Here is a 56254-nt window from a genome sequence, read left to right as displayed (position 1 = left end):
GTTCCGGACTGATTAAACCGGCACGACAGAGGCAGAGATCATCGTAGTAAGAGGTAATTCCTTCAAATATCCAGAGATCCCGGGAAAGTTCAGCACGCTCCAGGGAGCTGGCGCTGAATACCGCCGGTTTGATGGCTTGTACCAGCCAGCTATGAAAATATTCATGGCTGACCAGGCCCAGAAAGCGCCGATAGTTTTTGGGGTCGCGGCCGGTCAGGTCATCCCGGGCGCAAACCAGAGCGCTGGAGGCCCGATGCTCCAGACCACCATAGTCGTTGCTGCGCGCCTTGCACAGAAAATGATATTCCCGAAAAGGCGAATCCCCCCAGAACTTCTGCTGCCAGTCACAAATGCGGGCCATGTCTCGTCCCAGCGCCTGCAGATCGGCCTGATGTTCTCCCTGAATCAGCAAGTGGTGAGGCAACCCACCCGCCTCAAAATTCAGCAGGGTCAGTGTACCCATCAACAGCGGATGATCAATAAATGCCCGATAATTTTCTGCCTGAAACTGACCCCAGCCCCAAGTTTCACCCGCCACGCGGGGCATGGAAGTCCCCAACTGCCAATGATCCGGGCCGGTAATGCGCAAGGCATGCATTTGTTGCTCCTGACCGACTACCCGTAAAAACAGGGCGGGGCCATTAAAAAACCCGCCCAGTTGATCCAGAAAAGCCGTACGCACCGATTGATCCAGCGCATAAACACTATAAGAGATCTGGAGAGGCCCTTTTACAGCGGCACAAACCCAGCGATCAGTGGCCATTTTGTGCAGTTGGACTGCTGCGCCCCGGCATTCTGCGGATATTTGGGTAATGTGGCGGGCCAGATCGCGGATGGTGTAACTGCCCGCAACCCAGGCCGGCAAAGCCAGCACCTGTCCATCAGGATCGGGCTCGGGGATTTCCAGGGTGACCCGGAACAAATGCGCCTCGGGTTCCAGATGGATGCTGTAAGAGAGAGCAGGGGATTGCATGGGAAATTACTCCGTTTCAGCGCCAGGCCGGGGCGAGACTCCGAAATTGGGGATGGGCCGCATCGCCGAGCCATTCATAAAATACCGACTCTGCCACCGCGACGGTGATACCCGCCTGACGCAGACGTAACAGAGCCGATTGGGCATTTGCGTCGTCGCGGCTGGCGCAGGCATCGGCGACGACAACAGGCTGCCAACCAGCGCTATGCAGATCCAGGGCGGTTTGCAGAACACAAATATGGGTTTCGACGCCGGTCAGGATAATCTGACGACGACTCTGCTCAGTTTCCAGTAAGTTTCGGAGCGGAGCATGCCGCCAGCAGGAAAACACCGTTTTGTCCAATGGGGGGGCACAGAATGACTGCAGGTCGGCACGAATCGGTCCCAATCCTTTGGCATATTGGACAGTAGCCAGACGCGGGATTTCCAGAGCCGCCGCAGCGGCCAGCAAACGCGTAACGTTTTGAATGGCTTGGTTGCGTTCTGTCTCTGGGATGGCACCCAGGAGACGATCCTGCATATCAATGGTCAGGATCAGGCTCTGCTGGGCTTCAATACGCATGGCCGCTCAAAAAACAAAACGACCGGGCAGTGGGGCATGCCGCAGGGGAGTGACTTCGGTTTCAAAAAGTACGGTTGTTTCATAAACGTCCTGCTGAGTGCGCGTGATGCGCTGGGCGCGCATGGCAGGACCCTTACCGATAATGACTACCAGACGCCCACCCACCGCCAGTTGTTCCTTGAATGCCTCGGGCAATACGGGCAAGGAGCCGGTCACACATATGGCATCATAAGGTGCATGCTCAGCCCAGCCGCATGAGCCATCGCCGACATGCAGCTGCACATTGTGAATACCTTGTACCCGCAGATGGCCTTCCGCCAATTGCGATAAATCCGCACGATCCTCGACGCTATGCACCATGCCACTCAGTCTGGCCATAAGTGCGGCCATGTGGCCGGTTCCTGTGCCAATTTCCAGCACCCGGTGATGTTCGTGCAAATCCAGCTCCTGAAGGACACGAGCCTCCATTTTAGGCGTCCACATATGTTCGCCGTGGGCAATGGGCATGGCGTAATCGGCAAACGCCAGATGACGATAGGCGGTCGGCACAAATAACTCCCGCTTGACCTCGGTGACGATGGCCAGCACGCGCGGATCAAGCACATCCCAGGTGCGAATCTGGGTATCAATCATGGTACGGCGCAATATGTCAAAGTCCATAGCTTCAAGGGCTCCAGAGATTTTGGCTCATTTAGTCATGGGTTTCCGGGCAAGTCAATGACTTCCATTGGGCCAGCAGGCAAGAGGTCTTGCCATTGAGCAGATCATTCAGAAAGATTGGCTTGCAACGGTTCCTGTGCTCCAATAGGGAAATATCTCATTCAGGAGCTACCTTCTTGGAAAGCCGTGCGCACGCGCTGGTCGCGGTAGTTTTTTTGCTGGTACTTGGCGTCGCGGTCGCGATTGTCGGATTGTGGATGCATCACGGCGAAAAACCCGGGGTCAACTTTGATGTGATTTCGCCCTACAGTGTTACTGGCCTTAGCATTCAGGCGCCCGTGCGATTCAAAGGGGTGAGGGTGGGTGAGGTGACAGCCATCGGTCTGGACCCGACCAATCCGCGCATGATTCGGGTGAAAATCAAAGTCGATAAATCGACACCCATCACCCGGGCGACTTTCGCAGAACTGGCTCCTCAAGGGGTCACCGGTCTCAGCTACTTATCCTTAACCGACAAGGGAACCGATTTTGCCCCCATTACGCACAATCCGGGTCAGGTTGCTGAAATTCCCATGCATCCCAGCTTTTTTGAGGTGCTGTCCCGCAATGGCGAGTCTCTGGTAAACCGCAGCAATGAGTTGGCGGATCGTCTGAATGACCTGCTCAATGACCAGAACCGTGCCCGTTTCGGGCAAACCCTGACGCATCTCGATCAGGCTACTCAGGACCTGGTGCAAATGGAAGATGCCATGATGCCGGCGCTCAAGGCGCTTCCCGCCATGGTGGCTGCCACCCAATCCACCATGGTCGCCAGTCATCAACTCATCCAGCATTTAGATACCCTGGCAGTACAGGCGCAAGCCCCCCTGGCGAGTGCTACCCAGGCGGCCAAGTCCCTACAAAAATTGGGTACTGCCAGTGAGCAGGCAATGAATACGTTAAATTACCAGACACTTCCCCAGGTCCGGCAATTGACCAGCAGTCTGCTGCATAGCAGTGAAGCGCTGTCCAGCCTCAGCCAGTCCCTCAAACAATCCCCTCAATCCCTGCTTTACGGAACTCAGGGGCCACCCCCAGGCCCGGGTGAGTCGGGTTTTTCTGCAGGAGGTCACTAAGCTCATGAGAGTTGTTCGCATGCCACGTTTATGGGGCGCAGCCCGTCTGGGATTTTTGGGGACCGCTTTTTTGCTTGGGGGTTGTGCCACGGCGACGCCCTGGCAGACGCCCTACAATATCACTGCGCTGCACTCGTCGGTGCCTGTTGAAGCCAAAAATGCACCGCACACTGCTCAAGTCGTTTTGCAACTGGCCTCGGTCAGCGCCCCCTCCTGGCTGGATACCAATGCCTACCAATACCACCTGCTTTATCAGAATCCCCAAATGCTCCTGTCTTATCGGGATGCGCGTTGGGTAGGGACCCCGGCGGAAATGCTGGATATGCGTCTGCTGCAGCATCTGCAGCAAAGCCAGCACTGGAAAGCCGTACTTTCCGGGCAGTCCAGTGGTGCGGCACAATATGTGCTCCGCCTGCACCTGAGTAATTTCGTGGTAAATTTCACTGCACCCCGGGCTGGTCAGGCGCTAATAGCAGGTACAGCCACTTTATTGAATGACCGCAATTATCAGGTCATCGCCCAGCATGCATTCCAGGAAAGAGTGCCACTGAAAACCGCTTCGGCGGCGGGTGGAGCGGCCGCCATGACCCGGGCCGGCAGTGATTTGGTGGGGGCGATCAGTGCCTGGGTTAACCAGTATCAGTGAATCAGGTGTGTTTGATCACCAGCACCGGACAGTGGGCGTGGTTGAGCACGTCATTGGCTACAGAACCCAATAGTAAGCGTCCCAGACCACTATGACCATGGCTGCCGACCACCAGCAGGTCGGCCTGATGGGCCTTGCCATAAGCGGCAATGGCTCGGCCAATATTGTCCGCACTTTCCTCCAACACCATTTCTGCTTGCATCCCCTCGCTGTCCATCGCCTCGTGGAGCTTGTCCATTTCGGCGTGGGCCAGATGCAGCAGCTTTTCCCGAAGATCCAGGGTCGGGGGCAGGATTTCCTCAGGCATCTGCAAATTCAGCATTTGCGGGTTGAACACATGGATGACGGTGAGTTTGGCCTGATGCAGTCGCGCTTCCTGAGCCGCCGCCAGAGCGGTAGGCAGCGCCATTTCTGAAAAATCTACGGCCACCATTACATGCTGCACTGGAAAATTATCCATGATCCTGATCCTTATGGTTGGTGAACAGGCGAACTCGCGTTCAGGCGGTCCATCAGTTCGGCTTCATTCACCAGCGTGTTTTCGCTGGCGCGGCGCGCCCGATATTCCCAAACATTCTGCGCCAGTACCTTGTCACTGACCACCACTCGATGGGGCAAGCCGATCAAATCCATGGTCGCAAACTGCACCCCCGGTCGCTCATCCCGATCATCCAGCAGCACACTGATACCCGCCTGCTCCAGACGATCATGCAGAGCCTGAGCGGCGGCGGCAACTTCTGGGAATTTGCGGGTATTGATGGCGACGATGCCCACATCGAAGGGGGTCAGCGACGCGGGCCAGATAATGCCGCGTTCATCAAAATGCTGCTCCACCGCCGCTGCTACTACCCTGGATACCCCAATTCCGTAGCAACCCATGGTCACTGTGGCGTCGCGTCCGCTTTCGTCCAGCACAGTGATTTTCATGCGTTCACTGTAAACCTGCCCGAGCTGGAACACATGCCCTACTTCAATGCCCCGGCGGATGCCCAGCGTACCGTTACTACAGTGGGGGCAAGGGTCGCCTGCCCGGACATTGCGCAAGTCGGCGCTGTCCGGGCAGGAAAGATCCCGATCCCAGTTGAGATTCACCCAATGACTGTCTATTTCATTGGCCCCGGTGCTGAAATTGCCGACATTCAGGGCGCGATGATCGGCCAGCACCCGAATGGAAGTTTTTAAATCTTTGGGGCCGATGAAGCCCAGGGGGGCGCCAGTCGCGGCCTCGGCCTCTTCGGGCGTGGCCATTCTGACTTCGTCCACTTCCAGGGCATGGGCAGCCTTGATCAGGTTCAGTTCGTCATCGCCGCGTAACAGCAGCATGACCGGTTGCTCACCCGCCACGACCAGCACGGTTTTGACGATCTGGCTGCTGGAAATGCCCAGCATGGCAGCCTGTTCGGCTACCGTCCGGATACCCGGCGTCTGCACCCGCGCCGCCTCCAGAGGGGCTTCTACGGGCGCAGCTTTAGCGGGACTGCTGGCTTTTTCCATATTGGCCGCATAATCACAGTGGTCGCAGGACACAATGGCATCTTCCCCGGAATCGGCCAGAACATGAAATTCGTGGGAACGCTTACCGCCAATCGCCCCGTTGTCTGCTTCCACCGCCCGAAAATCCAGACCCAGGCGGGTGAAGGTCCGTTGGTAAGCGTCATACATGGTCTGATAAGTGATTTCCAGAGAAGCATGATCCACATGAAAGGAATAGGCGTCTTTCATGATGAATTCGCGGCCACGCATCAGCCCGAAACGGGGTCGGATTTCGTCGCGGAACTTGGTCTGAATCTGATAAAAATTGACGGGAAGCTGCTTGTAGGAATGAATTTCGCGCCGCGCTAAATCGCTGATGACTTCTTCATGGGTAGGACCCAGACAAAAATCGCGCTGGTGGCGATCCTTGAGGCGCAGCAGTTCCGGCCCGTATTTTTCCCAGCGTCCTGATTCCTGCCACAGCTCGGCGGGCTGAACCACCGGCATCAGCACTTCCTGGGCGCCGCTGCGGTCCATTTCCTCGCGGACAATGCGCTCCACCTTGCGCAATACCCGTAAGCCCAGAGGCATCCAGGTATATAATCCCGAGGCAAGGCGGCGAATAAAGCCCCCGCGCAGCAGCAACTGGTGGCTGACGAGTTCCGCCTCGGCGGGAGTTTCTTTCAGGGTCGGAATGAAAATCTGACTGGCGCGCATAAAAATCTCAAATGAAAAGTTAGCGCACAGTGTAAGAAAGGCCACAGCACAAAGAAAGAGGTAAAGCTTTTTACTAACGAATCAGGATGACTTGAACTTCAGTACTTCAGAGAAGCCTATGAGTTTATGGATAAGCAAGCAACGCGGAAGCATCCAGTACTGACTTACTCATATTTTGCTGCAAGGGGTCGTTCGGCGATGATCTCTTCTGTGTGTGGTCTGCTGTGTTAGTTATTATCTGTCAATTTTTGGAACTCTAGTTTAGACATTCAGCCCGGCTCCGCCGGGTTTTTATTTTCTATTTTTGCTACGAAAGTGCTTGACACCGTGATAGTGCCGTGCGGCCGACCCTTTGGAAAAAAGGGTCGGCCAATGAGAAGCGTTTTAGGCTTCTCGGAATCACTGCCATGTCCTTTCAGCGTCTCGTTACCCTCCGCCTTTCAGAATGGATTTCCTACTTTCTCGCGGCCGTGCCGCCCCGCTCGCGGCGCAGCTTCCTCGAACTGCTTTGCGGGTGCCTGATCTCCCCTGATGGCTGGGTCACCCGTGCCCTCAGCCATATTTCGCTGCGCTGCCATTGGACCACTTATTACAAACTCCTGGAGCGTGAATCCTTGCGGACCCAGGTTCTGGCCATTGCCCAAGTCCGATGGCTCCTGTCCGTTTTGCCGCCACTACCGATCGTCGAGTTGATCATCGACGATACGCTGGTCCTGCGACACTCTACCAAGGCCCCAGGCGCGACCATCCACTTCGATCACAGCCATAAGCACAACCGCCCCCGTTATGTCCTCGCCCAGAACTGGGTAGGGCTGGCGTTGACCCTGCGGAGCCGCTCCGGCAAAGCCCTTTCCTTTCCCATTCGCTTGCGCCTCGTGCCCCGCACCGGTAATACCCACAAGCTGAAAATCGCCGGGGCATTACTGCGGGCCTTTATACCCCACATCCCCGTACCCGTCCGTTTGCTCACCGATGCCTGGTTCATGCGCCGCCGCCTGCTTTTGCCCCTGCTGCGTCAGCGCGGCCAGTTCATCGGCCAGGTGCGCCAGGATACCGCACTGTATCGGCAGCCCCCGCCCAAACCCGCCAAAGCGCAACGGGGTCGGCCCCGGAAATATGGGGACAAACTGACCCCGGAAGCCCTGACCTCACTCCCCACGGAGATCCTCACCCTGTTTGTCTATGGGAAATGGCAGAAAGTCCGTCTTCAATCCATCGTCGCCCAGGCACGCTTCCTCAACGGCCATCCCGTCCGGGCAGTCTGGAGCGCTATCTACGATACAAAACACCATCGATGGTCGCCCACACGCCTTTATCTCGCTTCCGAAACCGATCTGACCGCCCCTGAAATCGTCACCCTCTATGGCAATCGTTGGCAGATCGAACCCCTCTTCCATAATCTGAAACGCTGGTGGGGCATCAATAACCTCTGGCAGCAAAGGCGCGCGGTTCTCGAACGCTGGATGCAAATTCGTTGCATTGCCTGGTCCATGGTGCAGCTCCTCGCGGAAACGGTCACCGAGGACTTTCCCATGACCGCCATAGCGCCTTGGCGTATCGCTACGCCCGTCACTGCAGGACTCATGGCCCAATGGCTCCATCTGCATTTTCTGCGAGTTCCCTTCTGGACGGGCTATGATCCAAAGTCCGGGAAATTCCAGTGCCCAAATCCTGACTTTTGGGCCGATACTGATGACCCACCCCGCAAAAAGGCTGCTTGACGCACTTCTACCCCAAATTTACTGCATCATATCGCCACTCACTGAGACAGGCGAGGAAGCGGAATGTCTAAACTTCAGTTTTGGAATAAACCACGGCTTCCTCGTACTGCTTCTTCCGGGTGAAACCGGTGCTGATTATCGGGTTGCTCGCGGCTTTCCATAAAGTCGGCACTGACCCCTTCACCATTAAACCAGCTTTTCCAGGATTCCCCTGCAGGTACCAGGATGCGCACACGACCCAAGGCGACGACATCCACGCGCTTCACATCATTGGGGAAAGCGATGGATTTGGGCAGTCGTACGGCCTGACTACGATTAATTCGAAAGATGGTCGCTTGTTCCATGATGATAATCTCGGCGGTTTCAAGTTTGAAGTGCAACACCGCTGTTTAACTGTCTGATTTGCTGTGCCATCACTTCGGCTGGAGTTCGGAATCCCAAGGATTTCCTGGGCCGATTATTGAGTTCCTCCGCTACCTGAGTCAAACGCCGTTGTGAATATTCGGATAAGTCCGTGCCCTTGGGGAAATACTGACGCAGTAGGCCATTCGTATTTTCATTGGTCGGACGCTGCCAGGGGCTATGTGGGTCAGCGAAATAAACACGTATGCCCGTATTTCGCTCTAGTTCCTGATGCCGAGCCATTTCGCGACCCTGATCATAGGTGAGTGTTTGCCGGAAGCTCTTGGGCAGCGTACGCAAACGCCGCGTAAAGCTTTCCAGGATCGCCTCTGCCGTAGCATCCTCCACTCGCGCGAGGATGACGAAGCGACTGCTACGATCCACTAACGTGCCAATAGCACTGGCATTGAATGCCCCCTTGATCAGGTCGCCTTCCCAGTGACCGGGTACTTCGCGGGCTTGTGCTTCCTCCGGGCGCTCACGGATCGAGCGCATGTTCGTGATCCCGCCACGACGGTCTTTACCTCGTGTGCGGGGCTTGCGTTTGCTGTGCCCTCTGCGCAGTCCTGCAATCAATGCCTTGCGCAGTTCACCCGCCGGGTGGGCATAGATAAACTGGTAAATAGTCTCATGAGAGACGTGCCACTGTTTGTCTTCGGGATAGTCCATCCGCAACCTCCCCGCTATCTGCTCCGGTGACCACTTCCTTTGCAGAATAGCGTGTGTCACCGCGAGGGTTAAAGGCGAACCTTCAGTCAACTTCCTGACTCCCTTGCGTCGGCGCCTCTGCGCTTCTTCCCGACCGCATACGGCGTCATAGGTCTCTTCCACACGACCTCGCTGAATCTCCCGACTGATCGTGCTAGGGCTTCGGCCCAACAGCCTGGCAATGCCACGAATACTCAGCCCCTGATTCAATCCACGCTGTATCTGGTTTCGCTGATCGGGCATCAATTGTCTGTACTTTCTGGCCATCTCTCACCTCCGTCTGCCTTCGACCAGAGGTGTTGCACTTCATTTTAGAGCGCGCCCTCTATTGTATATGGCGCTTGGGATAACCTATCAGCCACGGAGCCTGGGGGCAATTATCAGAGACCCCATAGTCTGCGACGCATTTTCTGGCAGAGCTGACCGTACGGTGGCATAATCCCCCGCCAGCAGAAGCACCCGGCAGCACACTCCTATTTGGTGGATACCTATAAATTTGACCAGTCCCAGTCTTAGCGCGCAAAACGCCCACATTATTCTCATCAATTGGAATAGTCTTGCCGATACGAGGCGTTGTCTGCGGGCGCTGAGGGAACTCAGGGATACCCCGGGGCATGTCTGGATTGTAGATAATGGCTCGACGGATGGCAGTGCCGATGCCATAGCAGCCTGGTTAGCTTCTTCCACCTTACCGACTACGCTGATTCGAACCGGAGAAAATTTGGGTTTTGGCGGTGGGTGTAATGTCGGCATCCGCCACGCGCTGGATGCCGGTGCTAGCGCCCTTTGGATTCTCAATAATGATGCCATTGTCCACAAGGACGCCCTCAATGCGCTGCTGGCAGAGTTGCAAAGCAATGCGCAGGTGGGTGCGGTCGGCTCGGTTATTTACGATCTGGAACACCCGCAAAAGGTGCTGGTCTGGGGTGGGGGGCATGTCCTCTCGTGGTTGGGCCTCGCGCATCATGCCAAACGCGCGCTTCCCGCCGCACGGCTGGATTATCTGACAGGAGCCAGCATACTTTTGCGCCGCGAGGCGCTGGAGCAAATAGGCCTCTTCGATGATGATCATTTTTTCATGTACTGGGAAGACACCGACTTGTGCTACCGCCTACGGGCACAGGGCTGGCAACTGGCGGTGGCCGCCGATTCCCATATCTGGCATCAGCACTCGTCCAGTCTGGGGCACGATCATCCCCTGAAGGATTATTATGTGACGAACTCGGCGGGGCACTTTTTGTCCCGCTATGCGCGCTTTCCACGACTGAGCTGGACGTTGGGTTCTCTGGTGCGCATCAGCAAGCGTTTACGTGCCGGCCAAAGGAACAATATTCGTGCCATTTGGGAAGCGCGCAAGGGCTTGGCCTACAGCGAACAGGTGCCCACGCCGGTACCCTTGCCGCAAACCGAAAGGCGCCGCACCGTGCGCGTCGCCATAGAGGCCACCACCATGCAAGGACGTCCAGCGGGTATTGGTCATTTTTCCGAAGAACTGATTAATGTCCTGATCCAGACCCCGGCCGTAAAGCTGACCTATTTCACGACCACCGGCTACTCCGACCAACCCCCGCATCCTGCCGGATTGCACATTCCGCAACGGGGTGCGTGGAAAAAGAAAATTCCACTGGGCCGTGAAGTGCAATTTTATCTGCAGGGATGGCAACTGGAGCGCCTCAAAAAGCGCTGGCGACCGGAAATTATTCTCGGCATGAACTACGTGCTGCCCAAGGGCCGTTCCCCACAGGTGCTGGTGGTGCATGACCTTTCACATATGGACATGCCGGAGGCGCATCCGCCGGGTCGGGTACTGTTTTTAAACCGTCACCTGCGTCCGGCCCTGGAAAGAGCCAATGCCGTAGTAACCATCTCGCATTTTACCAAGGGTGAACTCCTGAAGCACTTTCCGGAGTTGGCAGGACGCATTCATGTTCTGTATCCGGGCATTTCCGAGCGATTTTCCGCGCCTGTCAGCGAGCAAGCCCGGCGGGCATTACGCGTCGCCCTGGATGGAGATCCGCGCCCTTATTTTCTGTTTTTATCGACGCTGGAACCCCGCAAAAACATGGAGCGACTGCTCCTTGCCTATGAGGGGTTGGCAGACCGCATCAAACGCCAGTATCCCCTGGTGCTGGTGGGTCAGATGGGCTGGCAGGAAAGTCGTTTTGCCCCCATCCTCGAACGCATGCAGGCTCGGGGTGAAATTGTCCTGCTGGGCTACCTGCGCGATGAACTCTTACCCGCCTTATTGGAGCGGGCGGTGGCACTGATTTATCCCTCCCTCTATGAAGGTTTTGGTTTGCCGCCCGTAGAAGCCATGGCGAGTGGTTGCCCGGTATTAGCCGGCAATAGTACGGCTATTCCTGAGGTTTGTGGCGACGCCGTCCTTTACTGTGATCCGCTCAGTATAGAATCCATCCGCGACGGCATGATACGTCTGGCAGAAGAGCAAGCATTGCGGCAACAACTGATTGAAAAAGGCAAAGCACAGGCGGCGCAATATCACTGGCAGCGGGCAGGGGAGCAGATGCTGGAGATTTTGCGGGAAGTGGCGGGGCGGGGGTAGGATTACGAACTTTCATGCGGACCATGGCTCCCACAGTTGAAATGGCTAAGAACCAAGTCTACAATCCTGGATCTAGCCACTTGGAATAGAAGATAAGTCTTGTTGCTTACAATCTGCATCCCCACTCTGAACCGTTCCAAGCGAGCATACAGTCTTGCAAAGTATCTTGGTCATCATGTGAGTAGTCGATGGCCTGGAAAGGTAAGTATTGTTGTCTCTGACAACTATTCAAAGGATGATACATTTGAGCTGTTTAGCACAACGGAGATAGCAGGTGTGCTATTTATTCGAAGAGAGAGCTTCATTGACAGTGCTGAAGAACACATCATTAAGCTCATCGAAGAGAGTAACTCTGAGTTTATATGGTTACTTGGCGATGACGATATTCCAAATCTAGAAACCTTTGATCTGCTGGTTACTTTTCTTGAGCAGGACGCAGCAGATATATTTGTATTTAACCACAGCGAGATATTAATGGATGGAGATCTTCTTACCAATCAGATGCTCAATATGAACACTCAATATATCGATATATCTGGTCGGAAATTGCCTCAGGTTGTAGGTTTTATATCGACGCTGTCTATGTTTTCAAATGTTGTTTTCAAACGAGCCTGTCTTTCCACTATGAAAGGAAAAGAATTAATCGGTCTCAGTCCAATTTATTCACATGTGGCATGGTATATCATAAGCTTCAACGACAAGCGTGCTCGGGTTGTAAACTACCAGCTTGTCAATCATCGCGCTGACTTTAAAAGTATCAACACCTATTTCGCAGCCAGAGACAAGACTAAGAAGCAAAGTCGTTACTATTCTTGGACAACAGGTCTGCTGATCCTTATAAGCTACCTTGTTGAAAACAACTATTTGACTCCCCAAGAAGTAGCAATGATTTACGAGCATGATTTCAATGGTGTTCGATTCCGACTGGTTGACAGAGTAATGCATTTTATATTCCTTCGTTTACAGGCTGCTGCCGCAGATAAGAAAAAAAAGCAGTCCGAAGCTTACAACCAGATTACCGAAACAGAGTTCACTCTTTTTTTCAACACACTTCTGATATCAGATGCCCGGATGCAAGACCAGTTGTTCGTGCTGCAAAAAATCAATGATCAGCTTAACAAGCCAAATACTTCATGGCTTGCCTATAATTTGCTGATGAAAAAATTTAAAAAACTTCATGGATCGCAGACGCCTTGGCTGATGTATGCATCAGTTTATCTGGTAAAAATCCACGGGTATTCAATTTACAAGACAGTTACAGGTTATGTCGCCATCACAAATAGGGAGAATTACCACAACCATAATCGGGAGGAAATCTTGAACCAGGTTGATCCTGAAGAACGAATGGGGAAAGTTCTTTTTTCCAAAGAATTGGAAGCCTTGGACGCCAAAATCAGCGAATGTAGAGACTTTGACGACTCATATTACTCCCAAACAAGTTTGTATTCGGCCCAAGACTCGATCCTGTCAGAAGCTAGGCTCACAGGCTACTTCGCTTTGACGCCATTGAGGTGGTTTGGAAAATCATTGATATTAATACGTCTTTTGGTTGTGCGCACGGTAGCAAAAATATCTCGGTTCCTATTGCGAAAAATTTATGCATAGTCTGACCTCGGGTACTGAATTAGGGTTGTCACCCAAATGGAGTGACTTCTCTAACAATTGGTTTGGCAGTATTTTTACTGAGAACAATTCGTCCAATCCTTATTATGTTGTTACTCCAGCCTATACTAGGAAATCTGCAGGGATCCGGGTGCTGCATCTTCTCTGTAACTCGCTAAATAAACTTGGCTACAGAGCGCACCTGATCATTCAGCCCCAATTCAACTTCGCATCGCCGGTATCGCCATTTCTGAATACACCTGTTTTGACCAGGGCACAACTGATCAATGACTATCAGAGGGGGTTGACTCCCATAGTAATTTATCCTGAAACGATTGGCTCTAACCTGTTCAATGCCCCAGTGGCGTTTGAGTACCTATTGAATTTCGGGGGATTGCTTAGTGGGGCTGCTAATGAACATGTAATGCCGCAAATAGCATATTCTGAGCAAATTCGGAAAAAAAGTCCTGGTTGTATCCATACATTGTTCATTCCGACCTCGGATCCTCGGGTTTTTTATCCGCTCAAAGAAGATGTGGTCCGACAGGGAATCTATTTTTACGCAGCAAAATTTCAGAGTTTATACGGAAAAATTTTAAACCATCCAGAGCCTGGGATGATTGAAATATTCCGCAAAGGTATCTCGGCACAGAGCACTAAAGATCTGATTAGGATCTATCACACTGCAAAACGAATCTATCTATATGAAAATTCTGCGGTTGCAACCGAAGCGGCAATGTGTGGCTGTCCGGTAGTGTTCATGCCAAGCGATTTTCTTGATGCGAACATAACGGAATTTGAACTAGGATCAGATGGGATGGCTTGGGGAAACTCTAAAGAGGAGATAGTCAGGGCAGAAACCACAGTAGAAAAATTTTACAATCATTACATTGAAGCGTATAATATTTCTAGGTCTCAGCTTGAAGACTTCGTGGAGTATTCTCAGGAATTGGCTTCTCAAACTGATTATAAAGAAAAAATTAAGGTCTTTCATACTGAGTTTTTCGGTCAGCTTCTACGTTTGTTGAGTAACACTTATGGTCTGGCGCATAAGGTAATTTATAAAATCTCAAGGGGGTAAAATTGATAAATTTATCTTCAGTTCGTAAAGTATCACAATACAAGGCGGTGTGCTGTATTGATGATCAACAGTTTGCTTTTCAGATTCATTTTCTTCTTCAGCATCCTTTATAATAAACCATTATGAGAATCATTTTATGAAGGTAGTCATTCTTGCAGGTGGTTTGGGTACTCGAATTGCCGAAGAGACGTCACTGAGGCCAAAACCAATGATTGAAGTCGGTGGCAAACCTATCCTATGGCATATCATGAAAATCTATTCTGCGCATGGGATTGATGAATTCATTATCTGTCTCGGTTACAAGGGCTATATCATTAAAGAATATTTCGCAAATTATTATCTACATACTTCCGATGTAACATTCGACATGCAGAATAATTCCATGGAAATACTCCAGAACAATAGCGAGCCTTGGAAAGTTACGCTTGTCGATACAGGTGCTAACACGATGACTGGTGGTCGCCTCAAACGTGTTCGCAAATTTGTTGGAGATGGTACGTTCTGCTTAACTTATGGCGACGGAGTCAGTAATGTAGATATTACTTCCCTAATTGCTTTCCATAATGAGCAGGGCCGTCTCGCTACCCTGACAGCTGTTCAGCTGCCAGGGCGTTTTGGTGCTCTCGATATGGAACACCACAAGGTTTGTGGATTTCAGGAAAAACCGCAAGGGGGCGGTGGTTGGATCAATGGTGGTTTTTTTGTACTGTCCCCAAAAGTTATTGACTTCATTAGGGACGACGATACTGTCTGGGAACGTAGCCCTATGGAGAAGCTGGCACAGTTAGGCGAAATGTCGGCCTACATGCATCATGATTTCTGGCAACCAATGGATACTTTACGCGACAAAAACTATCTTGAAGATCTTTGGCAGTCTGGCCAGGCGCCTTGGAAGGTTTGGATTTGAATAATCCATTCTGGAATAGAAAAAAAGTGTTTGTCACTGGGCATACTGGGTTCAAGGGCAGCTGGCTCTGTCTATGGCTACAGGAATTGGGTGCCGAAGTCACAGGTTTTTCCTTGCCGCCTCCAACTAACCCGAGCCTTTTCGAGGTTGCCCGCATTTCTGAAGGTATGCATTCGATTGCTGGAGACATTCGTGAGTTAGAAATTCTTACTGCGGCTATGCATGCAGCTTCCCCTGATATTGTTATCCATATGGCTGCGCAACCTTTAGTCCGTTATTCTTACGCGGCGCCAGTTGAAACTTATGCGACCAACGTTATGGGTACGGTCCATGTACTTGAAGCTGTTCGTACAACTCCTTCTGTACGGGCTGTCGTTAATGTAACTAGCGATAAATGTTATGAAAACAGGGAATGGGTATGGGGATACCGAGAAAATGAGGCCATGGGTGGTTATGACCCGTATAGCAGCAGCAAAGGTTGCTCAGAATTGGTGACTTCCGCCTATCGCAACTCATATTTCAACTCTGAACATTTTAGCCAGCACCGAGTAGCCCTAGCTTCGGTTCGTGCTGGTAACGTCATTGGTGGAGGTGATTGGGCAGTCGACAGATTGATACCGGACATTCTGCGCTCAATCAGCTCAGGACAATCTGTAACCATTCGCAATCCTCATGCAATTCGGCCTTGGCAACACGTATTAGAGCCTCTGAGTGGATATCTACTATTGGCGCAACGGTTGTTCGAACGTGGTCCTGAATTTTCGGAAGCCTGGAATTTTGGTCCAAATGAAAAAGATGCACAGCCAGTTCAATGGATTGTCAAACATATCTCTGAGCTATGGGGGGATGGTACAAGTTGGCAAGTTGAGCAAACCAGCCAACTTCACGAAGCGCACTACTTGAAACTCGACTGTTCAAAAGTCAGATTTAGGTTGCAATGGCAGCCACGATGGAATCTTAGCCAAGCTCTACAGCAAATTGTTGCGTGGCAGCGCGCTTATCTAGCTAATGAAGATATGAGGCGATACACTCTAAATCAAATTCATCAATTCTCATTTCAGGATAATCAATGAGCACGTCAGTAAAGGACCAAATTCGCGATCAAATTCGCACACTAGTGAAACAATATGCTGAACTGGTTTATGAGCCAGCCAGCTTTGAAGCTGGTCAAACTGTTGTTCCGCCATCCGGTAAGGTCATTGGCGAAACAGAATTACAGAATATGGTTGATGCCTCTCTGGACGGTTGGTTGACTACGGGTCGCTTCAATGACGCTTTCGAAAAAAGGCTAGCGAAATTCCTAGGCGTGAAGCATGTTCTGACTACGAATTCTGGTTCTTCTGCCAACCTGCTTGCCTTTTCTGCCCTAACATCACCCGAGCTAGGTGATCGGGCCATACGCCCCGGGGATGAAGTCATTTCGGTTGCTGCAGGTTTTCCGACTACAGTCAACCCAATTCTGCAATCTGGTGCCATCCCGATATTTATTGATGTCCAACTGCCTACCTATAATATTGATCCGACAAAGATTGAAGCCGCTATCGGCCCGAAAACAAAAGCAATTATGCTGGCTCATACATTAGGTAATCCTTACGATCTTAATCAGGTCGTGACCCTTGCAAAAAAGCATGGCCTTTGGTTGATTGAAGATTGTTGTGATGCACTTGGATCGAGATATGATAACCGACTCGTCGGGACATTTGGTGATATTGCGACCCTAAGCTTTTATCCGGCGCATCATATAACGATGGGAGAAGGTGGTGCAGTGTTCACTAATAACGACCACCTCAAAAAGGTTATCGAGTCATTCCGTGATTGGGGTCGTGCTTGCTATTGTCCCCCTGGAAAGGACAATACGTGTGGTAAGCGTTTCGGATGGAAGTTGGGTGAACTACCCCAAGGATATGATCATAAATACACTTACTCTCACCTTGGCTATAATCTCAAGATCAGCGATATGCAAGCAGCATGTGCTCTGGCACAGATGGATAGGCTTGAAGAATTCATTGTCCGCAGAAAAGAAAATTTCAATCATCTGAAAATTGGATTAAAAACCTGCGAAGAGTTCATTATTCTTCCAGAAGCAACCAACAACAGTGATCCGTCTTGGTTTGGGTTTCCTATAACAATTCGACCCGAGACTAACATTAACCGCGTCGATTTGCTCAAATTCCTTGATCAGTACAAAATTGGTACTAGGTTGCTCTTTGCTGGAAACTTGACTCGGCAACCCTATATGCAAGGACGTCATTATCGTGTTGTTGGTGAACTGATCAATACAGATACCGTGATGAACGATACATTCTGGCTTGGTGTTTACCCTGGCCTATCAAATGAAATGCTCGATTTTGTCATCAACAGGCTTGAAACTTTCTTTGCAGTGAATTTCTGATGAACACAACTCAAGACCTAGCAAGGAACATCCGGATAAATGCGCTGAAAATGGTTCATAAAGCGAAAGCTTCACATATCGCTAGCGCGCTTTCAATTGCCGATATTCTGGCCGTCCTGTATGGTCAGATAATGACCTTCGACAGTTCAAATCCGAAATCAGTTTTGCGGGATCGTTTCATTCTCAGTAAGGGGCATTCCTGTGTGGCAGTATATTCTGCCCTTGCTGAAATCGGGTTTATCCAGAGGAAACAGCTAGAGACTTACGGTGAAGACCATTCTTGGCTGATGAACCACATCAGTCATAAGGTACCAGGCGTTGAGTTTTCCACAGGTTCATTAGGCCACGGACTTCCATTTGGCACAGGTAAAGCATTGGCTGCAAAGATTCTCGGACAACACTTTCGCACGTTTGTATTGCTAAGCGATGGGGAAATGGATGAAGGCTCAAATTGGGAAGCTTTGATGTTTGCAGCCCATCACCAACTATCTAGTTTAGTTGCAATTATAGACTATAACAAGCTCCAGAGCTTGGGAACGGTTTCGAGTACCATAGAACTTGAGCCTCTGAATGACAAACTGACTTCTTTTGGTTGGAATGTAAGAGAAATTGATGGCCATGACCATGGCGAGATCGTAACCGCTTTATCTCCTGCTGAAAGTGAAAAACCGGTCATAGTTATTGCACACACCACAAAAGGTAAAGGTGTAAGTTTCATGGAAAATCGGGTTGAATGGCATTACAAGAATCCAAATGATGAGCAGTTGACGCAAGCCCTGAAAGAACTTGAAGGGGAAAGACATGCGTAGCGCTTTCATTGACGAGCTAGTCAGGGCTGCCGCAATTCACGATAATATTGTCTTAATTATTGGTGACCTGGGTTTTGGTGTTGTAGAACCGTTTGCAACATGTTTCCCAAATCGGTTTTTTAATGCCGGAGTCGCTGAACAAAACATGATGGGAATGGCGGCAGGTTTAGCATCAGAAGGTTTCCATGTGTTTATCTATTCAATTGCTAATTTCCCCACCTTGCGGTGTGCAGAACAAATACGAAATGATGTTGATTACCATGATCTCCCTGTTACGATTGTCGCTGTGGGTGGTGGTGTCGCATATGGTAATCTGGGTTACTCGCACCACGCTGTGCAGGACTACGCACTTTTACGCACAATGCCCAACATGCTTATTGCCGCACCGGGCGATCCAATGGAGGTCCGTGCATGCATGCGATATCTTATTAATAATCCACAACCCAGCTATCTTCGTCTAGGCAAAGCGGGTGAACCCTGCATTCACAGTGATGTTCCATTGGTGCATCCGGGACAGTGGCTAAAGATTGGCAATTCGCTTGAAACATCAAAGACCTATCTAACTACTGGGGCTACGCTTGATCTGATATACGGCATTCTTACCAGCAAACGAGAAATGCACGATTGGGCTCTTCACTCAATGCCTTTGTGGGGTATGAAATCCAAGGCATTGCAAACAGAACAGCTTCTAAAGTTTACCCAAGTCATTACTGTTGAAGACCATCTCATGGATGCTGGATTTGGTAGCTGGTTAATGGAAGCTGTTTCCAGTGAACCACAATTACTTTCCCGAGTCGAAATCAAGGCGCTTGATGCCAGCGTTTGTGGTATGGTTGGAAAACAATCTACATTGAATGCAGCGTGTGGTTTGCACGAGAACAAGCTATGAAAATAGCTATTTTTGGTGCCACGAGTCAGATTGCCAAAGATGTTGTTCTGGGTTTCTCTAAAGAAGCCAAGCATGCCTTACAACTCTTCGGACGCCGTCCAGATGCGATTGAACAGTGGCTGTCAAAGATTGGACTGAAAGGCTGCTATAACTCGACTGATTTCTCTCTTTTCGATGCGAACAGGCATTACGATGCGATCATCAATTTTGTTGGTTCAGGTAACCCTGCGCAAACAGCAATCATGGGAGAGAAGATATTTGATGCCACACTAAAGTTTGATGAGATAGTTCTCGGCTATTTGGCGCGACATCCTGATTGTAGATATATCTTCCTTAGTAGTGGCGCAGCCTATGGCTCAAACTTTGAAAATCCGGTTGATGGAAATTCAAAAGCGTTAGTACAGATCAACAATCTTCAACCGCAAGATTGGTATGCTGTCGCCAAACTTTATGCTGAATGCCGTCATCGTGCTTTGCCACATCTGCATATTGTTGACATCAGAGTTTTTAATTATTTCAGCCATAGTCAGGACGTTTCCGCACGTTTCTTTATTACTGATATTATCCGCGCCATAAAATCCGGGGAAACCCTGATTTCTTCAGCAGAAAATATAATACGTGACTTTATTGGCCCAGAGGATTTTTTTCAACTTATCAATAAAATTCTGACTGCCCCACCTACGAATAATGTCGTAGATTGCTATACTTCGGCTCCAGTAGATAAATTCACTTTGCTCGCATCTATGCAAGAAAGTTTTAACCTTAAATATGAGCTACAGGATATTGTGACAGGTGTCAATGCAACTGGTACAAAAATTAATTATTTTTCAATGAATAAACGTGCGGAAAATTTCGGATATTCTCCTACAATCAGCTCTCTTGACAGCGTGTTGAACCAATCTGATCTTATTCTGCACCTTTAGAAATCATTTATAACTTTGCGGTCATAAGCCTGAAGCGCACCGCGCAGCTGAGTGCAGTATCGTTTTAACTGGGGTGTGCTTCAGTTTCTATCTTACCGTGATTAACGGGAATACCATGTTCAAGTTGTATGAAGTAATCACAAAACTTCTCAACTTGTTCCTGGTTGTGTGAAACAAGAATCAAAGACATACCATTGCGACGCATTTCGGCAATTTTATCTAGACACTTATCCTGAAATGCCTGATCTCCTACAGCTAATATCTCATCTGCCAGCAGGATATCTGGTTGTAGATTAACCGCAACTGCAAAGCCCAAGCGCATCTGCATACCAGACGAGTAATTCTTCAGAGGTGTATCAATGAAATGCTCAAGTTCTGAAAATTCAATAATATCTTTGACGTGCTTACGGGTATCTTTATTCAGAAACCCATACAAACTAGCGTTCAGAAAAATATTTTCATAACCTGTTAATTCAGGATTAAAGCCTACTCCTAACTGAATCAAGGGGGCCACCCGTCCATTGGTGATGACGCGCCCTTTGCTTGGCTGCAATATTCCCGCAATAATCTGTAGCAGGGTGCTCTTTCCGGAACCATTGTGGCCTAGCAACCCCAGTGCTTTGCCTCGTTCTAACGTAAAGCTGACATCATCCAGTGCCAGAAAATGTTCGTGTCTCTCCCGCTTGCTTTTGTGAAACAGTCCGAGAAATCGGGTTTTTAAACCCATTGCCCGGTTGTGGCGTAGTATGAACTCCTTGCTGACGTGTTCGACAATAATGGCGGGCGGCATTAGAGGTCTTCCACCAGGTGCCGGGCTTTTCGGCGGAACAGCATCATCCCCAAACTCACCGTGGCGATGGTCCAAGCACAGGCGATGAGAACGTGATTTAGGGCGGGGAGGGTGCCTGAATAGAGCAGGGCGTGGAACAAATCCATGAACTGGGTGAGTGGATTTAGGGATATGAGTTCCCGTATACGTGGCTTTAATACATTTATACCATATGTTATTGGGGTTAACCAGAAACCAAACATCAAGGCTATATCAACCATATGTTTAAGATCGCGGAATTCTACTTGTAGTACTGATAAGACAAGTACTATTCCCCAAATAAACGCAACATAGAGAGCTAAAGCTAGTGGATAGAGTAGCAGTCCCCAATGATAGATTCCACCAAGGATTGGATAAAGGATCACTAGAATTAAAATGGCAACTATCCACAGCACGAAGGTGAAGAGCAAGCTAGAAGTAGGCACGAGAATCCGTGGAAAATATATTTTTTGGATCAATCCAGAACCGCCGATTAAACTGTCGCAACCCTGACCTACCGCCTGGGAAAATAAATTGTAGTGCAGAACGCCAACGACCAGATACAAAATATAATTGGGCAGATCGCTGCGAAAAACGTGGGTAAACACGAAGTCGTAAAGCAGAATAAGGGCCAGCGGGTTGCCCAAAGACCAGAAAAAACCGAGTATGGCGCCCTGGTAGCGGACTTTCAGATCCTTGATGACCAGATTGCGTACCAGATCGCGGTATTGCCAGTAGGGACGAAGGGTGGCGGTAATCGGGTTGGGCACGTTTTGCTTATCTCGGGGCTGCATTTGCTTGGAGCGAAACCTTAGCGTTTATGGTCGGGTAGGTCAATCCACCCAGTTCTCGATAACCAGTCCTGCTCCGGCATAGAGATCGAAATCAGCCGTGTTGTTGGTCACCAGCGTAACTCCCAGCGACAGAGCATGCGCGGCAATCATGCGATCAAAGCTGCTTTTTCTGACTGGAAATTGACGGGAGAGCTTTCCGAAGAGGCCCGCTGCATCCACGTCAAAATCCTTGACGATCAACCTGCTCATGAGGGTAGTCATTTCGGACTGGCTGTTATGCACGTCCAGGCCACAACACAACTCCGCCCAAGTGATCGAACTGATCCCAATTTCACCGGGCTTGCAAGCCGCAAAGCACCGGATGACTGATGCGGGCTGTTCCTTCATGAGGTAGATGCAAATGTTGGTGTCCAGCAGGTAGCGCAGTATCACCAGGATCTTTCCGTCTCGACAAACTCCGGGCGCTCGCCGGTATGCTGCGTGCGCAGCGCAGCGAGCAGCGCCGGAAGCGATTCGAGTGAATCTTCTTCAGGCTCTACGATGAGCCTGTTTCCCTCTCGAATCACAACCAATTTGGTCTGTTTCGGGAAGGCCATACTCACAGGGATACGGACGGCAGGTGAATTGCCAGCCATGAATTGGCGGGTATGAAAAACTTTGCGCATGATGACCTCCAGAGGTGATAACGTGACGTTATCACGCCCATGGAGCCGCCGCAATGGTCCAGATTTGAATCATGCTTGCAGAACTTATCAGTAACGCAGAGTATAATGTCTTTTCTGATTTGTCGTTACGAGGATCTAAAATGGTCAATCACACCATCGACACGGCTACTGTCAAGCGCCTGGTTGAAGCTCAAGCCCTCCGGGGTGCAGCCATTATCGGTCAGCCTGGTGGCTGGTCGGTATTGCTCAAGTACGGCACGGAAGAGAGACCGTTGGGCATTCAGCGCGCCGATAAGCCCCGCCTCTGGCGCAGCCTCGACACTTGTGTCGGGTATCTCCGGGATGAACTGCATATCGTCAAGGTGGACCTTTTGGACGCCACCCGACATGATGCCGATGTCGCCTTATCTGGCAAATCCCGACCGGATGCCTCCGACCGGATGCGGAACGCTTTTGCCGCCGCCGAGCATGACCGCTGGTTTCGTGAACAGGTCGAGATGGGCCTGAAAGAGGCCGACGATCCAGCCACCGAGTGGATCGCGCATGAAGTCGTCGAACGCGACCGCGCACAGTGGCGCGCTGACCTTATCAGGCAAACCGAAAACGGCGATTCATGAACGGCAGAAAATGGGCATTGCCTTTTGCGGTGAGTTGGTCCTCTACTGCATGGCAGCAGTATCAGGATGTAATGGATTTCGTGGCAGCGGATAAGCCACAGGCTGCACTAGAGCAGGACGCATCCGTTACGAGCGGCGTTGCGCGACTTGGGCTTTTTCCAAAGATGGGACGGGCTGGTCGTTTGCTTGGCACTCGTGAGTTAGTGGTGTCTGGTACACCGTTTATCGTGGTGTACCGTGTTCAAGAGGAGGTTGGCGAGGTCCAGGTGATTAGATTTTTACACGGGGCGCAACAATGGCCCAAAGTTGAATAATGAAAACGTCAAAAAAAGCTGAAAATATAAGCACCAAAAGCAGGCGCGATTCGTTTGAGTGGGTCAAGCGCTTAATCTGTTTCCGTCCATGCCTGCTCAATGGCATCAAACACCGGTTCAGGCACGGTTGCGGAAAATTGTTTTCTACGATTTTTCGAGACCGTGCCTGAATTTTGCAAACAGGAACGGATTAACAGCGATAAATCGCTGCTACGCACATCATAAACGGCGTCTACCTTGCGATAGATGGCTTCATATCGAACCAGGGTGTTGACCTCAGCTTGTAAATCTTCCCGCAGTGCTTCTTTTGTCATCTGCAGGCTAAAGCGCACCGCATCCGTGGCATCCCAATACCGATAAGGTGTCCCGCTGCCGTTCAGCTTAAAATCAAACTGCTCCTGATTGATCCAGCGGACATCCCAGAGATTCCGGGCCGGGGTCGAAAAATTCTGTAATGCGCGGAGATATTCCGATTCGTGCCGTTTCATGGCGACGGACACCGGCAGCAACATCTTTCCTGCAGTGGGGGTCTCCATCTGCCCGGATTGCGCCAGTGTCCGGTGAAACAGGAATCTGGACAGGCGACCATTGCCATCCATAAAAGGATGCGCATACACAAAGGCAAAGGATACAATGCTAGCTGCTACCAGTGGGTCCACATTCTTGTGCAGGGTATCCGCCATGTTCGCAATATGTGGCATGATATCTTCCAAAAATTCAGGGGGCGGTGGCAGATAAGCAATGCCTGATGCGCCACGCAACCCGTTGTGCAACCAGTTTTGGGTACCACGATAGCAGGCAGCACGATCTAACGGATTGGTGATGACCGCGTTTTGCAGGTGCGACAGATACGCTTCGTTGCAGACCTCCGGATCAAAACTGCTCGCCCGATATCCTCAGCGGTAATGTGTGGCATAATTCCTGACAATACCTGCAAGTTGGTCCCCTCTCGCTTGAGGGCGAACAATACATGATCCAGCGGGTTATTCGTGCTGGGGGCGACGCCAGCACGCCGATGCTTTGATTACTTTCAATATGGCGCACTTCGCGGTGGCTGCGCCACGCTTCAATCTTCCCCTATGGCTACCCAAACAACTTTTGATGGAGGTTCGCCAATGAACAAAGCCGCCTATGCCCTGAAACTGCCACAGTCCCTCAAGACCGCTGCCCAACGGCTTGCACGGGAGGATGGGGTATCACTCAACCAGTGGATCACGGTTGCTCTCGCTGAAAAGGTTGGCGCCGTAGAAACTGCTGCCGACTTCTTTAAACGGCGCGGCAGCAATGCAAGCCCTGCTGACTTTCAGGAGATTCTGGACAAGGTAAGGAGTGACCCGCCAACCAAAGACGACGAGCTGCCTGAATGGTGATGGATTCCACCCTGCTTGATGTCCTGTTACGGGATCGTCGAAATGAGGCGGGAGAAGAACCATGTCCGTCCAATCGTCCACGCGACTGAGCTCCATATCGTCGCAGGATGAACGGTAGCCGCGTTTACGGATGATGGCTTGCCAGCCAATCACGCTATTATCTTGATCTACTCCAGGAATTTATTGTTGCTATGCTGCACCCACAATTCGGAGGTAAGCGCAATAAATTTGCTAACTTGTTGTTTAATTTGGCGTCCCCAGGGGGGTTCGAACCCCCGTTACCGCCGTGAAAGGGCGGTGTCCTAGGCCGCTAGACGATGGGGACCTGGACAGCGGGAGGAATCGTACACAGAAGCGCGCTTCAGGGCAAGTGTATTTTCAGATTTCTCTGTATCGCGTTGGTTGCAGCAAACAATAAACCTGGTTTTGCGCAGGGTTAACAATGGATATACACTCCCATCATCTAAATGATACAACTGGTGATGTATGCAAATTAGGGTTGCCAAATGGGGTAATAGTCTGGCTATCAGGATCCCGGTAAAAATGACTCGTGTTATGGCCTTACGGGAAGGGGCACTGATTGAGTTGTCCGCGTCTTCAAATGGAATTATCACGTTATCACCGGTCAGCGGCGATGAGCGGAAAATGGGCGTCAAGGAGCATTTTGGGCGTGTGAATGCGCGCTTGCTCAATCAGCCGGTGTCCACACCCAGCACCGAGTTACTGCGTGAAGACGCACGTTACTGATGTCAGTTTACGTGGATACCAGTGTGTTGGTGGCGGCACACTGTTCAGAAAAATATACCGGATTGGCACAGGGATTTGCGGTTTTTGCCGTGGAGTGACCAGTCACTCCATAGCCCCGCAGGGGGGTCTTCGGTTAGACTGGGCCGAGTTTACTTTTAGCCACCTCTATGAAGAAGGATCTTATGGAAGAAGCAGAAGCAGTATTCATGATTGAACGGGTATATGTGAAGGACAGTTCTTTCGAGTCGCCCAACGCCCCTTTGAGTTTTGTCCAGACCGAGGCGCCCACCGTGGATGTGGGGCTGAATACGGCCAGCAATCAGGTAGAAGGCATGGATGGCCTGACGGAAGTGATCCTGACCGTGACGGTCAAGGCCAAGGCGGGTGAGAGCACCTACTTTGCGGTGGAAGTGCAGCAGGCGGGGCTGTTCCGGATTCAGAATATTCCGGAAGAACATCTGCCGGCGCTGATAGCGGTGCATTGTCCGACCATTCTGTTCCCTTATGCCCGTGAAGTGGTGGCGGACATGGTGGGACGCGGCGGTTTCCAACCCCTGCATCTGCATCCCGTCAATTTTGAGGCACTGTATCAGCAGGCGCAGCAAGAACAAGTGGGTCACACGACGCAATAAGCCATGCGCTGGGCCGTTCTTGGAGCCGGGCACTGGGGAACCGCGTTGGCGGTGCATTTGTGCCGCCAGGGCCATACGGCGCGGCTCTGGGGACGCCACCCGGAAACCTTACCGGGTTTTATGGATTCCACTTGTTTATCCCCGGTTTTTCCCGATATCGGCTTTCCGTCCGGTCTTGGCATAGGCTCTGATCTGGCGGCGACGCTGGATGGCGCTGAAGGCGTGCTGCTGGCGGTTCCCAGCCATGCCTTGCGGACGGTTCTGGCGACTATTCCCCAGGCTTTATTACCCCCGGATCTACTGCTGGTGCTGGCTTCCAAAGGACTGGAGTTGCCGGGCGCCTTGCGTTTGGATCAGGTGCTGGATGAAAGCTGTCCGACCTTGCCTAAAGTGGTACTTTCCGGACCGAGTTTTGCCCATGATCTGATTCTGGGTAAGCCCCTGGCCATGACCGCCGCTGCTGCGAATATGGATGATGCGCGGCGGGTTGTGGAGGTGTTTGCCAGTGACCAGATGCGCGTGTATTCCAGTGATGATGTGGCGGGCGTGTGTCTGGGAGGGGCGATCAAAAATGTGCTGGCCATTGCGGCGGGTATTTCCGATGGGCTGGGCAATGGCGATAGTGCCCGCGCTGCGCTCATTACCCGTGGCATTGCCGAATTGCACCGTTTGGGGACGGCATTGGGGGGGCGCACGGAAACCTTTATGGGATTGACCGGGGCAGGGGATCTGATTTTGACGGCCAGTAGTGATTTGTCCCGCAATCGCCGGGTGGGTATGGGCCTGGGGCGGGGTTTGTCTTTGGAGGCTGTATTGTCTGATCTGGGCCAGGAGGCGGAAGGGGTGCGCAGTGCTCAGGCTTTGTTTTTGCTGGCCCAGCGACTGGGGGTGGATATGCCCATTACCGAACAGGTCTATCGGGTGCTATACGCCGGCGCGGATCCGCGCGAGGCCAGTGAACAGCTGATGCGCCGCGCTGCACGCGCCGAGCATCCTGCTGATCTGGAGTCCATAACCGCTTCCCCGGTTAAGGGGAGTTGCTAGGTCCATGGCGATTTTGCGTTTGCCGGGTGGCGGGTCAGACAGCCGCAAGCGCATCCCTTTTGCGCCCTTCAGGACCATCGGTTTTTTGCTGGTGCAGTTTGTGGTGCTGGCTTTGCTGCTGCTCGGTGTACTGCTGGTCCACACCAACCAGGATTTGCGTACACTGGATGCTTATACCGCTTACATGGCGAGCCTGGCGCAGACTTCCCACGAAACCTTGCGTACCTGGCAAAGTCATGGGTCTGCTGCGGCGTTGCCAGTGCTTCAGGATGATCTGTCCCGGATTGCGGCGGCGCATCCGGAGCAGGTTAAAACCAATGGGCACTGGAGGCGTTTGCAGGCGTTGATGGCCAAACAGGACCCGGCCCTTTTGCCTCAGGCTTTATTGCAGCTTTCCGATGTCAGCATGGAAGAGCATCTGCGTGGTCGCCGGCTGGTATTGGCGGCGGGGCATGATGCCCGTTATACCCTGATTGGCACGGCCGTGGCACTGTTTGCGTTCATGATTTTTGTGCTGGTGACACTGGCGTTTTTCCGTCTGCGCATTCTCGGTCCATTGCGGCGCTTGCAGGGAGCCATGCGTTCCCTGGAAATCGGGGCTTTTCGGCGGGTGACGGAAGCCCATGCGGATCCTGGCATCAGTCCGTTGCTGCAGTATTACAATCACATGATTGGGCGTTTGGAAGAGTTGGAAAAAACCCGGCGCCAGTATTTGCAGGATTTGCAGCGGGAAGTGAATGAAGCAGCCCATACTCTGGTGGCGCAACAGGCGGCGGTGGCCCGCTCGGAGCGCCTGGCGGCGGTGGGAGAGGCCGCTGCGGCCTTTGCCCATGAATTGCGTAATCCGCTGGCGGGATTGCAGGTGGGTTGCGCGAATATTCGTCGGGAAATCCGTGATCCGGAGCTGGCTGAAAGGCTCGGGTTGATGGAAGAGGAGCTGCGTCGGGTCAGTCGCTTGCTGGACCAGCAATTGCGGGGCGCACGTCAGGTACATGAGAAGGGCCGCCGGGTTGCGCCCCGCGAAACGGTGGAAACCCTGCTGAATTTGTTGCGTTATCAGATGCCTGCCCAGGTGGTACTGAAACTCTTGCCGGGAGATTGCCGCGATTGTCTGCTACCTCTGGATCAGTTTCGTCAGGCCTTGCTCAATCTCATTTTGAACAGCATGCAGGCGCTGGCCGGTGAGGGGGGAACCATCAGCGTCGCCATTGCCCAGATGGACAAACAATTGCAGGTTACAGTGTCTGATAATGGTCCGGGTTTTCCAGATACCTTGTTGCGCGAGGGCATTCGTCCCTTTGCCAGCAGCAAGGAACAGGGTACAGGGCTGGGTTTATCCATGGTGCGACGTTTTGTGCGCAGTCTGGGGGGAGAGGTGCAATTGCGAAATCGGGATCCGCATGGGGCAGAAGTAAGCTTGTTGTTACCTTGTCCTGACATTGCTGGTAAGGAGTAACCCAACATGGCCGATGCTTTGCTGGTAATTGAGGACGAGATTTTTCTGGGGCGGGAAATGTGCCGCTTTTTTGAAAAGGAAGGCTGGGAAGTGCATTGGGCGGAGCGCTTTGCCGACGCCGAAGAGCTCTTGTTGAGGCAGGATCTCAGCCCCCTGGTTACTCTGGCGGACCTCAACCTTCCGGATGGTAATAGTCTGGATTTATTGGAAAAGGTGCGAGCCAAAGGCGGTGCTGGGGAGTGGATTTTCCTGACGGCCTTCGGGAGCGTGCCTGATTCGGTGCGGGCTTTGCGCCTGGGTGCCTACGATTTTCTGGAAAAGCCCTGTGAAATGGAGCGTCTGGAGATGGTGGTGCGCTCGGCTGGCCGGGGTGCCCGCGCCCAGCGTCGGGTGGCGGAAGACACCTCCAACCAGCATCGCCGCTATCGCCCTGAAACCTATCTGGGGGAAAGTCCGGCTGCTGCTGACGTGCGCAGCATGCTCGAGCGCCTCAGTCAGGTTCCTTACAGTGCCCTGGTGATTTCCGGAGAAACGGGCACGGGTAAAGGACTGGCTGCGCGTATTCTGCATTATAGTGGTGCGCAGGCGGGCGGTCCCATGGTGGAAATCAACTGTGCGGCTTTGCCCCGGGAATTGCTGGAATCCGAGTTGTTTGGATATGAGCCGGGAGCATTTACCGGGGCCGCCGTGCGCCATCGGGGGCTCGTGGAGCAGGCCAGCGGCGGCACCCTGTTTCTGGATGAAATTTCGGAAATGGAGCTTGAGCTTCAAGCCAAGTTGTTGAAAGTGATTGAAGATCACAGTGTGCGTCGGTTGGGCGGAGATCGCCCCATTGCTGTGGATGTGCGTTTTATTGCCGCCAGCAATCGGGATCTGGACACGCAGGTAGCTCAGGGCGCTTTTCGTGCCGATTTGTTCCATCGTCTGAGTGTATTTCGTCTGGCTTTGCCTTCCTTGCGCGAGCGCAAGATGGATCTCCATGAACTCGTACCGCATTTTGTGGCGGAGTTCAATGCTCAGGCCGGCAAGCGCGTGCATTATATCAGCCCGGCCGTATGGACCGCGCTGGAGTCTTACGACTGGCCTGGAAATGTGCGGGAACTGCGTAATGTGATTGAACGCGCGGTGCTGTTTTCCGAAACCGAAGAGCTGCCCCGGGAATGGCTGCAGTTGCCCGGTAATGTGAATGGTACCTGTCCGGCACCTTCCGGCTGTCCGGTGGATGGCCAGCACATCATTCTACCCATGGATGGCAGCATGGATCTGGAGGCTATGGAACGGCAGATTCTCCAGCAGGTACTGAGTCTGACCGAGGGTAATGTCACCAAGGCTGCGCGGGTGTTAGGGATCACCCGCGAGACGCTGCGCTATCGGGTCCGCAAACATGGCCTGGGAGATGACGGGGAGCCTGGATAGAAATAGTCTATACTTGCGCAATTGTTGCGGGATAGTTACATTGCCGCGATGCGACGGGTCAGCACTGGCGCCCGGACCAATAAAACAAGGAGATTGGATGTCACCAGTCAGGACCGCCGCATGACTGCGGCGCTAGATCAGGCTTTAGCCTGGCAGCAACAAAGCCTGCAACTCGTATCCCGCACTTTTGCGCTGACCATTCCGCAATTGCCTGTGGCTTTGCGTGCAGCGGTTGGAAATGGTTATTTGCTGTGCCGTATTGCCGATACCATTGAAGATGATCCGGTTATGCCCTGGGAAGAAAAAGCCCACTGGCAGCAGGTGTTTTTGCAGGTGGTCGAGGGGCAAGTGGAACCGGCGGTATTTGCCGAGGGATTTGCCGCGCAACTGTCAGCCGATATGCCCGAGGCAGAACATGATCTGGTTCGCCATACCGCCGATGTCGTGCAGATCACCCACAGTTTCAGTGCTACCCAGCAAGCGGCTCTGGCGCGTTGTGTGCGCATCATGGGGGCGGGCATGGCCGAGTTTCAGCAGCACGCATCCCTGAAAGGGCTGGTGGACATGCCCGCCATGGATCATTACTGCTATGTGGTGGCGGGCGTGGTTGGCGAAATGCTGACCAGCCTTTTTGTGGAGTACGAACCGCGTTTGCGTGCTCAGGAAACAGAAATGCAACGTCTGGCGGTGTCTTTTGGTCAGGGCCTGCAAATGACCAATATTCTCAAGGATATCTGGGATGATTGGGCACGCGGGGTCAGTTGGATGCCGTCCAGCGTGTTTGCCCGATATAGTTGTGATATTGCCGCCGTCCAGCCCGGCAGTCACGATCCGGGCTTTCAGGCAGCCCTGCAAGACCTGCTGGATATTGCCGCCGGACATCTTGAAAACGCGCTGCAATATACCCTGATGATTCCTGCGGATCAGACCGGCATGCGTGATTTTTGCCTCTGGGCCCTGGCGATGGCCGTGCTGACTTTACGGCGTATTGCCGGGAATCCGGCTTTTGCATCGGGTGCTGAGGTGAAAATCAGTCGTAATAGTGTGCAGTGGGTAGTCATGTTATCCAGGCTCATGCATCGTTCGGATGGGTTGTTGCTGGCCAGTTTCCGGGCTGGCATTAAACCCCTGCGCAAAACGGCACGGGTAGCGACCGCATGAACCGTGTCCTGCAGCCGTTACCGCTGGTGGGCGGGTATTTGCGTCGCACGCTGGAGCAGACCCTCGACCGGGCGCTGGAGCGCGCCCAGTCGGTACTCCTGGAGAAACAGGCTCCTGATGGGCACTGGTGTTTTGAATTTGAGGCGGACTGCACCATTCCGGCCGAATTTATTCTGATGCAACATTATATGGATGAGCGTGATGCGGCGCTGGAGTCCAAAATGGCGGTGTATTTGCGCAGCAAGCAGGCGGATCACGGCGGTTGGCCGCTGTATTATGGCGGTCATTTTGATTTGAGTGCTTCCGTGAAGGCCTATTACGCGCTGAAGCTGGCGGGAGATGCGCCGGATCTGCCCCACATGCGTCGCGCCCGGGAAGCCATTCTCGCTCATGGCGGCGCCGAACATGCCAATGTATTCACCCGGATCACTTTGGCCCTGTTTGCCCAGGTGCCATGGCGTGCCGTGCCTTCCATCCCGGTGGAAGTGATGCTTTTGCCGCGCTGGTTTCCTTTTCAGATTTACAAGGTGGCGTCCTGGTCACGGACCGTCATGGTGCCTCTTTTTATTTTATGCAGCCTCAAGGCCCAGGCCAAAAATCCCTTGCAGGTGCATATTCGCGAATTATTTCGTCACCCTCCGGAACAAATTCAGGACTACTTTGCGGCATCGCGACAGGGACTGGTGGCGCGCAGCTTTCTGGCTCTGGATCGGTTTTGGGGGTTCATTGAAAACTGTATTCCTGCGGCCATTCGTCGCATTGCAGTGCATCGTGCCGAACAGTGGTTTACGGCCCGGATTAATGGTGAAGATGGTCTGAATGGCATTTTTCCGGCCATGGTCAATGCCCATGAAGCCCTGGCTTTGTTGGGCTATGCGCCGGAGCATCCCTACCGTCAGGCCACGGGTGCGGCGCTGCGCAAGCTGGTGGTGGAGCGCGCTGAGGATGCCTACTGTCAGCCCTGTATGTCACCGGTCTGGGACACCTGTCTGGCACTTCATGCGTTGCTGGAAGCTGACGCTGTTGATGGATCCGGTGGATCAGACAGAATTACCGGCGAACAGGAAAAAGCCATTGCCTGGCTCAAGGAGCGGCAGATTTGCAGTGATCCTGGAGACTGGCAGGTGCAGCGCCCGCAGCTGGCAGGTGGTGGCTGGGCTTTTCAGTATGCGAATCCCTACTACCCCGATCTGGATGATACGGCGGCAGTGGCCTGGGCTCTGGCGCGTGCCGGGCGTCCTGAAGATCGGGAAAGTATCGAAAAAGCGGCAAACTGGCTGGCGGGAATGCAATCCCGTAATGGCGGGTTTGCTGCCTATGATGTGGATAATACCCACTATTATCTCAATGAAATCCCGTTTGCTGATCATAAGGCCTTGCTGGATCCGCCTACAGCGGATGTGACGGGCAGGGTGGTGGCCTTTCTTGGCTACCTGGGCAGGCCCCGTGATCGCGATGTGCTGCGCCGGGCCGTCGCTTATTTATTGCGTGAGCAGGAGTCTTCCGGGGCCTGGTTTGGACGTTGGGGGACCAACTATATTTATGGAACCTGGTCGGTACTGATGGCTTTGGGGGAATTGCAGGATCCTTCCTTGCAACCGGCCATGGACCGGGCCGCTGACTGGTTGCGGGCCATGCAGCAGGAAGATGGTGGTTGGGGGGAAAATAACGATTCCTACGCAGAGCCTGGCCTGGCGGGAGCTGGTCAGGCTTCTACGGCGGCCCAGACTGCCTGGGCCTGCCTGGGTTTGATGGCGGCGGGAGATCGCGGCTCCATCGCCCTGCGCCGGGGTATTCAATGGTTGCAGACCCATCAGGATGGCGGGGGTGGCTGGCAGGATCCTTTCTTTAATGCGCCCGGCTTCCCCAAGGTGTTTTACCTCATTTATCACGGTTACAGTTTTTATTTCCCGCTTTGGGCGCTGGCCCGTTTCCGGAACCTGGGATGCAGCCGCAGCGGATAGGTGTCGTGGTGGCGCTGGCTGCCGAAGCGCGCATCCTTTTTTCCGGGAAGCTGCGCTACCAGACAGTGATGGACATTCAGCCACAGCTTTGCATGGTGGTTTCGGGAATGGGGCCGGTACGGGCTGATCAGGCGGCGGAACAGTTGCTGCAAGCGGGAGTGGACGGGCTCTTGTCCTGGGGGACTGCCGGCGGCTTGAATCGTGCCTGTCTGACCGGAGATTTGCTGGTTCCCGAGCACATATTCTGGGCGGGCCGCCGTTGGCTTACCGACTCAGACTGGCGAAGTGCGCTGTTGCCACAACTTTCCGGCCAAGCGCTGGCGGGTGGGCTTTGCTCAGTCAGTGAGGCCTGTGCATCAGTGGCGGCCAAGGCCCAACTCCGGGCAGATTATCCGGAAGCCCAGGCGGTGGATATGGAAAGCGGGGCTGTGGCGCAACGGGCAGCGCAAGCCGGCATCCCATTTCTAGCAATTCGCAGCGTGGTGGATCCTGCCCATCAGTCTCTTCCCGCAACAGCCACTCACAGTGTCGATTGTTATGGTCGTCCCCAGGCTTTGCCCCTGTTGCGGGGATTGTTGCGCCATCCGGGCGATTTGCCGCCGCTCATGGGTTTGGGCCGGCAGATGCAGGCCGCCGTAAACACCCTGCGTCTGGTTCAGCCGCGCCTGCTTCAGTCGAATTTGCGGGAAACCAACAGCGTATGAAAGCCTTATTGACGGGTGCCTCGGGTTTTGTCGGCGGAGCGGTGCTACGCCGCCTGCTCGCTGAAGGACTGGAAGTGCGGGTGTTGCATCGCAGCGGTGCGGATTCCAGCAACTGGGAAGGTCTGGATGTGGAGCCGGTGCTGGGAGACCTGGCTGATGTTCAGGCCCTGGATAAAGTCGTAGCCGGTTGCCAGCTGGTTTTTCATGTGGCGGCGGATTATCGTCTCTGGGTGCCTGATCCACAGTCCATGTACGCGGCCAACGTCAGCGGTTCGGAGCGTTTGGCCCGGGCGGCATTGGACGCCGGGGTGGAGCGCATGGTTTATACCAGCAGTGTTGCCGTGCTGGGTCATTATACCGATGGCCGGGTGGCGGATGAGGCGGCTCCTTCCCGTCTTGCCGATATGATCGGGCATTATAAACGCTCCAAATTTATGGCTGAGGAAGTTCTGCAACAGCTTTGTCAGAATGAGTCTGCACCCATTGTGATTGTGAACCCCTCCACACCTGTCGGGCCTGCAGACCGCAAGCCGACGCCGACCGGGCGGCTGGTGCGGGATGCTGCTGCCGGGAAAATGCCCGCCTATGTGGATACCGGACTGAATGTGGTGCATGTGGATGATGTCGCCATGGGCCACTGGCAGGCCTATTTGCACGGAGAGCCGGGACAACGCTACATTCTTGGCGGTGATAATTTGTCCTTGCAGGCTATTTTGACCCGCATTGCCGGACTTACCGGAAAGCGTTCACCCCTATTCCGTATTCCTCGCAAAATGTTATTCCCCCTGGCTTGGGCCGCAGAAAATGTGGTCCGTGCGCGTGGCCGGGGCACTCCTCTGGTGACCATGGATGAGTTGCGGATGGCCGCTCACAAAATGTATTTTTCCTCACAGAAAGCTGAAGAAATGCTGCATTATGTCCATCGTCCCGCCGAAGAGGCCCTGCGCGATGCGGTAAGGTGGTTTGCGGAAAATCATTATCTTTAGGCTGATTCAATAACTCACCGTTCAGGATATGACTGCTTATGGGTTTTGAGGAAGGGCTGTTGGGCCTGGCGTTTCTGCTGGCTCTGGCGGCTTTGGGTTATCAATTGCTGGCCATGTGGGTGCTGCGTGTCTGGCAACCGGTCCTGACGAATACGGATGCCACTTTTTTACCCCATACCATTCAAGATTTGCCTGCTCTCAGTCTGCTTAAGCCCCTGCATGGAGATGATGGCAACCTCTATGCCTGCCTGCGTAGTTTTTGTCTGCAGGATTATCCCCGTTACGAAATGGTCTGCGGCGTGCAGGACGCCGCTGATCCGGCAGTTGCCGTGGTCCAGCGCTTGCAACAGGAATTTCCTGCTCTGCCCTTGCGCTGGATACTGAGCGACAAGCTATTGGGTTGTAACCCCAAAGTGAATAATCTTGCGGGTATTTTGGCGGCCTGCAATCACGATTTGCTGCTGATCAGTGATGCCGACATCGTGGTGGGACCACAGTATTTGCATCATCTGCTAACGCCGCTAGTGGATGCTCAGACCGGTGTGCTGACCTGTTTGTATCGCGGGCTTCCTGATCATCATTTCAGCTCCAGATTACTTGCCAGCCAAATCAACAGCCTTTTTCTGCCTTCTGTACGGGTCTCTGCGCACCTGGGTCCCAATATATTTTGTGGAGGGGCAACCATGGCGTTGCACCGCTCTACGCTGGAGGCGATAGGCGGGCTGGAAAGCCTGGCTGTTCAACTGGCGGACGATTACTGGCTGGGAGCCCGTGCCCGCCAGCTCGGAAAAGCCACCATACTGTCGGATTATGTGGTGGATACGCAGGTCCATGAGGCCGGTTTTCGGACATTTTACCAACATGCCCTGCGCTGGTCGCGAACCACCCGCAGTGTTCAGCCTCTGGGCCACTTTTTTTCTTTTTTCAGTTATCCACTACCGCTGGTTGCGGTTTTGACGCCCTGGATGTTTTGGGGGGCCGGTTATTGGGGGATCATACCGCTGGGTATGGTTCTCTTGTTGCGCCTCGTGTACCATAGGCAAATTATGCACAAACTCGGTGCAACAGATTCTTTGGGTACGGCCCTGCTGGCAGATTTTTTGGGGCTGTGGATTTGGTTTCATGCCCTTTTTGCACGGCGCGTTGCCTGGAGAGGGTCACAATATGCGGTCACCGCCGACGGGCGGCTGAACGGCCACGATGGAGTAACATAATGACGATGAAAACCCTTTTCCTGCAGGCTCCTTCCTTTGAAGGTTTTGACGGCGGTGCCGGTTCCCGTTACCAAGCCAAGCGGGAAATTCGTTCTTTCTGGTTTCCCACCTGGCTGGCCCAGCCCGCTGCGATGATCCCCGGCAGTCGTCTGCTGGATGCACCCCCCGCCGATGTGAGCGTGGAAGAAACCCTGGAAGTGGCTGCCGGATACGAGTTGTGCATCATCCATACCAGCACCCCTTCTTTTGCATCGGATGTGCGCATGGCAGAGTTGCTCAAGGAGCACTATCCGAAAATGATGATTGGTCTGGTCGGAGCCAAAGTGGCGGTAGAACCCGACGAGTCTTTGCGGGAGGCGGGTCTTGCCGTCGATTTTGTGGCTCGGGAAGAATTTGATTTCACCCTCAAGGAAATTGCCGAAGGTCGGCCCCTGAGTGAAGTGGATGGCATCAATTATCGTGCGGAAGATGGCCAGCTGATTCACAACCCCGACCGGGCCATGATTGAAGATATGGACTCCCTGCCTTTTGTCTCTGAGGTCTACAAGCGGGATCTGCACATTGAGGATTATTTTATCGGCTACCTCAAACATCCTTATATTTCTTTTTACACGGGACGGGGATGCCGGTCTCAGTGCACGTTCTGTCTTTGGCCGCAGACGGTTGGCGGACATCGTTATCGGACCCGCAGTGCAGCCAATGTGATTGAGGAAGTGCGTTACATCCAGAAAAATTTCCCGCAGGTCAAAGAAATTTTCTTTGATGACGATACGTTTACCGATGATCGCCCGCGTGCTGAGGAAATCGCCCGGGGTCTGGGCAAGCTGGGGGTGACCTGGTCCTGCAACGCCAAAGCCAATGTGCCTTACGAGACCCTCAAGGTCCTGCGTGAAAACGGCCTGCGTCTGTTGCTGGTGGGTTATGAGTCGGGCGATCAGCAGATTCTCAATAATATCAAGAAAGGCATCAAAGTGGAGTCGGCCCGTAAGTTTACTGCGGACTGTCATAAGCTGGGTATTGTCATTCATGGTACTTTCATTCTTGGTCTGCCTGGCGAAACCAAGGAAACCATCCAGAAAACCATTGAATTTGCCAAGGAAATCAATCCTCACACTATTCAGGTTTCACTGGCGGCACCTTATCCCGGCACCTTTTTGTACAATCAGGCCAAGGAACAGGGTTGGTTGACCGAGGAAGACGAGGCCCACATGGTCAATGATCGCGGTGTGCAGATCAGCCCCATGAGTTATCCGCACCTGAATCACACGGAAATTTTTGACTCGGTGGAAACCATGTACAAACGTTTCTATTTCCGCGCTGGGAAAATTGCTGAAATTACTGGTGAGATGCTGAAAAGCACCCAGATGATGAAGCGTCGTTTGCGGGAAGGCGTCGAGTTCGTGCGCTTCCTGCGGCAACGCCACGGCTGAAGTGGGGCAGGGGCATACCCGGCGGCTGGTCGTTAACGCCGACGATTTCGGACTGGATCTCGCGGTTAATGAGGCGGTGGAATCAGCATATCAGAAGGGTGTGCTGACCACCGCCAGTCTTATGGTGGGGGCCCCTGCGGCGGCTGATGCCATACGCCGGGCGAAAAGCTTGCCTGGACTGGGTGTCGGTTTGCACCTGACTCTGGTGGATGGAGCGCCGCTGTTGCCAGCGGCACAGGTACCGGATCTGGTGGACGTTCAGGGCCGTTTTGCAGCGGATTTATGGTTGCGCGGCGTGCGTTATTTTTTTCTGCCCAAGGTGCGCAGGCAGCTGGCGGCAGAAATTCGTGCGCAGTTTGCGGCCTTTGCAGACGCCGGTCTGGTGCTCGATCATGCCAACGCCCACAAACATCTGCATTTGCATCCTACGGTGTTAAGTCTGATGCTGGATATTGGGGAGGCATTTGGATTGCGGGCAGTACGTCTCCCCCGGGAGTCACTGGCGGTGGCGCGATGTGGTGGTGCGCGGGGCTTCGCACCTGCCTTCTGGGCTTTTTTTTTGCGCCCCTGGTTGGCAAGAATGCGCCGACAACTGGATAAGCGTGGACTGCTTTATAATGATTTGCTTTGCGGTCTGGATGCCACCGGACATATGACCGAATCACGTCTGCTGGGTCTGCTGAACTGTCTGCCAGAAAAGTCTCTGGTAGAAATTTATTTTCATCCGGCCACCACCCAGAGTCCTTTACTGCGAAAGCTCATGCCTGATTATGAGCCCCAGGCAGAATATGCCGCCCTGTTGAGTCCCAGGGTTGAGGAGTATTTGCATGATCATCAAATTGTGAGAGGTAGATTCAGTGATTTCACCAGCGGCTGAACGATTCCTGGAAAGTATCGGCAAATCCATTGCGCATTTTTTGGTGCAGGTGGTCGATTTTTCAGTGCGACGGGCTGTTTGGGTGATGGGGTTGGTGTTGATTGGTACCTTGCTGGCCCTGTTTTATGCGTTTACACATTTTGCAGTAGATACCAATACCAGCCATGCCCTATCTCGCGATCTGCCCTTTCAGAAGCGTGAGCTGGCTTATCACAAGGTTTTTTCCCAGGACCAAAACACCATTGTAGTCGTACTGCAGGGAAAAAATCCTCAGAGTAGCGACGCAGCAGTTACCCGTCTGGAGACCTGGCTGCGCGCTCGCCCGAAGATGTTTCACAGTGTGTACGTGCCGGGTGGTGGCAGTTTTTTTGAGCGGAATGGTCTGCTCTATTTGTCTCCGGAAAAAGTAAAGGATTTTGCCGATCGCATTACCAATGCCCAGCCCCTGATTGCCCGTTTGTCCGCCGATCCCAGTCTTGGTGGTTTAAGTGATTTGTTGAGTATGGCCATCAGCCAAAGACTGAGTAATGGTGTGCAGTTGCCGGGCATGACGGCCATATTCTCGGCGTTGAATGAGGCCGTGAAAGCCCGCCTGGAGGGTAAGCCGTACCAGATTTCCTGGAATGAAATGATGGGCGGAGACCTGGCCAAGCTGGGCCCTGCCCAGCGCTTCGTCATCATTCAGCCAGCCATGAATTATCATTCCTTACAGCCTGCCGAGGCTGCCATCCGGACCTTGCAGGCAGGTTTGCAGAGTTTGCAGTTAAATGCCGCCCACGGCGTCAGCGTCGGTGTGACCGGAGGGGCTGTGCTGGATGCGGAGCAACTCCAGACCGTCAGTCATGGTGCTGGTGAATCCCTGGCGCTGACTCTGGGGCTGGAAATCATTTTACTCAGCATTGCCCTACGCTCGGTGAAATTGGTGAGTGGTGTGCTGATCGGGCTGGTATCGGGCATTATTCTGACGACGGCCTGGGCCTTGTTTTTCGTCGGCCCCTTTAATCTCATCTCTGTGGCTTTTGCTATTTTGTTCATTGGTCTGGGTGTGGATTTCGGTATTCAATTCTGTCTGCGCTATCGCGAGGAATTGTTCAACGGTGCGGTGCATCGGGTAGCCATGCATCGGGTGACCCAGGGTATGGGAACAGCGCTAGGTTTGGCTGCAGTGGCGGCGGCACTGAGTTTTTACGCCTTTGTGCCTACCAGTTATGCCGGAATTGTGGATCTTGGGCTGATTTCCGGGACCAGCATGCTTATTGCGCTGCTGTTGACCCTGACTTTTTTGCCTGCTTATTTGACCTTGTGGCCCATTGCCTTAAACGGGCAACATCGGGTCATTAATTATCCGCATTTTACGATGGTGCCTACTCTGGCAAAACATCCAATCCATCGCTATGCCTACTGGGTATTGGGTTTGGTGGCCATACTCGCCGTTGCTGCCATTCCCCTGGCGATGCGGGCAACTTTTGACTTTAATCCACTCCACATGATTGATAGTCACGCCGAAGGGGTAAAAGTCTTTGAAAAGCTGTTGGCTAACCCCGATACCGCTCCCTACCGGATGGAAGTGCTCACGCCTAATATTGCCGATGCACAGACCGTGGCCCGGCGCGTCGAGCGGTTGCCGACGGTGGCACGGGCATTGACTGTGGAAAGTTATATTCCCAAGGACCAGTCCAAAAAATTGGCCATTTTGCAGAATCTGCAGATTCTGGTACCCCCTTTTTCACTGATGATGCCGACAGCCTTGACCCCACCGGCTGCAGATACGCGTAAGAAACTGGATAAACTGGTCAAGGATCTGCGTGCTCTGGCTGTCAAGGATGGTCAGACGTCTGCAGATGGTAAAATGACCGGGCAGTTGGCTGATCATCTTCAGACATTTTTACAGAAGCAGGGAAAACAGCCCGCCGCCATGAATGCTTTACAGAATAGTGTGATGGGTACTCTGCCCGGCGAGCTGAAACAGCTGGGTATGGCTCTGTCCGCCGGACCGGTCAATTTGCAAACCCTGCCGGCAGCGCTCAAGGATCGCTATGTAGGTGCGGCGGGTCAGGCGCGTGTAGAGATTTTCCCCAAGGCCAATCTGAGTAGTAACCAGGCCATGTATCAATTTGTTCAGAGCGTGCTCAAGGTCGAGCCCAGGGCGGTTGGAACCCCGGTCATGCTGGTGCAGGGTGGAGAGGCTGTTCTTGGTGCCTTTCAGGAAGCTACCTACATTGCGCTGGCCAGTATCAGTCTGTTGTTGCTTTTAGCCTTGCGCCGTTATCGGGATGTGCTGCTGATCATGATTCCGTTGCTGCTGGCGGCACTGTTTACGGTCGCGGCCATGAGTCTGCTGGGCTTGAGTTTCAATTTGGGTAATATTATTGTCCTACCCCTTTTGATTGGTCTGGGTGTGGCATTTGCCATCTATATTGTGGTGCGCTGGCGCAATGGTGTGGATGTTGCCCATTTGTTGGGAACTTCAACCCCGATGGCCGTGTTTTTCAGCGGTCTGACCACCTTGAGTGCTTTTGGCAGTATGGCCGTATCCCGTGATCCGGGCATGGCGAGTCTTGGCGAGGCGCTGAGTCTGGCATTGGCCATTGTACTTTTGTGTATATTGATTATTTTGCCGACCCTGATGCTGCTGTTTACGTCTTCTCCCCGCGAAGAGGGAATCGCACAGGATGAAGGCAGCTAAGCCTTGAAACAGAAAATGCTCATTCTGCTCGCTGGATTACTGGGTCTGGCCTTAGGTGTTTATCTGGTGCTGCATGCCGGTTTTGCCGGAATTGTGGCACTGCTCGCCGTGGCGGGCTGGGGGTTGCTCTGGTTGCTGCCGTTTCATTTGCTGCCGCTGGCTCTGGATACCTTGAGCTGGAAGTGGCTGTTACGTGGTAAGGCGCGCGCCCCCTTTGGGTTTTTGTTGTGGCTGGCCCTGATTCGCGAATCGGTGAACGGTTTATTGCCGGTGGCACGGATAGGTGGTGAACTGCTGGGAATCCGAATGCTCAGTCAATATGGTGTCTCGCCCTACGTGGCCGGTGCCAGTGTCATGGTCGAGATCACTTTGACTCTGGTGAGTCAGTTCTTGTTTGCTTTGCTGGGAGTTGTGGTGTTGCTGTTTGCGGTCAGCAATCACCTCCTGGTTTTCGAAGTTCTGGGTTTCCTTTTCCTGTCGATTCCGGTGCTGGTCATTTTTTTCTGGCTGCAAAAACATAAAGGCTTGTTTTCGCTGGTGCAGAGCATCAGTAAGCGAATGCTTGACGGTTATGATGTTTTGGGGATTATCGGCGATCCGCGTCTTCTGGATGCGGAAATCCGGAGTTTTTACGACAAGGGGCGCGCTTTGTTAGTGGCCAATTTTTGGCAATTAGCCGGGCTTTTTGCGGGCACTCTTGAGGTCGTTTTTACTTTTTGGCTGTTGCACCATCCGGTACCTTTCTGGGCGGCCTTGCTCCTCGAAAGTCTGGGGCAAGCTTTGCGTAGTGTGGCATTTGTGGTGCCAGCAGGTATTGGAATTCAGGAGGGCGGTTTTATGCTGTTCGGAACAGTTGTCGGTATCGGTCCAGATCTGGCTCTGGCTTATGCTTTGGCCCGTCGTCTGCGTGAACTGTTTCTGGGTGTCCCGGTCCTCTTGTCATGGGTTGCATCAGAAAGTCATTATATGCGTCGAAGGTGGTTACAGGTTTCAACCGGGAAAGAGGGGGTTTTATGACGGCAATGGCCATAGAGCTGGGTTCTGAGCAGCATCGGGATTTGTTTTGCCAGTTCATGCACGATACCCATGTGCATTTTGATCCTGCAAATATGCCTTGGCCGGAACTGGATGCTGCCACGGAACAACGGGTCAAATCCCTGCCTTTCTGGGGCGAGGCGGTAGCGACGGAGAGTGTCACCGCGCGGATGGTTCAGAGCATGGCGGCACGGGAAACCGATCCCGTAGTGCGTGCTGCTGTGGCCCTGGATGGTCAGGAAGAACAAAGGCATTCGGAATTACTGCAGGCTTTGATAAAACATTATCATATTCAGATACCTCCCTCTCCGCCGCCGCCGCCCTTGCGGGATCCCTACTGGGAGTTTCTATTTACGGGATATGGCGAATGTCTGGATTCCTATTTTGCTTTCGGGCTGTTTGCTGCGGCCAAAAACTCGGGATTTTTCCCGCCTGAGCTGGTCAAAATATTTGAACCGGTCATGCAGGAAGAGGCGCGACACATCATTTTTTTCATCAACTGGTTAAAATGGCACCGTCGGCGCCTGCCGTTCTGGAAAAAAATCGTCCTTGAGTTTCAACGTATCCAGGTCATCAGCATGCAGGCCTGGGCGCGGATTCAAACGGCAAGGGGCCTGAATGATCATCAGGAGGAAAATTTTACCATGACCGGCCATGAACAGGTGAGTAGCGACATTAGCCTGACACAGTTGCTCGCATTATGTCGGACGGAAAACGAGAGACGTTTTGCTGCTTATGATGCCCGCTTGCTGCGTCCGAAATTGGCACCGCGTATTGCCAATATACTGTTTTTCTTTCTGTCCCGGGGTAAAGGCGCCTGATTATTTGCTGCGCTTGTCCTGCATACGCTTTGGTATGTTATACTTGAGCGATTAAGGTTGTTATTTGTTCACAGGCTGTTTAGCCACCAGGTGGGGGTGTTGATACTATGGGTGTTCCTTTAATTCAGAGCTACAAGGTGGGTCGCTACATTGTTTCGCAAAAACTGCGGGGGCGTAAGCGTTATCCTTTGGTCCTGATGCTGGAGCCGTTGTTTCGTTGTAATCTGGCCTGCGCGGGTTGCGGGAAAATCGATTACCCCGATGATGTGCTGGATAAACGCCTGTCGGTGGAAGAGTGCATTGGCGCAGCGGAAGAATGTGGTGCGCCCATCATTTCCATTGCCGGTGGTGAGCCACTGATTCACAAGGATATGCCGGAAGTGGTGAAGGGTTTGGTGGAACGCAAGCGCTTCGTTTACCTATGCACCAATGCGCTCCTGCTGAAAAAGCGTATGGATGATTATACGCCTTCTCCTTATCTGACATTTTCTGTCCATCTGGATGGCAATGAACACCGCCATGATGATTCTGTCTGTCAACCGGGGACCTACAAGCGGGCAGCTTTGGCTATTCAGGAGGCGGTTGAAAAAGGCTTCCGGGTGACCGTGAATTGTACCCTCTTTCAGGGTGAAGGGGCGGAAGAAGTAGCCAATTTCCTGGATGACTGCAAGGCCCTGGGTGTTGAGGGTGTGACTATTTCTCCCGGCTTCAACTATGAGCGGGCCCCCCAGCAGGAAGTATTCATTCAAAGGCGCGCATCCCGACAGTTGTTCAGGGATATTTTCCGTATTGGTAAGGAACGCAAGGCGAAATGGACGTTTAATCAGTCCAGTCTGTTTCTGGACTTTCTGGCGGGTAACCAGAATTATCAATGTACGCCTTGGGGAAATCCTACCCGCAATATTTTTGGCTGGCAGAAGCCCTGCTACCTTTTAGTGAGTGAAGGCTACGCCCAGACTTACAAGGAAATGATGGAAACGACTCCTTGGGATCAGTACGGCGTCGGGGTTAACCGCAAGTGCGATCAGTGTCAGGTCCATTCCGGTTTTGAGCCGACAGCGGTCAATGACACGTTTGCGCACCCCCTGCGGGCGCTTAAAGTAGCCTTGCGTGGGCCGCGTACGGAAGGCCCTATGGCTCCGGATATGCCAACCATTCCCCCTTCACAGGGATCCGACCATCCGGTTTTTCCATTACGGGTTGAACGTTAGTAAGCGATTGGCCGTCCAAAAAGGGCTAACAGGGAGATTTTATGCTTATGAGAAATGCCATGTTGCTTGCTGTCGCAGCGGCTTTGTCCATGTCGCCAATGATTTCAGCCGGAGCAGCTGTCGCAGCTCCGGCTGCCGCGCAAGCCAAGGTCCTGACAGCAAAAGCCACTATTGACACCCTCGATGCAGCCTTATTGAAAGCCATGCAGGGTGGCAGCAAAATGGGTTATCAGGGCCGATATGCCGTGGTGTCTCCTGTAGTCCGGAAAGTCTATGATTTTGACCGGATTGCCAGTCTGACTCTGGGCAGCCACTGGTCCAAACTGACCACTGCGCAACAGAAAGAATTTGTAAGCGTGTTGGCGGACTATACTGCAGCCACATATGCGGCTCGTTTTGATAACTATAAAGGCGAACATTTTGCGGTCGTCAACAGCGAAACCATGCAGCCCGGAACTGAAGGCGTATTCAGCACCTTGACCATGCGCAATGGCAAGGTCCATCGTTTTGATTACCTGCTCCAGCAACAGGATGGACAGTGGCGTATTGTGAATGTGGTTGCCGACGGGGTCAGTGATTTATCCCTGAAACGTTCTGAATATGATGAAACCATTAAAACCAAGGGGTTCCCGGCCTTGATTGCGCATTTGAAAGCGCAAACTGCTCATTATGCGAGTGGTAAAAATTGATGCTTCGCTGGCGTTGGTTGCTTGGTGGCATTTTCGCCAGTTCCGTGCTGGCGCTATCAGGCTGCGCTACAGTGGATGGTCCCGGCTCCGGCACATCGGGATCCGGTCGACCGCCTTTGCAAACCTTCAACCATACTATGTTCCATGTGAACATGGGACTTTACGATTATGTGCTTGAGCCGGTATCTACGGGCTACAAAGCGGTGACACCGGGTTTTGTCCGCGAGGGCGTCAGTAACGTTTTTTCCAACGTGGGCATGCCTTACATTTTTATCAACGATTTTTTGCAAGGTCGGGTACAACAGGGTATGGAGGATATGAGCCGTTTTCTGGTCAACTCCCTATTCGGTGTAGGTGGTTTGATTGATGTGGCTGACAAACTGGATTTACCCATGCACGACAATAGTCTGGGGGTGACGCTTGGAGTCTGGGGCGTACCACAGGGACCCTATCTGGTATTACCCTTTTATGGACCCAGTTCGTTGCGGAGTTTGCCGGGTCTCGCCATGGTCATGTTTACCGGCCCCGCATATTATCTCACCAGTACCCCTGCCCAATATGCCTTGAGTGGCATGGGGGTGATTAATACGGGCTATGTGGATGGTCCGAAAATCCGCATGGTTCAGGAGGCTGTGAATCCTTATCAGTTTATGCGCAATGCCTGGGAACAGCATGAACAGTATTTGATCAGTGGCGGGGTAGTCAGTAAAAGTCAGTTGCTCGAAGGTCTATCTTTACCTCCGCCTGCTGGAACGTCTCCCGCCAGCAATGAATCCAGCACCAACACGAAAGGAAAGCATTAAATATGGCTTTTGATCAGGATGCAGTGCGCCGTACGGCTCATCTGGCCCGTCTGGCCCTACCCCAGGAAGAAGTGCCGGCAGTGGCCAGTCAACTGGAAAAAATCATGTCGCTCGTTGAGGAGTTGAGTGCCATATCCACAGAGGGGATTTTACCCATGGCCCATCCTCTGGATCTGGAACAGCCACTGCGCCCGGATCAGGTTTCCAATCATGATGAACGCCAACGCCTGATGGCCAGTGCTCCGGCCACTGAGCACGGGCTTTTTCTCGTCCCCAAAGTTATCGAATAACAGGAGCAGCATTTGGACCTCCACGATTTTTCCCTGCGGCAACTCCGCGAGGGTCTGCAAAAACGGGATTTCTCTGCGCAAGAGTTGACGCAAACCCTGCTCAAGCGTATCCATGGCTTAAACTCGGAACTGAACGCTTTCATAACCGTCACCGAGGCTGCTGCCCTGGAATCTGCTGCTCGGGCTGATGACCGTTTGGCAAAAGGCGAAAGCGGAACGCTGCTGGGTTTGCCCATCGCCCATAAGGATATTTTTTGTACGGCAGATGTGCCGACTACTTGTGGGTCGAAAATGCTGAAAAACTTTGTCGCTCCTTATAGTGCCACTGTCGTGGAGCGTCTGGACGCAGAAGGCATGGTCATGCTGGGTAAGCTTAACATGGATGAATTTGCCATGGGCTCTTCCAACGAAACCAGTTATTTTGGACCTGTCCGTAATCCCTGGAATACGGAAATGGTACCCGGAGGTTCTTCCGGTGGTTCGGCAGCGGCGGTAGCAGCGGGTCTGGTGCCGGTGGCCACAGGCACAGATACCGGCGGCTCCATTCGTCAACCGGCTGCCCTTTGCGGTATTACCGGGATTAAACCTACCTACGGACGGGTTTCCCGGTATGGCATGATTGCGTTCGCATCAAGTCTCGATCAGGGGGGGGCGATGGCGCGTTCCGCCGAGGATTGTGCTTTGCTGCTGAATGCCATGGTGGCCCATGATCCTCGGGATTCTACCAGCCACCCGGCGGCTGCCAGTGATTTTCTGCGTGGACTGGATCGTCCTCTGCAGGGATTGCGCGTCGGCGTGCCCGAAGAGTTTTTTGGCGAGGGACTGGATCCGGAAGTGGCTGCCGCCGTGCAGGCGGGGATAAATCAGTTAGCCAAACAGGGCGCTTCCATTCAATCCATTCGCCTGCCAAATAACCCTCATGCGGTCAGTACCTATTACGTCCTGGCACCGGCTGAGGCTTCCAGCAATCTGTCGCGTTTTGACGGAGTACGCTATACCCATCGCAGTAGTGCCGTAGAAAACCTGGATGACTTGTATCGGCAGAGCCGTTATGAAGGTTTCGGTGCCGAAGTGCGGCGGCGTATTCTGGTCGGCACTTATGTCCTTTCTGCGGGCTATTATGATGCCTACTATCTCAAGGCCCAGCAGGTGCGAAGTCTGATTCGCGAAGATTTCCGCCGCGCTTTTGCCGAGGTGGATGTCATTGTCGGCCCTACGACCCCGGGACCCGCCTTTGCACTGGGTGCAAAAAACGCTGATCCAATTTCCATGTATCTGGCCGATATTTATACCATTGCTGTGAATCTGGCGGGGATTCCGGCTCTCAGTCTGCCCTGTGGCTTCACCCAATCCGGCCTGCCCATTGGCATGCAGTTGATGGGCGATTATTTTGCGGACGATTTATTGTTGAATGTGGCGCATCGCTATCAGCAGGAAACTGACTGGCATCTGGCACGACCAAACTTGAAGGCGGGGGAGGCATGAGTATGGACTGGGAAGTGGTTATCGGTCTGGAGGTTCATGCGCAACTCAACACCGCCACCAAAATATTCTGCGGCTGCCCGACTGCTTTTGGTGCAGAACCCAATAGTCATACCTGTCCGGTTTGTCTGGCCATGCCGGGAGCATTGCCGGTTTTGAACGGGGCAGCCGTCGATAAAGCCATTGCTTTGAGTCTGGCGATTGGTGCCGAGCTGAATCGGCATAGCGTGTTTGCGCGAAAAAATTACTTTTATCCGGATTTGCCCAAGGGCTATCAAATCAGTCAGTACGAGTTGCCGGTTGTCGGCAAGGGGCAGTTGACGGTACAGATGGCGGATGGTTCTGAAAAGGTCATCGGCGTCACCCGCGCACATCTGGAGGAAGACGCGGGTAAATCCCTGCATGAGGCTTTTGTCGGCCAGACCGGTATTGATTTGAATCGCGCCGGGACGCCACTGCTGGAAATTGTTTCCGAACCGGATATGCGTTCATCTGCGGAAGCGGTGGCTTACTTGAAGAAACTGCATGCGCTGGTGCGCTATCTGGAAATTTGTGATGGCAATATGCAGGAAGGTTCCTTCCGTTGTGATGCCAACGTTTCCCTGCGCCGTCCTGGAGCCCCTTTTGGTACCCGGGCGGAAATCAAGAATCTGAATTCTTTCCGGTTTCTGGAAAAAGCCATTGAATATGAAATCCTGCGTCAGAAAGATATTCTGGAGGGTGGTGGCAGCATTGTTCAGGAAACGCGCCTGTATGATGCCAACCGGGATGAGACACGCTCGATGCGCAGCAAGGAAGAGGCCAACGATTATCGCTATTTTCCGGATCCTGACTTGTTGCCTCTGGTTCTGGATGAGGCGCGTATTGAAAAAGTCCGGCAAAGTCTGCCTGAACTCCCGGATGCCAAGCGTGAACGCTTTATGCAGGCCTATCAGCTCTCGGCCTACGATGCCGGTGTGTTGACCGCCGGGCGTGATCTTGCCGACTACTACGAGAGTGTGGCGGATGGCGTGGAAGGTAAGCTGGCGGCCAACTGGGTCATGGGTGATTTGCTCGGGGCTTTGAATAAAGCGGGGGTCGAAATTCAGGATTGCCCGGTGTCTGCCGAAAAATTACGCCTGTTGGTGCAGCGTATTGAAGATAAAACCATTTCCGGGAAAATTGCCAAGGAAATATTTGAGGAAATTTTTCACCAGGGTGGTGAAATTGATGCCATTATTGATAGTCGTGGCCTGCGTCAGATTACCGATGCGTCAGCCATTGCTGCTATGGTAGATGAAATTATTGCTGCCAATCCCCAGCAGGTTGCGGGTTTTCGGGCGGGTAAGGATAAGCTCCTGGGCTTTTTTGTCGGCCAGGTGATGAAAGCCAGTCAGGGTAAAGCCAATCCTGATCAGGTGAATACCCTGTTGCTGGAACGACTCCAGAAGCCGGAATGAAATTTTGAAGTGTTGTTTTGCGGGTGGGTAATGCCCGTTCATTCAAAAGGGTGCCAGCAGAAGGCACCCTTTTTATATGACAACTTTTGGGTGCGCTCAGGAAGCCGGAACAGTGGCGGGCACTTCCTTAACCAGTTTCAGAAATTCGGAGAACGGACCCATGTTTTCCATGGCTTCCATTTTCGGGCCCTTGAAGTTGAGACGTCCAAACATCATGGCCATTGCAGGTGAACCCATGTGATGCCAGTCATGGGTCGTTGCCCACATTTTGTAGTCGTAGTTGTAATTCAGGTCGGCAACCTTCACCGCACCACCGTAGGTGCATTCAGCCTTACCGTCTTTAGCGGCAATTTCGAGCTGAATGGGCGGCGTGGTTTTCATGCTGGAGTCAGAGACCTCCATTATCTTGTAACCCTTACCGCCATTATTTTTGATCCAGGATCCCGCGAGTTTTTCGGTCAGCGTCGGATTATTGTTCCATGCGGTGCAAAGCTCCTTGGCCCAGGCAGGAGACATGAAAGCGGGGGTTGTGGATGCTGCTGTTATGGCACTACTCTCTGTTGCGGAACTGCTTGTATCTGCTGCAATTGCCATCGTAGAACCGGCGAGACCCAATCCCAAAACCGTCGCCATCATCATTTTTTTAAACATCATTTTCTCCTCCGCCATATGTATGGAATGCTCCCATTGAGCATCTCAAGAGTATAGACCGGGTTTGGTCTTGCGGAAACCAAGGTATTTTTAATTTGGTGATAAACAATTAGAAAATAAGAACATAATGAGTTTCTGGTGTACTGAAGGAATATATTTTTGTATGAGTTAAAGTTGTCTGGCATTCACATTTGCCCGGGCTTTGGTTAAACTCCACTGTCATGGAGGTGTGGCAGAGCGGTTGAATGCACCGGTCTTGAAAACCGGCAGGGGTTTGCGCCCCTCGTGAGTTCGAATCTCACCGCCTCCGCCAATTAGATATGCTAACCAATTGAATTAAAAATAAATAAATAATTTTAAAGTAAGTTTATCTTACCTCCGATCTTACCCTGCAAAAATTCTTCTTCATCGAGACTTACTTGGGTTGTGATTACAAGTCGTGGGTTTATTGGCAAGATGGAACATCAGGTTTTTTATCATTCCGAGACCCTGTGGTACCGATGCCGTCGGAAAATGCAGAGGGAGAACGGTTGCCCATCCAGATGATACGAATGGAGCAAGATAATTGAGCTACCGTTGATACATCTATCCACACACGATTCCATGACCTCACCGGTTGGGAGAAGTCGCCTCGTAAAAATAGACGTCCAAGCCTAACGTTTTGTGTTATGATCCCATAAGGAAAATAAGGGGGATTATATGAAAACGGATATTCATGCGATGGCTAAAAACGTTTTTCATCATGTGGAGATGCACGTTCTCAGCCCGGCTTATGCGATTGATGTGAGTACGATGGTCGGTTTTTATGCGAAAGATGCCCGGTTTTGTCGATGGGTCAAAAATGTTCCACCCAGCCGGATACAAAAAATGCTGGCCGTGATGGTGCGGGAATGTGCATGGCGGGATGAGGCATGGTTAGGGGAATACATCCAGAACCGACCGCTACAGTCTGATAAGTGTTGCAACCCGGCGTAGGCGATTGACACGCGAATTATTTTTTAATCGGTTCCTGCAAATACTTCAATGCTCAAGCCGAACCGTTTTGCCAAGGCGTTCGCCTGACGAAGATTGATCTTACGCTTGCCTGAAAGCACGTCCGAAACCTTTGCCTGATTTCCAATTTCGGGCAAATCGGATTGTCGGAGATGATGTTGTGCCATTAAGAATGCCAAAACTTCCTGGCTGCTCATAGCACTGGGCATGGGGTAATTTTGAGCTCCGTACTTTTCGATCAAATATCCGATCATGCTGGCCAGTCCAGCCAGAGGACTATTTTCATCCGCGCCCCCCGCATCCAGAATGGCATCCAGAGATTCCACCAGTGATTGATAATCTGCGTCATCGGCTGGCGGGACCAGCAGAGGCGCAACATTACGCCAATGTTCCATCAGGCAAAGCCAAGGAATAGAGCCATCGCCCGATTCACAGAGACCATCATCCCATCGTCCAAGTGCCCGACTATCTGGCCTATTTTCTCGCGAGGGATAGTCTGCGATTTATCCACCATGATTTGTGAAGGCTTGTGCAATCCGGTTTCCGGTGATGCCTCAATGCCGATACGGTAAAGCGGCGCATCTCTGAGATCGCTGGTAATGGGGAGAACTGTCACGGAGGGCAATGTCGAGAACATTTCAGACTGAACAACCAGCGCCGGGCGGGGCTTGCCATAGTCACCTTGTAGGGCAACAACGACTATAGCGCCCCTTTTCAAACCCACCCATCCTTATCTGCTGCCGCTTCAAGCCAGTCCATCACCTCCTTTTCTTGCGGGTCATTCCGCACAACAAGACACTGACGACGACATTCCTCCACAAAGTCTGGACGACGGGTGTCTGGCACCCAAATTTGAATTGGCCTCAACCCTGCGGCACGCAAGGCGTCTCGATGTTTTTTAACCCGCATGTTCACATGTGCAGTGGTCATAAATCATCTCCTCATTAAAGTTACATGAAACAGGTTATATGACAGCAGCATCGCAGGCAACAATTCCCTGAAAATAACCTGATCGCAGGATTCCTAAGCGCGACTAGAGGCTAAAATTCCGCTTCTTTCGCACAATAACTTCCACCTTGCGCTTTTCTGCGATTTTAGGCGCTGTCTTGAAAGCCATTTTGGGCGCAGTCTTCTCTGGGAGATCAAGATCCTTGGGGTACCAGAATGATGGAGTAGCGTTCGCGGAAGCCATATCTGGATCCCGTACATCCTTTGCGGATTCTTTGCGCTCCGCAGGAATACGCTCCGCAGGAGTCTCTTTGCCGGGATTGGTCTTTAGATTGGCTCTTATTCCAAACTGGGGAGCTTTTATGATAGTTTCGTGTTTAGCCATGTGCAGATCTGGTCCAATCCCGATTAAATTGCGCCTGCAGCTCCGATACCGGACGACCATGAAGCAATAACCCCATTTCTCGATTGGACTCCAGTGAAGTCTCCGTGAAGTTCTCGGAGCCTATCAATGCTTCATTCCCGGAAATTACGGCCTTCGCGTGCATGTAAATCGGCTTCACCGGCATCAAGCGTACCTGAACCCCATGTGCGCGCAGAAAGGCTACATCTTGCTTGTCTTGGGCGTTGATACTGGCGGGCAGGATGACTCTGGCCAGCGCGCCTTTTCGGGCAATAGCCTCCAGTGTCGGGCGATATGGACCCATTTCCTCGCTTTCGATGTCTATCGGACCCGGTTGCTGGATGACACCGATGATTTGCGCGGCAGACGTGCCCGGAGAAAGAACCAGAATCTGATGTGCATAGGCCGGAGCCCGTCGATTATTCCAGTCTGCATGGAAAACAGCGTTGGCCGCCTTGACCACGGCAGGATCTTTCGTGACATACAGGTACTCCCTATTGCGATCGAATGCGCTCCAATCGAAGTTCGCCGTACCAATTTCGCATTCATGGCCTGAACAGACAAACTTTTCATGGAGAAAAGCATAGTGATCCCCATGACTGGTAAAGCGGTAAGGGGCCAGATGTAAAGTGGCACCCGTCGCCTCGATCTCCCGTTCTTCCTTACGCACCTGCCAGGGTTTCATGCCATAAGGCTTACCCTCAATGATAACGCGCACATCCACACCGCGCGCATGGGCTGCTTTCAATGCCCGGAGAATAGGATGGTCGGAGAGATAATAGACCCCGACATTGACCGAGTGGTGGGCTGATCGTATCAGCTGCACAATGGGTGCAGGTCCCGCATGGGGTTCAATATAGAGCGGCATCATTATCCTTCTTTTGGGTTTTCCAGTTCGGCAAATTTGGCGGCCATGGTAGGATTTTTCCGGGTGAGTTTCTTGATGGTTACATCCTGGGCCTTATCGTTGGCCAGGCGCAGATTCCGATCCGCGCCCAGCAGCGCCTCTTTGGTTTTCTGTAGATGATCAATGGATTTGTCGATCTCATCAATCGCCGTGGCGAATTTTCTGGATGCCAAGTCGTAATTTCTTCCAAATGCATCCTTGAAGCTCTCCAGATCGTTTTCAAAGTTTGTAATGTCTATATTTTGCGTGCGCACCAGGGCCAGCTCGGTCTTATACTGGAGCGCTTTCATGGCCGCATTGCGCAGCAAGGTAATCATGGGGATGAAGAACTGCGGCCGAATGACGTACATCTTCGGATAGCGGTGAGATACATCCACAATGCCGCTGTTATAGAGTTCGTGATCGGATTCCAGGAGTGAAACCAGTACCGCGTATTCGCAACCTTTTTCTGTACGGTCACGGTCCAGTTCCTTCAAAAAGTCTTCATTTTTCTTCTTGGTGGCCGTCTGGTCATTTTCGTTTTTCATCTCGAACATGATGGATACGATTTCCGTTTGGGCTTCGTCATAATCCCGGAAAATATAGTCACCCTTACTACCCGCCCGAGCGTCATTGTCTTTTTCAAAGTAGGCGTAAGGGAATGCTGTGGCCCGGATTCGATTGAATTCAATTTCGCAATGCTGCTCCAGGGTTTCTCCGACCATTTTCGTGGAGAGTTTGGCTTTCATGTCACGCAAGCGTTCAATGGCTGCATCGCGGTCCTTGATCTGCATTTCGAAACGTTCGGTGATGGATTTTTCCGCCAGGTGCTTTTCAAGCTCTACCCGATCGAGACTGTTTTTCAGCGTGTCGCGCTCTTTTTCTATGTTCCGGACAGCCATACTAACGGCCAGTTGCTGATGGGTCTGGCTGGCTTCCAGTTTGGCATTGAGCGACTGAATTTCCCTATCCTTTTCTGCCTGAAGGCGTTGCAGGGCATTCTGGAGATTGACCGATTCGAGTTTGTTGATGGAAGCTATCTGTTCCCTGAGTTTTGCAATTTCTGCATCCTTGGCGGCTTCGGCACGCTGCGCTTCTGCCAGGGATTCAGCCCGGGTGAGGGCCAGAGCGTTCTGCTTTTCCTTTTCAGCCAGCGCGAGACGCTCATGGATCTGCTTATCGAAGTCCGCATCCCGAACCTGTTTCAGAATATCGGCGTATCCCGCTTCGTCCAAGCTGAAAGTTTTGTGGCAATGGGGGCAAATGATCTCATGCATGCTGACTCACTCCCGTTTAAAGCCCGCCATGATATTTGAAGGAAATCTCGCTGCACTGGGGGCAGACAAAGACCTGTACCTTGAGTTTCTTCTCGAAGGCTTCCTCGCCATCATCGGCCATCTGCCCGGCGAACATGCCCAATGCGGCCCCACCCAGACCGGTTAAACCTCCCATACGAAGGCCATGGGCACCCATATCCTGCATGGGCGTCTGGCAGCATGGACAAGTGGCAGTTTGCTGTTCCTGGGGCTTTTCTCCAAATCCAAACATGATGGTACTCCTTTGCTGATTTGCGGAAAGATGTCGTTAATCGGGATGCGACTACAGGTCTATATGTTACCCTAAATAAGCGATAGTCAACACCGCCCATCTTATTCGTAGCGTGCCAAATGTACCACCACTATAGGAAGTTACTTGCTGTATCTTCTGGCCGATACCTTATTGCAGATCATCTATGTAAAATTCATCGATGCCCCAAAAGAGTATGTCTCATTGGAAGCTGAGGCAGTTGACATGGTGTAAATGCCTACCGTAAATCATGTCCTGAATGAATTCCATTTGGAACAAAACAGGCTGAAAGCTGCTCAATGAAGAACCTTCGATGAATCATTTTTTCATGTGGTTAATGTGTCCCTTATATGGCGATCAAAGACTTTATAAAATAGGCCATTGGGTACAATGTGTATCCCACGAAAAAATCTGAACGAGCTGGCTTGCAATTCCGGATAAGGCATCAAGGAAGTTTCATAATCCCATTTAAAAGCGTATTTTCATTAAATCACCACAACGTCAGCATCATTCTGGTTTGTAATAGGTTGACGGTCTGGAAAATGTCTTGAAGGTGTTTCGTACAAGTGAAAAAATAGATTATAGTAGTAGGTCAGTAGAAAAACTTTTTTATTTTACTTAAAGAGTTATAATTTGTTATTGGGTTGATTGTAGATCGTGTTTTGATGATTGGTAAAGGAGAATGTCATGTTAAAAGGAATTGAAAATGTGTATAAGACCCCGATGGGTGCCGTATTGATGCGTTTGTATTTGTTGGAAACGGGTAGTGAGGAAGCTTTTGATCCTCTGCATCTGATAAACTGGTGGGTGGGAAAATTAGAAAATCCGGATGCAGGATATGCTTGGCTGAGTACCAGTCTGTGGCGTCAGCTTGCACGGCACATTCACTCGGTGATCGCTTTCAATTTTCCTTGTCTTGCTGATGCTGCTGGTTACGATCTTGGGATTGAAACCTCACTGATCCCCAAACCTGAGATTAAAACTAATCCAGATGGAACTATTCTAGAGTATTGGTCAGTAGATAAATATGCGCAATCATTGCCTCCCTTTGGGTTTAAAGCTTGGCAGCGGCCTCTGAAACGTCTACCTGTTTATTTCTACGATTCAGATGAACTGGATATAGGCCAAGACAAAGAAAATAGTTGAGCCGTCTTTATCATGGCCGGTGACGTCTGTGATCGGTCATGAACCTGTTATTGATGATGGGGTTCCCGCTTGTTCGTTTATTACGGCTAATTTATGGCCGTATGCTGGCCGAATAGGGAATCTTGAGATCAGCATGTTGTATCCATCGCATTCAAGTAAAACTTTTTCAAACAGCGTTCGTGACTTACCGAATTTCGCAGAAATTAGCGCCGTGTTGTGAAACCTTACATTCCAGTTTTCCCGTGTGTTGATTTATCAGGATGGTCGATGGCGTAATACGATGGGTTAAGGTGAGATATTCATAACAAAGCACTGCACCTAACACAAACGCGGTTAGCATCACCCCTAAAATAAAGTAAACGTTCAGGACGCGCTGTTTCAAAACCGCTTCCCGCACGGTGATGTTCAAGAGGTCGGCACCGGTATCTACCCAGTGGTCGATGACTTTGTCCTGCTTTTGAGCAATGGCCGCATTCATATTTTTGTCTACGGCGGCCGCAGCGTCTTTCAGGTTTTTGGTGGCCGTATTCAAGGCGATCAATGCCGATGAAGAACCCCGCTCTAGTCCATGACTAATCGCTCTTTCCAGTTTGATTACATTTATGTCAAAGGCTTTATCCACGTGCCCTTGGATATCACCGGCCCCTGCAGTGACGGCTTTTTGTATCTTGTTTGGGATGGATGCGAGAGCGGTTTTCATGATTTCTAAGGAATAACCAGCGGCAGCGGCTCCATCAAAAGCTACACGTGCAGACAGATACGCGCCATACATGGGATCGTCTGCCGATATTTTATACTGCTGTACCCACCGGGCGAGCAGCTTATGATCGGTATCGGGCAAAGACCGCTCTGTCAGATCATAC

At 52.2% G+C, this 56254-nt stretch carries 59 protein-coding genes and 2 tRNA genes (1 of these 61 cut by a window edge); 39 read left to right on the top strand and 22 right to left on the bottom strand.

Annotated elements, in window-relative coordinates; translation table 11 throughout:
* The 3 genes in view from H7F08_RS03370 to H7F08_RS03360 are tightly spaced (at most 16 nt apart) and all read right to left on the bottom strand, a layout consistent with a single transcriptional unit that may run on beyond the window.
* Positions 1 to 973 carry the 5' portion of a M61 family metallopeptidase gene (locus H7F08_RS03370; protein ID WP_193639860.1) on the bottom strand. The gene continues 803 nt to the left of window position 1, outside the view, so 973 of the gene's 1776 nt are visible here — the first part of the coding sequence; it begins with the start codon at positions 971 to 973; the stop codon falls past the left edge of the window.
* Positions 974 to 989: 16 nt separating this feature from the next.
* On the bottom strand, positions 990 to 1535 hold the full coding sequence (locus H7F08_RS03365) for an isochorismatase family protein (RefSeq protein ID WP_024894104.1): 546 nt from the start codon (positions 1533 to 1535) through the stop codon (positions 990 to 992).
* A gap of 6 nt (positions 1536 to 1541) precedes the next feature.
* Complete coding sequence (locus H7F08_RS03360) at positions 1542 to 2195, bottom strand: protein-L-isoaspartate O-methyltransferase family protein (RefSeq protein ID WP_024894103.1); 654 nt, start codon at positions 2193 to 2195, stop codon at positions 1542 to 1544.
* Between the two features lie 176 nt (positions 2196 to 2371).
* Here H7F08_RS03360 and H7F08_RS03355 point away from each other — a divergent pair, with 176 nt between their 5' ends.
* The gene (locus H7F08_RS03355) at positions 2372 to 3310 is read left to right on the top strand and encodes an MlaD family protein (protein WP_024894102.1); all 939 of its coding nucleotides are present in this window, start codon (positions 2372 to 2374) and stop codon (positions 3308 to 3310) included.
* A gap of 19 nt (positions 3311 to 3329) precedes the next feature.
* Positions 3330 to 3956 carry an ABC-type transport auxiliary lipoprotein family protein gene (locus H7F08_RS03350; RefSeq protein WP_193639859.1) on the top strand — a complete coding sequence of 209 codons (627 nt, stop codon included), beginning with the start codon at positions 3330 to 3332 and terminating at the stop codon, positions 3954 to 3956.
* A gap of 1 nt (position 3957) precedes the next feature.
* Here the strand turns inward: H7F08_RS03350 and H7F08_RS03345 are convergent, their stop codons facing one another.
* Together H7F08_RS03345 and H7F08_RS03340 are read right to left on the bottom strand one after the other, a co-directional pair.
* A complete protein-coding gene (locus tag H7F08_RS03345) occupies positions 3958 to 4416 on the bottom strand; it encodes a universal stress protein (protein ID WP_193639858.1) in 459 nt (152 codons plus the stop codon).
* Between the two features lie 11 nt (positions 4417 to 4427).
* Positions 4428 to 6146, bottom strand: a complete 1719-nt coding sequence (locus H7F08_RS03340; protein WP_193639857.1) for a proline--tRNA ligase — start codon at positions 6144 to 6146, stop codon at positions 4428 to 4430.
* 407 nt (positions 6147 to 6553) lie between these two features.
* Between H7F08_RS03340 and H7F08_RS03335 the strand changes: the two genes are divergently transcribed.
* Complete coding sequence (locus H7F08_RS03335; RefSeq protein ID WP_142088065.1) at positions 6554 to 7867, top strand: transposase; 1314 nt, start codon at positions 6554 to 6556, stop codon at positions 7865 to 7867.
* 74 nt (positions 7868 to 7941) lie between these two features.
* Here the strand turns inward: H7F08_RS03335 and vapB are convergent, their stop codons facing one another.
* On the bottom strand, positions 7942 to 8211 hold the full coding sequence (gene vapB / locus H7F08_RS03330) for a type II toxin-antitoxin system VapB family antitoxin (RefSeq protein WP_193639856.1): 270 nt from the start codon (positions 8209 to 8211) through the stop codon (positions 7942 to 7944).
* 19 nt (positions 8212 to 8230) lie between these two features.
* Entirely contained in the window at positions 8231 to 9244 is a 1014-nt protein-coding gene (locus tag H7F08_RS03325; RefSeq protein WP_193639855.1) for an IS30-like element ISCARN114 family transposase, read from the bottom strand.
* Between the two features lie 229 nt (positions 9245 to 9473).
* Here H7F08_RS03325 and H7F08_RS03320 point away from each other — a divergent pair, with 229 nt between their 5' ends.
* The 9 genes from H7F08_RS03320 (at position 9474) to H7F08_RS03280 (ending at position 20143) form a co-directional block, all read left to right on the top strand.
* Positions 9474 to 11540 (top strand): glycosyltransferase, encoded by a 2067-nt coding sequence (locus H7F08_RS03320; RefSeq protein WP_193639854.1) that lies wholly within the window; start codon positions 9474 to 9476, stop codon positions 11538 to 11540.
* 99 nt (positions 11541 to 11639) lie between these two features.
* Positions 11640 to 13145: a glycosyltransferase gene (locus H7F08_RS03315; RefSeq protein ID WP_193639853.1), complete on the top strand. Its 1506-nt coding sequence runs from the start codon at positions 11640 to 11642 to the stop codon at positions 13143 to 13145.
* Positions 13138 to 14223, top strand: coding sequence for a hypothetical protein (locus H7F08_RS03310; RefSeq protein ID WP_193639852.1), 1086 nt, complete (start codon positions 13138 to 13140; stop codon positions 14221 to 14223). The genes H7F08_RS03315 and H7F08_RS03310 overlap by 8 nt, the downstream gene beginning before the upstream one ends.
* A gap of 136 nt (positions 14224 to 14359) precedes the next feature.
* A complete protein-coding gene (gene rfbF, locus H7F08_RS03305) occupies positions 14360 to 15130 on the top strand; it encodes a glucose-1-phosphate cytidylyltransferase (RefSeq protein ID WP_193639851.1) in 771 nt (256 codons plus the stop codon).
* A complete protein-coding gene (rfbG, locus tag H7F08_RS03300) occupies positions 15112 to 16203 on the top strand; it encodes a CDP-glucose 4,6-dehydratase (RefSeq protein WP_227487798.1) in 1092 nt (363 codons plus the stop codon). Before rfbF ends, rfbG begins: the two co-directional genes overlap by 19 nt.
* Positions 16200 to 17522, top strand: coding sequence for a lipopolysaccharide biosynthesis protein RfbH (rfbH, locus tag H7F08_RS03295; RefSeq protein WP_193639850.1), 1323 nt, complete (start codon positions 16200 to 16202; stop codon positions 17520 to 17522). Before rfbG ends, rfbH begins: the two co-directional genes overlap by 4 nt.
* Positions 17522 to 18331: a transketolase gene (locus tag H7F08_RS03290; protein ID WP_193639849.1), complete on the top strand. Its 810-nt coding sequence runs from the start codon at positions 17522 to 17524 to the stop codon at positions 18329 to 18331. Before rfbH ends, H7F08_RS03290 begins: the two co-directional genes overlap by 1 nt.
* Positions 18324 to 19220, top strand: a complete 897-nt coding sequence (locus tag H7F08_RS03285) for a transketolase family protein (protein ID WP_193639848.1) — start codon at positions 18324 to 18326, stop codon at positions 19218 to 19220. The genes H7F08_RS03290 and H7F08_RS03285 overlap by 8 nt, the downstream gene beginning before the upstream one ends.
* On the top strand, positions 19217 to 20143 hold the full coding sequence (locus H7F08_RS03280; protein ID WP_193639847.1) for an NAD-dependent epimerase/dehydratase family protein: 927 nt from the start codon (positions 19217 to 19219) through the stop codon (positions 20141 to 20143). The genes H7F08_RS03285 and H7F08_RS03280 overlap by 4 nt, the downstream gene beginning before the upstream one ends.
* A gap of 64 nt (positions 20144 to 20207) precedes the next feature.
* On the opposite strand, the gene H7F08_RS03275 is transcribed toward H7F08_RS03280, so the two are convergent.
* The 4 genes from H7F08_RS03275 to H7F08_RS03260 are packed head-to-tail and all read right to left on the bottom strand — an operon-like array spanning position 20208 to position 22410.
* Complete coding sequence (locus H7F08_RS03275; RefSeq protein WP_193639846.1) at positions 20208 to 20933, bottom strand: ABC transporter ATP-binding protein; 726 nt, start codon at positions 20931 to 20933, stop codon at positions 20208 to 20210.
* On the bottom strand, positions 20933 to 21745 hold the full coding sequence (locus tag H7F08_RS03270; RefSeq protein WP_193639845.1) for an ABC transporter permease: 813 nt from the start codon (positions 21743 to 21745) through the stop codon (positions 20933 to 20935). Before H7F08_RS03270 ends, H7F08_RS03275 begins: the two co-directional genes overlap by 1 nt.
* A gap of 39 nt (positions 21746 to 21784) precedes the next feature.
* Positions 21785 to 22177: a type II toxin-antitoxin system VapC family toxin gene (locus H7F08_RS03265; RefSeq protein WP_319803959.1), complete on the bottom strand. Its 393-nt coding sequence runs from the start codon at positions 22175 to 22177 to the stop codon at positions 21785 to 21787.
* Positions 22174 to 22410 carry an antitoxin gene (locus tag H7F08_RS03260; RefSeq protein WP_193639844.1) on the bottom strand — a complete coding sequence of 79 codons (237 nt, stop codon included), beginning with the start codon at positions 22408 to 22410 and terminating at the stop codon, positions 22174 to 22176. Before H7F08_RS03260 ends, H7F08_RS03265 begins: the two co-directional genes overlap by 4 nt.
* 140 nt (positions 22411 to 22550) lie before the next feature.
* Here H7F08_RS03260 and H7F08_RS03255 point away from each other — a divergent pair, with 140 nt between their 5' ends.
* Positions 22551 to 23027: a hypothetical protein gene (locus tag H7F08_RS03255; RefSeq protein WP_193639843.1), complete on the top strand. Its 477-nt coding sequence runs from the start codon at positions 22551 to 22553 to the stop codon at positions 23025 to 23027.
* Positions 23024 to 23341, top strand: a complete 318-nt coding sequence (locus H7F08_RS03250) for a type II toxin-antitoxin system RelE/ParE family toxin (RefSeq protein ID WP_193639842.1) — start codon at positions 23024 to 23026, stop codon at positions 23339 to 23341. The genes H7F08_RS03255 and H7F08_RS03250 overlap by 4 nt, the downstream gene beginning before the upstream one ends.
* A gap of 71 nt (positions 23342 to 23412) precedes the next feature.
* On the opposite strand, the gene H7F08_RS03245 is transcribed toward H7F08_RS03250, so the two are convergent.
* On the bottom strand, positions 23413 to 24114 hold the full coding sequence (locus tag H7F08_RS03245) for a Fic family protein (protein WP_413541254.1): 702 nt from the start codon (positions 24112 to 24114) through the stop codon (positions 23413 to 23415).
* A gap of 342 nt (positions 24115 to 24456) precedes the next feature.
* Here H7F08_RS03245 and H7F08_RS03240 point away from each other — a divergent pair, with 342 nt between their 5' ends.
* On the top strand, positions 24457 to 24711 hold the full coding sequence (locus H7F08_RS03240; protein WP_024894136.1) for a toxin-antitoxin system HicB family antitoxin: 255 nt from the start codon (positions 24457 to 24459) through the stop codon (positions 24709 to 24711).
* A gap of 249 nt (positions 24712 to 24960) precedes the next feature.
* Here H7F08_RS03240 and H7F08_RS03235 read toward each other — a convergent pair.
* Positions 24961 to 25036: transfer RNA gene (locus tag H7F08_RS03235), tRNA-Glu, on the bottom strand.
* 161 nt (positions 25037 to 25197) lie between these two features.
* Between H7F08_RS03235 and H7F08_RS03230 the strand changes: the two genes are divergently transcribed.
* From H7F08_RS03230 to gatB, 21 genes are all read left to right on the top strand, one after another.
* A complete protein-coding gene (locus H7F08_RS03230) occupies positions 25198 to 25458 on the top strand; it encodes an AbrB/MazE/SpoVT family DNA-binding domain-containing protein (RefSeq protein WP_077273117.1) in 261 nt (86 codons plus the stop codon).
* Positions 25459 to 25640: 182 nt separating this feature from the next.
* On the top strand, positions 25641 to 26090 hold the full coding sequence (gene secB, locus H7F08_RS03225) for a protein-export chaperone SecB (protein ID WP_010636876.1): 450 nt from the start codon (positions 25641 to 25643) through the stop codon (positions 26088 to 26090).
* 3 nt (positions 26091 to 26093) lie between these two features.
* Positions 26094 to 27134 (top strand): NAD(P)H-dependent glycerol-3-phosphate dehydrogenase, encoded by a 1041-nt coding sequence (locus H7F08_RS03220; protein ID WP_193639841.1) that lies wholly within the window; start codon positions 26094 to 26096, stop codon positions 27132 to 27134.
* A 4-nt stretch (positions 27135 to 27138) separates the two neighbouring features.
* Positions 27139 to 28590, top strand: coding sequence for a sensor histidine kinase (locus H7F08_RS03215; protein WP_193639840.1), 1452 nt, complete (start codon positions 27139 to 27141; stop codon positions 28588 to 28590).
* Positions 28591 to 28596: 6 nt separating this feature from the next.
* Positions 28597 to 30006 carry a sigma-54-dependent transcriptional regulator gene (locus H7F08_RS03210; protein WP_193639839.1) on the top strand — a complete coding sequence of 470 codons (1410 nt, stop codon included), beginning with the start codon at positions 28597 to 28599 and terminating at the stop codon, positions 30004 to 30006.
* 120 nt (positions 30007 to 30126) lie between these two features.
* Entirely contained in the window at positions 30127 to 31167 is a 1041-nt protein-coding gene (locus H7F08_RS03205; RefSeq protein ID WP_193639838.1) for a phytoene/squalene synthase family protein, read from the top strand.
* Positions 31164 to 33131 (top strand): squalene--hopene cyclase, encoded by a 1968-nt coding sequence (shc, locus tag H7F08_RS03200; RefSeq protein ID WP_193639837.1) that lies wholly within the window; start codon positions 31164 to 31166, stop codon positions 33129 to 33131. Before H7F08_RS03205 ends, shc begins: the two co-directional genes overlap by 4 nt.
* Positions 33113 to 33835: a nucleosidase gene (locus H7F08_RS03195; protein ID WP_193639836.1), complete on the top strand. Its 723-nt coding sequence runs from the start codon at positions 33113 to 33115 to the stop codon at positions 33833 to 33835. The genes shc and H7F08_RS03195 overlap by 19 nt, the downstream gene beginning before the upstream one ends.
* Complete coding sequence (gene hpnA / locus H7F08_RS03190; protein WP_193639835.1) at positions 33832 to 34821, top strand: hopanoid-associated sugar epimerase; 990 nt, start codon at positions 33832 to 33834, stop codon at positions 34819 to 34821. Before H7F08_RS03195 ends, hpnA begins: the two co-directional genes overlap by 4 nt.
* 38 nt (positions 34822 to 34859) lie before the next feature.
* Positions 34860 to 36035 (top strand): bacteriohopanetetrol glucosamine biosynthesis glycosyltransferase HpnI, encoded by a 1176-nt coding sequence (gene hpnI / locus H7F08_RS03185; RefSeq protein WP_193639834.1) that lies wholly within the window; start codon positions 34860 to 34862, stop codon positions 36033 to 36035.
* Positions 36035 to 37465, top strand: a complete 1431-nt coding sequence (gene hpnJ / locus H7F08_RS03180) for a hopanoid biosynthesis associated radical SAM protein HpnJ (RefSeq protein ID WP_029315945.1) — start codon at positions 36035 to 36037, stop codon at positions 37463 to 37465. Before hpnI ends, hpnJ begins: the two co-directional genes overlap by 1 nt.
* A gap of 1 nt (position 37466) precedes the next feature.
* Complete coding sequence (gene hpnK / locus H7F08_RS03175; protein ID WP_193639833.1) at positions 37467 to 38342, top strand: hopanoid biosynthesis-associated protein HpnK; 876 nt, start codon at positions 37467 to 37469, stop codon at positions 38340 to 38342.
* A complete protein-coding gene (locus H7F08_RS03170; RefSeq protein ID WP_193639832.1) occupies positions 38323 to 41028 on the top strand; it encodes an MMPL family transporter in 2706 nt (901 codons plus the stop codon). The genes hpnK and H7F08_RS03170 overlap by 20 nt, the downstream gene beginning before the upstream one ends.
* A 3-nt stretch (positions 41029 to 41031) precedes the next feature.
* Positions 41032 to 42045 carry a lysylphosphatidylglycerol synthase domain-containing protein gene (locus H7F08_RS03165; RefSeq protein ID WP_193639831.1) on the top strand — a complete coding sequence of 338 codons (1014 nt, stop codon included), beginning with the start codon at positions 41032 to 41034 and terminating at the stop codon, positions 42043 to 42045.
* Complete coding sequence (locus tag H7F08_RS03160; protein WP_010636861.1) at positions 42042 to 42884, top strand: ferritin-like domain-containing protein; 843 nt, start codon at positions 42042 to 42044, stop codon at positions 42882 to 42884. The genes H7F08_RS03165 and H7F08_RS03160 overlap by 4 nt, the downstream gene beginning before the upstream one ends.
* Before the next feature lie 107 nt (positions 42885 to 42991).
* Positions 42992 to 44095: an adenosyl-hopene transferase HpnH gene (gene hpnH / locus H7F08_RS03155; RefSeq protein ID WP_010636860.1), complete on the top strand. Its 1104-nt coding sequence runs from the start codon at positions 42992 to 42994 to the stop codon at positions 44093 to 44095.
* A gap of 41 nt (positions 44096 to 44136) precedes the next feature.
* Entirely contained in the window at positions 44137 to 44784 is a 648-nt protein-coding gene (locus H7F08_RS03150; RefSeq protein WP_226831393.1) for an ABC transporter substrate-binding protein, read from the top strand.
* On the top strand, positions 44784 to 45587 hold the full coding sequence (locus H7F08_RS03145; protein WP_193639830.1) for a VacJ family lipoprotein: 804 nt from the start codon (positions 44784 to 44786) through the stop codon (positions 45585 to 45587). Before H7F08_RS03150 ends, H7F08_RS03145 begins: the two co-directional genes overlap by 1 nt.
* A 2-nt stretch (positions 45588 to 45589) precedes the next feature.
* Positions 45590 to 45877, top strand: a complete 288-nt coding sequence (gene gatC / locus H7F08_RS03140; RefSeq protein ID WP_142090019.1) for an Asp-tRNA(Asn)/Glu-tRNA(Gln) amidotransferase subunit GatC — start codon at positions 45590 to 45592, stop codon at positions 45875 to 45877.
* Positions 45878 to 45889: 12 nt separating this feature from the next.
* Positions 45890 to 47362 (top strand): Asp-tRNA(Asn)/Glu-tRNA(Gln) amidotransferase subunit GatA, encoded by a 1473-nt coding sequence (gene gatA, locus H7F08_RS03135; protein WP_193639829.1) that lies wholly within the window; start codon positions 45890 to 45892, stop codon positions 47360 to 47362.
* Positions 47363 to 47364: 2 nt separating this feature from the next.
* Positions 47365 to 48798 (top strand): Asp-tRNA(Asn)/Glu-tRNA(Gln) amidotransferase subunit GatB, encoded by a 1434-nt coding sequence (gene gatB / locus H7F08_RS03130; protein WP_193639878.1) that lies wholly within the window; start codon positions 47365 to 47367, stop codon positions 48796 to 48798.
* Positions 48799 to 48894: 96 nt separating this feature from the next.
* On the opposite strand, the gene H7F08_RS03125 is transcribed toward gatB, so the two are convergent.
* On the bottom strand, positions 48895 to 49452 hold the full coding sequence (locus H7F08_RS03125) for an SCP2 sterol-binding domain-containing protein (RefSeq protein ID WP_226825926.1): 558 nt from the start codon (positions 49450 to 49452) through the stop codon (positions 48895 to 48897).
* A gap of 220 nt (positions 49453 to 49672) precedes the next feature.
* Here H7F08_RS03125 and H7F08_RS03120 point away from each other — a divergent pair.
* A tRNA-Ser gene (locus tag H7F08_RS03120) sits at positions 49673 to 49762 on the top strand.
* Between the two features lie 386 nt (positions 49763 to 50148).
* Positions 50149 to 50424, top strand: coding sequence for a hypothetical protein (locus tag H7F08_RS03115; RefSeq protein WP_193639828.1), 276 nt, complete (start codon positions 50149 to 50151; stop codon positions 50422 to 50424).
* 23 nt (positions 50425 to 50447) lie between these two features.
* Here H7F08_RS03115 and H7F08_RS03110 read toward each other — a convergent pair whose 3' ends face one another.
* The 7 genes from H7F08_RS03110 to H7F08_RS03080 form a co-directional block, all read right to left on the bottom strand.
* Entirely contained in the window at positions 50448 to 50837 is a 390-nt protein-coding gene (locus tag H7F08_RS03110) for a helix-turn-helix domain-containing protein (RefSeq protein ID WP_193639827.1), read from the bottom strand.
* The gene (locus H7F08_RS03105) at positions 50837 to 51160 is read right to left on the bottom strand and encodes a type II toxin-antitoxin system PemK/MazF family toxin (protein WP_193639826.1); all 324 of its coding nucleotides are present in this window, start codon (positions 51158 to 51160) and stop codon (positions 50837 to 50839) included. The genes H7F08_RS03110 and H7F08_RS03105 overlap by 1 nt, the downstream gene beginning before the upstream one ends.
* Positions 51157 to 51372 carry an antitoxin MazE family protein gene (locus H7F08_RS03100; RefSeq protein ID WP_193639825.1) on the bottom strand — a complete coding sequence of 72 codons (216 nt, stop codon included), beginning with the start codon at positions 51370 to 51372 and terminating at the stop codon, positions 51157 to 51159. Before H7F08_RS03100 ends, H7F08_RS03105 begins: the two co-directional genes overlap by 4 nt.
* A 103-nt stretch (positions 51373 to 51475) precedes the next feature.
* Positions 51476 to 51775, bottom strand: a complete 300-nt coding sequence (locus H7F08_RS03095) for a hypothetical protein (RefSeq protein ID WP_193639824.1) — start codon at positions 51773 to 51775, stop codon at positions 51476 to 51478.
* The gene (locus H7F08_RS03090) at positions 51768 to 52661 is read right to left on the bottom strand and encodes a phospholipase D-like domain-containing protein (protein WP_193639877.1); all 894 of its coding nucleotides are present in this window, start codon (positions 52659 to 52661) and stop codon (positions 51768 to 51770) included. The genes H7F08_RS03095 and H7F08_RS03090 overlap by 8 nt, the downstream gene beginning before the upstream one ends.
* 2 nt (positions 52662 to 52663) lie before the next feature.
* Entirely contained in the window at positions 52664 to 53956 is a 1293-nt protein-coding gene (locus H7F08_RS03085) for a DUF2130 domain-containing protein (protein ID WP_193639823.1), read from the bottom strand.
* Between the two features lie 16 nt (positions 53957 to 53972).
* Complete coding sequence (locus H7F08_RS03080; RefSeq protein ID WP_193639822.1) at positions 53973 to 54227, bottom strand: hypothetical protein; 255 nt, start codon at positions 54225 to 54227, stop codon at positions 53973 to 53975.
* Positions 54228 to 54932: 705 nt separating this feature from the next.
* Here H7F08_RS03080 and H7F08_RS03075 point away from each other — a divergent pair.
* Positions 54933 to 55391 carry a hypothetical protein gene (locus H7F08_RS03075; protein ID WP_193639821.1) on the top strand — a complete coding sequence of 153 codons (459 nt, stop codon included), beginning with the start codon at positions 54933 to 54935 and terminating at the stop codon, positions 55389 to 55391.
* Between the two features lie 184 nt (positions 55392 to 55575).
* Here the strand turns inward: H7F08_RS03075 and H7F08_RS03070 are convergent.
* A partial coding sequence (locus tag H7F08_RS03070) for a hypothetical protein (protein ID WP_227487797.1) occupies positions 55576 to 56254 on the bottom strand: 679 nt, incomplete at its 5' end.

It is taken from the genome of Acidithiobacillus sp. HP-11 (assembly GCF_015100075.1).
Taxonomy (GTDB): Bacteria; Pseudomonadota; Gammaproteobacteria; order Acidithiobacillales; family Acidithiobacillaceae; genus Acidithiobacillus; species Acidithiobacillus thiooxidans.
Note: the sequence above shows the minus strand (reverse complement) of the source record. Positions and strands in the feature narration are given on the sequence as shown.

Bases quoted from the DNA above. Each gene is read 5' to 3' on its own strand.
- H7F08_RS03365 (WP_024894104.1), bottom strand. From the start codon at position 1,535: ATGCGTATTGAAGCCCAGCAGAGCCTGATCCTGACCATTGATATGCAG.
- H7F08_RS03360 (WP_024894103.1), bottom strand. From the start codon at position 2,195: ATGGACTTTGACATATTGCGCCGTACCATGATTGATACCCAGATTCGC.
- H7F08_RS03350 (WP_193639859.1), top strand. From the start codon at position 3,330: ATGCCACGTTTATGGGGCGCAGCCCGTCTGGGATTTTTGGGGACCGCT.
- H7F08_RS03345 (WP_193639858.1), bottom strand. From the start codon at position 4,416: ATGGATAATTTTCCAGTGCAGCATGTAATGGTGGCCGTAGATTTTTCA.
- H7F08_RS03340 (WP_193639857.1), bottom strand. From the start codon at position 6,146: ATGCGCGCCAGTCAGATTTTCATTCCGACCCTGAAAGAAACTCCCGCC.
- H7F08_RS03335 (WP_142088065.1), top strand. From the start codon at position 6,554: ATGTCCTTTCAGCGTCTCGTTACCCTCCGCCTTTCAGAATGGATTTCC.
- vapB (WP_193639856.1), bottom strand. From the start codon at position 8,211: ATGGAACAAGCGACCATCTTTCGAATTAATCGTAGTCAGGCCGTACGA.
- H7F08_RS03325 (WP_193639855.1), bottom strand. From the start codon at position 9,244: ATGGCCAGAAAGTACAGACAATTGATGCCCGATCAGCGAAACCAGATA.
- H7F08_RS03310 (WP_193639852.1), top strand. From the start codon at position 13,138: ATGCATAGTCTGACCTCGGGTACTGAATTAGGGTTGTCACCCAAATGG.
- rfbF (WP_193639851.1), top strand. From the start codon at position 14,360: ATGAAGGTAGTCATTCTTGCAGGTGGTTTGGGTACTCGAATTGCCGAA.
- rfbH (WP_193639850.1), top strand. From the start codon at position 16,200: ATGAGCACGTCAGTAAAGGACCAAATTCGCGATCAAATTCGCACACTA.
- H7F08_RS03290 (WP_193639849.1), top strand. From the start codon at position 17,522: ATGAACACAACTCAAGACCTAGCAAGGAACATCCGGATAAATGCGCTG.
- H7F08_RS03285 (WP_193639848.1), top strand. From the start codon at position 18,324: ATGCGTAGCGCTTTCATTGACGAGCTAGTCAGGGCTGCCGCAATTCAC.
- H7F08_RS03280 (WP_193639847.1), top strand. From the start codon at position 19,217: ATGAAAATAGCTATTTTTGGTGCCACGAGTCAGATTGCCAAAGATGTT.
- H7F08_RS03275 (WP_193639846.1), bottom strand. From the start codon at position 20,933: ATGCCGCCCGCCATTATTGTCGAACACGTCAGCAAGGAGTTCATACTA.
- H7F08_RS03270 (WP_193639845.1), bottom strand. From the start codon at position 21,745: ATGCAGCCCCGAGATAAGCAAAACGTGCCCAACCCGATTACCGCCACC.
- H7F08_RS03260 (WP_193639844.1), bottom strand. From the start codon at position 22,410: ATGCGCAAAGTTTTTCATACCCGCCAATTCATGGCTGGCAATTCACCT.
- H7F08_RS03255 (WP_193639843.1), top strand. From the start codon at position 22,551: ATGGTCAATCACACCATCGACACGGCTACTGTCAAGCGCCTGGTTGAA.
- H7F08_RS03250 (WP_193639842.1), top strand. From the start codon at position 23,024: ATGAACGGCAGAAAATGGGCATTGCCTTTTGCGGTGAGTTGGTCCTCT.
- H7F08_RS03240 (WP_024894136.1), top strand. From the start codon at position 24,457: ATGAACAAAGCCGCCTATGCCCTGAAACTGCCACAGTCCCTCAAGACC.
- H7F08_RS03230 (WP_077273117.1), top strand. From the start codon at position 25,198: ATGCAAATTAGGGTTGCCAAATGGGGTAATAGTCTGGCTATCAGGATC.
- secB (WP_010636876.1), top strand. From the start codon at position 25,641: ATGGAAGAAGCAGAAGCAGTATTCATGATTGAACGGGTATATGTGAAG.
- H7F08_RS03220 (WP_193639841.1), top strand. From the start codon at position 26,094: ATGCGCTGGGCCGTTCTTGGAGCCGGGCACTGGGGAACCGCGTTGGCG.
- H7F08_RS03215 (WP_193639840.1), top strand. From the start codon at position 27,139: ATGGCGATTTTGCGTTTGCCGGGTGGCGGGTCAGACAGCCGCAAGCGC.
- H7F08_RS03210 (WP_193639839.1), top strand. From the start codon at position 28,597: ATGGCCGATGCTTTGCTGGTAATTGAGGACGAGATTTTTCTGGGGCGG.
- H7F08_RS03205 (WP_193639838.1), top strand. From the start codon at position 30,127: ATGACTGCGGCGCTAGATCAGGCTTTAGCCTGGCAGCAACAAAGCCTG.
- shc (WP_193639837.1), top strand. From the start codon at position 31,164: ATGAACCGTGTCCTGCAGCCGTTACCGCTGGTGGGCGGGTATTTGCGT.
- H7F08_RS03195 (WP_193639836.1), top strand. From the start codon at position 33,113: ATGCAGCCGCAGCGGATAGGTGTCGTGGTGGCGCTGGCTGCCGAAGCG.
- hpnA (WP_193639835.1), top strand. From the start codon at position 33,832: ATGAAAGCCTTATTGACGGGTGCCTCGGGTTTTGTCGGCGGAGCGGTG.
- hpnI (WP_193639834.1), top strand. From the start codon at position 34,860: ATGGGTTTTGAGGAAGGGCTGTTGGGCCTGGCGTTTCTGCTGGCTCTG.
- hpnJ (WP_029315945.1), top strand. From the start codon at position 36,035: ATGACGATGAAAACCCTTTTCCTGCAGGCTCCTTCCTTTGAAGGTTTT.
- H7F08_RS03160 (WP_010636861.1), top strand. From the start codon at position 42,042: ATGACGGCAATGGCCATAGAGCTGGGTTCTGAGCAGCATCGGGATTTG.
- hpnH (WP_010636860.1), top strand. From the start codon at position 42,992: ATGGGTGTTCCTTTAATTCAGAGCTACAAGGTGGGTCGCTACATTGTT.
- H7F08_RS03150 (WP_226831393.1), top strand. From the start codon at position 44,137: ATGCTTATGAGAAATGCCATGTTGCTTGCTGTCGCAGCGGCTTTGTCC.
- H7F08_RS03145 (WP_193639830.1), top strand. From the start codon at position 44,784: ATGCTTCGCTGGCGTTGGTTGCTTGGTGGCATTTTCGCCAGTTCCGTG.
- gatC (WP_142090019.1), top strand. From the start codon at position 45,590: ATGGCTTTTGATCAGGATGCAGTGCGCCGTACGGCTCATCTGGCCCGT.
- gatB (WP_193639878.1), top strand. From the start codon at position 47,365: ATGGACTGGGAAGTGGTTATCGGTCTGGAGGTTCATGCGCAACTCAAC.
- H7F08_RS03125 (WP_226825926.1), bottom strand. From the start codon at position 49,452: ATGATGTTTAAAAAAATGATGATGGCGACGGTTTTGGGATTGGGTCTC.
- H7F08_RS03115 (WP_193639828.1), top strand. From the start codon at position 50,149: ATGAAAACGGATATTCATGCGATGGCTAAAAACGTTTTTCATCATGTG.
- H7F08_RS03110 (WP_193639827.1), bottom strand. From the start codon at position 50,837: ATGGAACATTGGCGTAATGTTGCGCCTCTGCTGGTCCCGCCAGCCGAT.
- H7F08_RS03100 (WP_193639825.1), bottom strand. From the start codon at position 51,372: ATGACCACTGCACATGTGAACATGCGGGTTAAAAAACATCGAGACGCC.
- H7F08_RS03095 (WP_193639824.1), bottom strand. From the start codon at position 51,775: ATGGCTAAACACGAAACTATCATAAAAGCTCCCCAGTTTGGAATAAGA.
- H7F08_RS03090 (WP_193639877.1), bottom strand. From the start codon at position 52,661: ATGCCGCTCTATATTGAACCCCATGCGGGACCTGCACCCATTGTGCAG.
- H7F08_RS03085 (WP_193639823.1), bottom strand. From the start codon at position 53,956: ATGCATGAGATCATTTGCCCCCATTGCCACAAAACTTTCAGCTTGGAC.
- H7F08_RS03080 (WP_193639822.1), bottom strand. From the start codon at position 54,227: ATGTTTGGATTTGGAGAAAAGCCCCAGGAACAGCAAACTGCCACTTGT.
- H7F08_RS03075 (WP_193639821.1), top strand. From the start codon at position 54,933: ATGTTAAAAGGAATTGAAAATGTGTATAAGACCCCGATGGGTGCCGTA.